Annotated in this window: 56 protein-coding genes and 1 pseudogene (2 of these 57 cut by a window edge); 33 read left to right on the top strand and 24 right to left on the bottom strand. The window is 70.5% G+C overall.

Translation table 11 applies throughout. The annotated features are described in order from the left end of the window. A protein-coding gene (locus tag ACIBF8_RS26220; protein ID WP_396786413.1) for a long-chain fatty acid--CoA ligase crosses the window boundary here: on the top strand, positions 1-299 show its end. 1,225 nt of this gene lie to the left of the window's left edge; 299 of the gene's 1,524 nt are visible here — the last part of the coding sequence; its start codon lies beyond the left edge, outside the window; it ends in the stop codon at positions 297-299. On the opposite strand, the gene ACIBF8_RS26215 is transcribed toward ACIBF8_RS26220, so the two are convergent. From ACIBF8_RS26215 to ACIBF8_RS26195, 5 genes are all read right to left on the bottom strand, one after another. Beyond that, complete coding sequence (locus ACIBF8_RS26215) at positions 277-1,119, bottom strand: PaaX family transcriptional regulator C-terminal domain-containing protein (RefSeq protein ID WP_396786412.1); 843 nt, start codon at positions 1,117-1,119, stop codon at positions 277-279. The two genes, ACIBF8_RS26220 and ACIBF8_RS26215, sit on opposite strands and share 23 nt — an antisense overlap. 39 nt (positions 1,120-1,158) lie before the next feature. Next, a complete protein-coding gene (locus ACIBF8_RS26210) occupies positions 1,159-1,884 on the bottom strand; it encodes an ABC transporter ATP-binding protein (RefSeq protein ID WP_396786475.1) in 726 nt (241 codons plus the stop codon). Positions 1,885-2,191: 307 nt separating this feature from the next. Then, complete coding sequence (locus ACIBF8_RS26205; protein WP_396786410.1) at positions 2,192-3,166, bottom strand: ABC transporter substrate-binding protein; 975 nt, start codon at positions 3,164-3,166, stop codon at positions 2,192-2,194. A gap of 207 nt (positions 3,167-3,373) precedes the next feature. Beyond that, positions 3,374-4,555 carry a 4-hydroxybenzoate 3-monooxygenase gene (locus ACIBF8_RS26200; protein ID WP_396786409.1) on the bottom strand — a complete coding sequence of 394 codons (1,182 nt, stop codon included), beginning with the start codon at positions 4,553-4,555 and terminating at the stop codon, positions 3,374-3,376. 18 nt (positions 4,556-4,573) lie between these two features. Beyond that, on the bottom strand, positions 4,574-6,034 hold the full coding sequence (locus ACIBF8_RS26195; protein ID WP_396786408.1) for a benzaldehyde dehydrogenase: 1,461 nt from the start codon (positions 6,032-6,034) through the stop codon (positions 4,574-4,576). A 288-nt stretch (positions 6,035-6,322) separates the two neighbouring features. Here ACIBF8_RS26195 and ACIBF8_RS26190 point away from each other — a divergent pair, with 288 nt between their 5' ends. Genes ACIBF8_RS26190 through ACIBF8_RS26155 form a run of 8 tightly spaced genes read left to right on the top strand, consistent with a single transcriptional unit; the run spans position 6,323 to position 12,569 of the window. Then, positions 6,323-7,141: a CoA transferase subunit A gene (locus ACIBF8_RS26190; protein WP_396786406.1), complete on the top strand. Its 819-nt coding sequence runs from the start codon at positions 6,323-6,325 to the stop codon at positions 7,139-7,141. Positions 7,142-7,168: 27 nt separating this feature from the next. Further along, a complete protein-coding gene (locus ACIBF8_RS26185) occupies positions 7,169-7,939 on the top strand; it encodes a CoA-transferase subunit beta (protein WP_396786404.1) in 771 nt (256 codons plus the stop codon). Beyond that, entirely contained in the window at positions 7,936-8,685 is a 750-nt protein-coding gene (gene pcaH, locus ACIBF8_RS26180) for a protocatechuate 3,4-dioxygenase subunit beta (protein ID WP_396786402.1), read from the top strand. The genes ACIBF8_RS26185 and pcaH overlap by 4 nt, the downstream gene beginning before the upstream one ends. Continuing rightward, positions 8,678-9,250 carry a protocatechuate 3,4-dioxygenase subunit alpha gene (gene pcaG, locus ACIBF8_RS26175; RefSeq protein WP_396786401.1) on the top strand — a complete coding sequence of 191 codons (573 nt, stop codon included), beginning with the start codon at positions 8,678-8,680 and terminating at the stop codon, positions 9,248-9,250. Before pcaH ends, pcaG begins: the two co-directional genes overlap by 8 nt. Beyond that, positions 9,225-10,565, top strand: coding sequence for a 3-carboxy-cis,cis-muconate cycloisomerase (gene pcaB, locus ACIBF8_RS26170; protein ID WP_396786400.1), 1,341 nt, complete (start codon positions 9,225-9,227; stop codon positions 10,563-10,565). The genes pcaG and pcaB overlap by 26 nt, the downstream gene beginning before the upstream one ends. Further along, the gene (gene pcaD, locus ACIBF8_RS26165; RefSeq protein ID WP_396786399.1) at positions 10,562-11,341 is read left to right on the top strand and encodes a 3-oxoadipate enol-lactonase; all 780 of its coding nucleotides are present in this window, start codon (positions 10,562-10,564) and stop codon (positions 11,339-11,341) included. The genes pcaB and pcaD overlap by 4 nt, the downstream gene beginning before the upstream one ends. Beyond that, positions 11,338-11,718, top strand: a complete 381-nt coding sequence (gene pcaC / locus ACIBF8_RS26160; protein ID WP_396786398.1) for a 4-carboxymuconolactone decarboxylase — start codon at positions 11,338-11,340, stop codon at positions 11,716-11,718. Before pcaD ends, pcaC begins: the two co-directional genes overlap by 4 nt. Then, positions 11,715-12,569 (top strand): IclR family transcriptional regulator, encoded by an 855-nt coding sequence (locus ACIBF8_RS26155; RefSeq protein WP_396786397.1) that lies wholly within the window; start codon positions 11,715-11,717, stop codon positions 12,567-12,569. Before pcaC ends, ACIBF8_RS26155 begins: the two co-directional genes overlap by 4 nt. On the opposite strand, the gene ACIBF8_RS26150 is transcribed toward ACIBF8_RS26155, so the two are convergent. The 4 genes from ACIBF8_RS26150 to ACIBF8_RS26135 all read right to left on the bottom strand — a co-directional run bounded on the left by ACIBF8_RS26150 (position 12,547) and on the right by ACIBF8_RS26135 (position 17,481). Further along, positions 12,547-13,185, bottom strand: a complete 639-nt coding sequence (locus ACIBF8_RS26150) for a DUF2306 domain-containing protein (RefSeq protein ID WP_396786396.1) — start codon at positions 13,183-13,185, stop codon at positions 12,547-12,549. The genes ACIBF8_RS26155 and ACIBF8_RS26150 overlap by 23 nt on opposite strands. 98 nt (positions 13,186-13,283) lie before the next feature. After that, positions 13,284-13,946, bottom strand: coding sequence for a response regulator (locus ACIBF8_RS26145; RefSeq protein ID WP_396786394.1), 663 nt, complete (start codon positions 13,944-13,946; stop codon positions 13,284-13,286). After that, positions 13,943-15,091 carry a sensor histidine kinase gene (locus ACIBF8_RS26140; RefSeq protein ID WP_396786393.1) on the bottom strand — a complete coding sequence of 383 codons (1,149 nt, stop codon included), beginning with the start codon at positions 15,089-15,091 and terminating at the stop codon, positions 13,943-13,945. Before ACIBF8_RS26140 ends, ACIBF8_RS26145 begins: the two co-directional genes overlap by 4 nt. 74 nt (positions 15,092-15,165) lie before the next feature. Beyond that, on the bottom strand, positions 15,166-17,481 hold the full coding sequence (locus tag ACIBF8_RS26135; RefSeq protein WP_396786392.1) for an ATP-binding protein: 2,316 nt from the start codon (positions 17,479-17,481) through the stop codon (positions 15,166-15,168). A 116-nt stretch (positions 17,482-17,597) separates the two neighbouring features. Here ACIBF8_RS26135 and ACIBF8_RS26130 point away from each other — a divergent pair, with 116 nt between their 5' ends. Together ACIBF8_RS26130 and ACIBF8_RS26125 are read left to right on the top strand one after the other, a co-directional pair. Further along, complete coding sequence (locus ACIBF8_RS26130) at positions 17,598-18,197, top strand: hypothetical protein (protein WP_396786391.1); 600 nt, start codon at positions 17,598-17,600, stop codon at positions 18,195-18,197. A gap of 389 nt (positions 18,198-18,586) precedes the next feature. Beyond that, positions 18,587-18,775 (top strand): hypothetical protein, encoded by a 189-nt coding sequence (locus ACIBF8_RS26125; protein WP_396786390.1) that lies wholly within the window; start codon positions 18,587-18,589, stop codon positions 18,773-18,775. Positions 18,776-18,829: 54 nt separating this feature from the next. Here ACIBF8_RS26125 and ACIBF8_RS26120 read toward each other — a convergent pair whose 3' ends face one another. From ACIBF8_RS26120 to ACIBF8_RS26110, 3 genes are all read right to left on the bottom strand, one after another. Next, complete coding sequence (locus ACIBF8_RS26120; RefSeq protein ID WP_396786389.1) at positions 18,830-19,354, bottom strand: hypothetical protein; 525 nt, start codon at positions 19,352-19,354, stop codon at positions 18,830-18,832. A gap of 121 nt (positions 19,355-19,475) precedes the next feature. Further along, a complete protein-coding gene (locus ACIBF8_RS26115) occupies positions 19,476-21,134 on the bottom strand; it encodes an RICIN domain-containing protein (protein WP_396786388.1) in 1,659 nt (552 codons plus the stop codon). Positions 21,135-21,205: 71 nt separating this feature from the next. Then, positions 21,206-22,717, bottom strand: coding sequence for a family 43 glycosylhydrolase (locus ACIBF8_RS26110; RefSeq protein WP_396786387.1), 1,512 nt, complete (start codon positions 22,715-22,717; stop codon positions 21,206-21,208). A gap of 167 nt (positions 22,718-22,884) precedes the next feature. On the opposite strand from ACIBF8_RS26110, the gene ACIBF8_RS26105 reads away from it, so the two are divergent. Next, the gene (locus ACIBF8_RS26105) at positions 22,885-23,385 is read left to right on the top strand and encodes a glutaredoxin domain-containing protein (protein ID WP_396786385.1); all 501 of its coding nucleotides are present in this window, start codon (positions 22,885-22,887) and stop codon (positions 23,383-23,385) included. 179 nt (positions 23,386-23,564) lie between these two features. Here the strand turns inward: ACIBF8_RS26105 and ACIBF8_RS26100 are convergent, their stop codons facing one another. Further along, on the bottom strand, positions 23,565-24,104 hold the full coding sequence (locus ACIBF8_RS26100) for a hypothetical protein (protein WP_396786384.1): 540 nt from the start codon (positions 24,102-24,104) through the stop codon (positions 23,565-23,567). 315 nt (positions 24,105-24,419) lie between these two features. Between ACIBF8_RS26100 and ACIBF8_RS26095 the strand changes: the two genes are divergently transcribed. Continuing rightward, positions 24,420-26,894 carry a M14 family metallopeptidase gene (locus ACIBF8_RS26095; protein ID WP_396786382.1) on the top strand — a complete coding sequence of 825 codons (2,475 nt, stop codon included), beginning with the start codon at positions 24,420-24,422 and terminating at the stop codon, positions 26,892-26,894. A 27-nt stretch (positions 26,895-26,921) separates the two neighbouring features. On the opposite strand, the gene ACIBF8_RS26090 is transcribed toward ACIBF8_RS26095, so the two are convergent. Further along, on the bottom strand, positions 26,922-27,071 hold the full coding sequence (locus ACIBF8_RS26090) for a hypothetical protein (RefSeq protein ID WP_396786381.1): 150 nt from the start codon (positions 27,069-27,071) through the stop codon (positions 26,922-26,924). A 52-nt stretch (positions 27,072-27,123) separates the two neighbouring features. After that, positions 27,124-27,300 (bottom strand): hypothetical protein, encoded by a 177-nt coding sequence (locus tag ACIBF8_RS26085; protein ID WP_396786379.1) that lies wholly within the window; start codon positions 27,298-27,300, stop codon positions 27,124-27,126. 77 nt (positions 27,301-27,377) lie between these two features. Here ACIBF8_RS26085 and ACIBF8_RS26080 point away from each other — a divergent pair, with 77 nt between their 5' ends. After that, positions 27,378-27,944, top strand: a complete 567-nt coding sequence (locus ACIBF8_RS26080) for a hypothetical protein (protein WP_396786378.1) — start codon at positions 27,378-27,380, stop codon at positions 27,942-27,944. 138 nt (positions 27,945-28,082) lie between these two features. Here ACIBF8_RS26080 and ACIBF8_RS26075 read toward each other — a convergent pair whose 3' ends face one another. Together ACIBF8_RS26075 and ACIBF8_RS26070 are read right to left on the bottom strand one after the other, a co-directional pair. Then, positions 28,083-29,072: a BtrH N-terminal domain-containing protein gene (locus tag ACIBF8_RS26075; protein ID WP_396786377.1), complete on the bottom strand. Its 990-nt coding sequence runs from the start codon at positions 29,070-29,072 to the stop codon at positions 28,083-28,085. Further along, positions 29,029-29,247: a hypothetical protein gene (locus tag ACIBF8_RS26070; protein WP_396786376.1), complete on the bottom strand. Its 219-nt coding sequence runs from the start codon at positions 29,245-29,247 to the stop codon at positions 29,029-29,031. Before ACIBF8_RS26070 ends, ACIBF8_RS26075 begins: the two co-directional genes overlap by 44 nt. Positions 29,248-29,868: 621 nt before the next feature. Between ACIBF8_RS26070 and ACIBF8_RS26065 the strand changes: the two genes are divergently transcribed. From ACIBF8_RS26065 to ACIBF8_RS26040, 6 genes and pseudogenes are all read left to right on the top strand, one after another. Continuing rightward, complete coding sequence (locus ACIBF8_RS26065; protein ID WP_396786375.1) at positions 29,869-30,873, top strand: ABC transporter substrate-binding protein; 1,005 nt, start codon at positions 29,869-29,871, stop codon at positions 30,871-30,873. Then, positions 30,870-31,658, top strand: a complete 789-nt coding sequence (locus ACIBF8_RS26060; protein ID WP_396786374.1) for a class I SAM-dependent methyltransferase — start codon at positions 30,870-30,872, stop codon at positions 31,656-31,658. Before ACIBF8_RS26065 ends, ACIBF8_RS26060 begins: the two co-directional genes overlap by 4 nt. Then, entirely contained in the window at positions 31,655-32,758 is a 1,104-nt protein-coding gene (locus ACIBF8_RS26055; protein WP_396786373.1) for a FecCD family ABC transporter permease, read from the top strand. The genes ACIBF8_RS26060 and ACIBF8_RS26055 overlap by 4 nt, the downstream gene beginning before the upstream one ends. Before the next feature lie 83 nt (positions 32,759-32,841). Further along, on the top strand, positions 32,842-33,609 hold the full coding sequence (locus ACIBF8_RS26050; RefSeq protein ID WP_396786371.1) for an ABC transporter ATP-binding protein: 768 nt from the start codon (positions 32,842-32,844) through the stop codon (positions 33,607-33,609). A gap of 99 nt (positions 33,610-33,708) precedes the next feature. Further along, positions 33,709-33,840, top strand: a pseudogene (locus ACIBF8_RS26045) (GNAT family N-acetyltransferase); the annotation flags it as partial. A 107-nt stretch (positions 33,841-33,947) separates the two neighbouring features. Beyond that, positions 33,948-34,094, top strand: a complete 147-nt coding sequence (locus ACIBF8_RS26040; RefSeq protein ID WP_167337290.1) for a hypothetical protein — start codon at positions 33,948-33,950, stop codon at positions 34,092-34,094. A 96-nt stretch (positions 34,095-34,190) separates the two neighbouring features. On the opposite strand, the gene ACIBF8_RS26035 is transcribed toward ACIBF8_RS26040, so the two are convergent. Genes ACIBF8_RS26035 through ACIBF8_RS26025 form a run of 3 tightly spaced genes read right to left on the bottom strand, consistent with a single transcriptional unit; the run spans position 34,191 to position 39,837 of the window. Next, a complete protein-coding gene (locus ACIBF8_RS26035; RefSeq protein WP_396786369.1) occupies positions 34,191-37,058 on the bottom strand; it encodes an FAD-binding and (Fe-S)-binding domain-containing protein in 2,868 nt (955 codons plus the stop codon). Positions 37,059-37,081: 23 nt separating this feature from the next. Continuing rightward, complete coding sequence (locus tag ACIBF8_RS26030; RefSeq protein ID WP_396786367.1) at positions 37,082-38,266, bottom strand: anhydro-N-acetylmuramic acid kinase; 1,185 nt, start codon at positions 38,264-38,266, stop codon at positions 37,082-37,084. 11 nt (positions 38,267-38,277) lie between these two features. After that, on the bottom strand, positions 38,278-39,837 hold the full coding sequence (locus tag ACIBF8_RS26025) for a sodium:solute symporter (RefSeq protein ID WP_396786366.1): 1,560 nt from the start codon (positions 39,835-39,837) through the stop codon (positions 38,278-38,280). Positions 39,838-40,071: 234 nt separating this feature from the next. Between ACIBF8_RS26025 and murQ the strand changes: the two genes are divergently transcribed. Then, on the top strand, positions 40,072-40,965 hold the full coding sequence (gene murQ / locus ACIBF8_RS26020) for an N-acetylmuramic acid 6-phosphate etherase (RefSeq protein ID WP_396786364.1): 894 nt from the start codon (positions 40,072-40,074) through the stop codon (positions 40,963-40,965). Positions 40,966-41,057: 92 nt separating this feature from the next. Here the strand turns inward: murQ and ACIBF8_RS26015 are convergent, their stop codons facing one another. Both ACIBF8_RS26015 and ACIBF8_RS26010 read right to left on the bottom strand, forming a co-directional pair. After that, entirely contained in the window at positions 41,058-41,234 is a 177-nt protein-coding gene (locus tag ACIBF8_RS26015) for a hypothetical protein (RefSeq protein ID WP_396786362.1), read from the bottom strand. 992 nt (positions 41,235-42,226) lie between these two features. Further along, positions 42,227-43,465 carry an MFS transporter gene (locus ACIBF8_RS26010; RefSeq protein WP_396786360.1) on the bottom strand — a complete coding sequence of 413 codons (1,239 nt, stop codon included), beginning with the start codon at positions 43,463-43,465 and terminating at the stop codon, positions 42,227-42,229. 274 nt (positions 43,466-43,739) lie between these two features. Here ACIBF8_RS26010 and ACIBF8_RS26005 point away from each other — a divergent pair, with 274 nt between their 5' ends. The 3 genes from ACIBF8_RS26005 to wrbA all read left to right on the top strand — a co-directional run bounded on the left by ACIBF8_RS26005 (position 43,740) and on the right by wrbA (position 46,190). Then, a complete protein-coding gene (locus ACIBF8_RS26005) occupies positions 43,740-44,453 on the top strand; it encodes an alpha/beta fold hydrolase (protein ID WP_396786358.1) in 714 nt (237 codons plus the stop codon). Between the two features lie 568 nt (positions 44,454-45,021). Next, on the top strand, positions 45,022-45,414 hold the full coding sequence (locus ACIBF8_RS26000) for a YybH family protein (RefSeq protein WP_396786357.1): 393 nt from the start codon (positions 45,022-45,024) through the stop codon (positions 45,412-45,414). 167 nt (positions 45,415-45,581) lie between these two features. Next, positions 45,582-46,190, top strand: a complete 609-nt coding sequence (wrbA, locus tag ACIBF8_RS25995; protein ID WP_396786356.1) for an NAD(P)H:quinone oxidoreductase — start codon at positions 45,582-45,584, stop codon at positions 46,188-46,190. A 92-nt stretch (positions 46,191-46,282) separates the two neighbouring features. Here the strand turns inward: wrbA and ACIBF8_RS25990 are convergent, their stop codons facing one another. Further along, on the bottom strand, positions 46,283-46,885 hold the full coding sequence (locus ACIBF8_RS25990) for a class I SAM-dependent methyltransferase (RefSeq protein WP_396786354.1): 603 nt from the start codon (positions 46,883-46,885) through the stop codon (positions 46,283-46,285). Between the two features lie 53 nt (positions 46,886-46,938). Here ACIBF8_RS25990 and ACIBF8_RS25985 point away from each other — a divergent pair, with 53 nt between their 5' ends. The 4 genes from ACIBF8_RS25985 to ACIBF8_RS25970 all read left to right on the top strand — a co-directional run bounded on the left by ACIBF8_RS25985 (position 46,939) and on the right by ACIBF8_RS25970 (position 49,737). Next, positions 46,939-47,712, top strand: a complete 774-nt coding sequence (locus ACIBF8_RS25985; RefSeq protein ID WP_396786351.1) for a hypothetical protein — start codon at positions 46,939-46,941, stop codon at positions 47,710-47,712. Between the two features lie 70 nt (positions 47,713-47,782). Beyond that, positions 47,783-48,619: an alpha/beta fold hydrolase gene (locus ACIBF8_RS25980; protein ID WP_396786350.1), complete on the top strand. Its 837-nt coding sequence runs from the start codon at positions 47,783-47,785 to the stop codon at positions 48,617-48,619. Next, positions 48,612-49,202, top strand: coding sequence for a TetR/AcrR family transcriptional regulator (locus ACIBF8_RS25975; RefSeq protein ID WP_396786348.1), 591 nt, complete (start codon positions 48,612-48,614; stop codon positions 49,200-49,202). The genes ACIBF8_RS25980 and ACIBF8_RS25975 overlap by 8 nt, the downstream gene beginning before the upstream one ends. Positions 49,203-49,422: 220 nt before the next feature. Continuing rightward, positions 49,423-49,737, top strand: a complete 315-nt coding sequence (locus ACIBF8_RS25970; RefSeq protein ID WP_396786347.1) for a chorismate mutase — start codon at positions 49,423-49,425, stop codon at positions 49,735-49,737. Positions 49,738-49,755: 18 nt separating this feature from the next. Here ACIBF8_RS25970 and ACIBF8_RS25965 read toward each other — a convergent pair whose 3' ends face one another. Next, positions 49,756-50,598, bottom strand: coding sequence for an IclR family transcriptional regulator (locus ACIBF8_RS25965; RefSeq protein ID WP_396786345.1), 843 nt, complete (start codon positions 50,596-50,598; stop codon positions 49,756-49,758). A 165-nt stretch (positions 50,599-50,763) separates the two neighbouring features. Here ACIBF8_RS25965 and ACIBF8_RS25960 point away from each other — a divergent pair, with 165 nt between their 5' ends. The 5 genes from ACIBF8_RS25960 to ACIBF8_RS25940 all read left to right on the top strand — a co-directional run. Continuing rightward, complete coding sequence (locus tag ACIBF8_RS25960; RefSeq protein WP_396786344.1) at positions 50,764-51,957, top strand: ABC transporter substrate-binding protein; 1,194 nt, start codon at positions 50,764-50,766, stop codon at positions 51,955-51,957. Positions 51,958-52,030: 73 nt separating this feature from the next. Further along, the gene (locus tag ACIBF8_RS25955; protein ID WP_396786343.1) at positions 52,031-52,984 is read left to right on the top strand and encodes a carbohydrate ABC transporter permease; all 954 of its coding nucleotides are present in this window, start codon (positions 52,031-52,033) and stop codon (positions 52,982-52,984) included. Next, positions 52,981-53,811, top strand: a complete 831-nt coding sequence (locus ACIBF8_RS25950) for a carbohydrate ABC transporter permease (protein WP_396786342.1) — start codon at positions 52,981-52,983, stop codon at positions 53,809-53,811. The genes ACIBF8_RS25955 and ACIBF8_RS25950 overlap by 4 nt, the downstream gene beginning before the upstream one ends. An 8-nt stretch (positions 53,812-53,819) precedes the next feature. Further along, the gene (locus tag ACIBF8_RS25945) at positions 53,820-55,001 is read left to right on the top strand and encodes a mandelate racemase/muconate lactonizing enzyme family protein (RefSeq protein ID WP_396786341.1); all 1,182 of its coding nucleotides are present in this window, start codon (positions 53,820-53,822) and stop codon (positions 54,999-55,001) included. Beyond that, positions 54,998-55,489 carry the 5' end (the start) of a fumarylacetoacetate hydrolase family protein gene (locus ACIBF8_RS25940; protein WP_396786339.1) on the top strand. It continues 717 nt past the right edge of the window, so only the first 492 of its 1,209 coding nucleotides appear in the window; it begins with the start codon at positions 54,998-55,000; the stop codon falls past the right edge of the window. Before ACIBF8_RS25945 ends, ACIBF8_RS25940 begins: the two co-directional genes overlap by 4 nt.

Raw genomic sequence — 55,489 nt, 5'->3', positions numbered from 1 at the left:
TCATTTCGGGGGGCGAGAACATCTACCCGCTCGAAGTCGAGCAGCTGCTTGTCGAGATCGACGGGGTGACCTCGGCGGTGGTCATCGGCGTACCGGACGAGCGCTGGGGGGAGGTGCCATGGGCGGTCGTGACCGTACGGGAGGGGACGTCGGTGGACACCGCCAGTGTCCGGGCGTTCCTCGACGGCAGGATCGCGCGCTACAAGCTGCCGAAGAACGTCGTCATCGTGGACGAACTGCCCCGGACCGCGTCGGGGAAGGTGCGCAAGGCCGACCTCAGGACCCGCTTCGGCGCCTAGCCGAAGTAGCCGAAGGCCGGGCCGCGACGAGTTCGGCGAACTCCGCAGCGGACGCCTCGGCCAGCTTGTCGTGCATCCGGCGGTAGGTCTCCGCCGATCTGGTGGCGGGCCACTGCGCGTCCATGAACTCGGCCGGCAGCCTCGGGTCGGCGCGCAGCAGCGCGAGCCAGTCGGCCACCAGCATCGTCCGTACGGTCAGCGCGCTCGGCGCCATCGCCAGCGCGGACGGGTCGCCCCACACCTCGATGAAGGCGAGGTGCGCGCGCCGGATCGCCTCGATGTCCCACGCCGCGCGCACGCTCTCGGCGATCGGGAAACCGGCGAGTTCGCGGGCGTGAAAGGCGATCACCGTGTTGGCCGCGAGGTCCTGCCGCAGCGGCTCCAACGACCCGGCGAGGTCGACCTCGCCGGGTGCGAGCCAGAGCCCGTCCCGCAGCGGCGCGAACCCCTCCCAGGTGAGGGTCGAGCGCAGTCGGTGCCGCAGCATCCGCTGACCCTCCGGGATCGAGAAGGTGACCAGGGTCCATCCGGTGCCCTGTGGGTCGAACGGCCGCGGCCCGCGAACGCGGTACGTTGCCTCGCGCAGCACCGCCACGCCGTGCTCGGTCAGCGAGAAGAGGGTTTCCCGACCACTCCTGCTGCGGGTCAGGATGCCGCTGTGCACGAGACGGTCGAGGGTCGCGCGGGTTGCCGGTGCGGCGACGTCCGCGCCCTCCAGCACGTTGATCAGGACACTCGCCCGGATCGGCCCGGTGGCGCCATCGACAACGTGCTCGCCGAAGAAGGCGAGCAACAGCTGCTTCGGCTGACGACTACCCACAGCCCTTCCCTTCGGCGAAATCGTTGGTCTGACCGCCGATCACGGTGCGGACCACGGGGCCACTGTCTGCCCGCGCTTGGCCCGCTGGATCTGGTCGTAGACGTGCGTCCGCAGTTGCGTGAAGCGGGGCAGGGCGCGGGTGGTGATTTGATCACGCGCCGGCGGCAGGTCGATCGCGAGGTCCTCCTGGACCCAGGTCGGCGAGGTGGACAATACTAAAACCCGCTGGCCCAGATACACCGACTCGTCGATGTCGTGGGTGACGAAGAGAACCGAGATGGTGCGGCTGGCGTGCAGCTCGCGGACCAGGTCCTCCAGGTCGGCCCGGGTCTGCGCGTCCACCGCGGCGAACGGTTCGTCCATGATCAAGACATCGGGCTGGTAGGCGATCGCCCGGGCGATCGCCACGCGCTGCTGCATTCCCCCGGAGAGCTGCCACGGGTGGCTGCGCGCGGCGTGCGCCAGGCCGACCACCTCGAGAGCGTCGACGACCAGCTTCTCCCGGGCCGCGCGGGGGAGCTTCTTGTGCCGCAGCGGAAGCTCGACGTTCGCGCGCACCGTCAGCCACGGGTAGAGGCTGCGACCGTACTCCTGGAACACGACGGCCATGGCGGGGCTGGGCCCGGTCACCGGTGAGCCGTCCATCTCGACCACGCCACTGGTGGGCCGCAGCAGGCCGGCGAGGCACTTCAGCAGGGTGGTCTTGCCGCACCCCGACGGCCCGACGATGCAGACGAGCTCGCCGGCATCCATCGTGAAGCTGATGTCCCGTCAGACCGGTCGCCCAGGACGTCAGGGTGCTGCCCAGCCGCCGCCAGAACGCGAGGTCGACGAGCTGCTCGAACAGCCGCGCCAGCACGTCCGTCACGTACGGCAGGTACTGCGGGTTGATCAGGCCCAACGTCGGGATCAGCTGCCAGACGACGAGGAACCCGGTCAGGCCGACGGCGCCCAGCATCGTCTTACGGAGGGAACGCAGGCGTCGGGGGGAAAGGACACGCATGTCACTCCCGTCGTCAGGCGGGTGGCGAGGCCCTCCCGGTCCGGGCCAGGGAGGGCGGGATCGCGCTGGCTACCGCTGCTGGATGAGACGGTCGAGGTTGGGCTGCTTGTCGAGCACCTTGTACTTCTGGGCGAGTTCGGCGAGCGTCTGCAGGCTCGACCGGTCGACCTCCCAACCGAAGGCCGGGAGCCGCACCGAATCGGCGACCGGCGGGGGCAGCTCCAGGTTGTCCTTGATGGCCTGCCGGAGAGCCGTCTCGTTGGCCGGGTCCTTGGCCCACTCCAGGGTCTTCTTCATCGCCGCCGAGAAGTCCTCGACCAGCTTGGCGTCCTTCTCCGTACGCTCCTTCGTGGCGATCGTGGTGAGGGTGGTCAGACCGGGCACCACCGCCTGGTAGGGCGCGACGATGAAGGTGTCGCCACGGGATTTCAGCTGCGTGACGAAGGGCTCCGGCACCCAGGCGGCGTCGATGTTGCCGGATTCGAGTTGGGCCGGCGCGTCCGGGAAGGCGACCTCGACGAACTTGATCGTGGACGGGTCACCGCCGTCCTTCTCGACCGCCGCCATGATCGTCACGTCGCCGGCGGCGCCCAGGCTGTTGACCGACACCCGTCTGCCGGCGAGGTCGGCCGGTCGCCTGATACCGGACTTCGCCGAGGCCACCACGGCGTTGATGTCGTCGCCGTCGGCGTACGAGGAGGCGTAGTTGCCGATGATGACGACGCCGAGATCCCGCAGGTCGGCGCGGAACGGGCCGAACGGCTGGCCGATCGCGAAGTCGATGTCACCGTTCATCAGCGCGGGAATGGCCTGCGCGCCGCCCTGGGCGGGCAGCACCTCGACCTGGAGCCCGCGTTCGGCGAAGATGCCCGCCTTGATGCCGCCCCACAGCGCGGCGGTCTCGGTGATGGGCAGCGCCGCAACCCGGACCTTGCGGAGATCGCCGGTGGTCTGTTCGGACGGGCTGGGCGCGTCGGAGTCGGTACATCCGGTGAGGGCGATCGCGGTAGCGGCGATCAGCCCGAGAGCCATGACCTTCTTCATGGACGAGGCCCTTCCTGGGCGGGGGTGGTGGGTGCGTCGGAAGTCGGCGGATGCCTCGGATCTGCAGGTGAACTACCGCTGCGTGGGGGCGCACGCCGCTGTGCTGGCCATGGTCAGTCACCCCGGCATCGAAAGTCAATAATTTCTGACGCCCGTCATGAATAAGTTGAACAACGCTCCCCGGTGGGGGCGACGCGCAGGCCCGCGTCAGACCTCGGGCAGGCCCACGTAGTTCTCGGACAGGCTCGTGGCGTAGGCGTTCGAGGTGGCGACGTACCTCAACGTGGCCGTTTGCAGCTTCGTCTCGTACGGGTCGTCGCGCTCCAGTCGGTGCAGCATGGAGGTCATCCACCAGGAGAAGTGCTGAGCCCGCCAGACCCGACGCAACGCGGTGGCCGAGTAGCTTTCCAGCAGGTCGCCGCGCCCCTCGTCGTACCACGCGGCGAAGGCGTCCCCGAGCAGCGCGACGTCGGCGAGGGCCAGGTTCATGCCCTTCGCGCCGGTGGGCGGAACGATGTGCACGGCGTCCCCGGCCAGAAACAACCGCTGCCACTGCATCGGCTCGACCACCAAGCTGCGCATCGGGGTGATGGACTTCTCCAGGATCGGTCCCTCGTTGAGCGACCATCCCGGCACCGTCTCCAACCGCGCCCGCAGCTCCGCCCAGATTCGCTCGTCCGGCCACGCGGCGAGGTCCTCGTCCGGCGCGACCTGTAGATACAACCGGGACAGCTCGGGGGAGCGCATGCTGTAGAGCGCGAAGCCCCGTTCGTGGTTGGCGTAGATGAGCTCCTCCACCGCCGGCGGTGCGGCGGCGAGGACACCCAACCAGGCAAAGGGGTACGTCCGTTCGTAGCTGGTGAGCACCCCCGCGGGCACCGTGCCGCGGCTCACCCCGTGGAACCCGTCACAGCCGGCCACGAAGTCGCAGTGCAGCTCTTCGTCGCGTCCCCCGCGTCGAAAGTGGATGGTCGGCGAGGCCGAGTCGAGACCGTCCAGGCGGACCGCGTCGGCCTCGAAGAGGATCGAGCCACCGGCCGCGAGCCGGGCGGCGATCAGGTCCTTGACCACTTCCTGCTGCCCGTAGACGGTGATCGCCCGCCCGGTCAGGTCTGTCATCGGCACCCGGTGCGACTCCCCGGCGAAGCGCAGCTCGATGCCCTCGTGCCGCAGCCCCTCCCGTTGCAGCCGTTCGCCCACGCCGCTGCGGCAGAGCAGGTCGACGGAGCCCTGTTCGAGGACCCCCGCCCGGAGCCGGTGCTCGACGTGGTCGCGGCTGCGGCTCTCCAGCACCACGGACTCGACTCCGCTCAGGTGCAGCAGGTGCGACAGCATGAGCCCCGCCGGCCCGGCCCCGACGATGCCGACCTGGGTACGCATTCCCGGCATGCTCCTCTCCTCCCGGCGTCAGAACGGGTACCGCGTGATGCTGCCCTGCACGGTGAGCCACTGGGTCTCGGTGAACGCCTCGACGTTCGCCGCGGGCCCGCCGAACCGGGAGCCGGTGCCGGACGCCCCGACCCCACCGAACGGTGCCACCGCCTCGTCGCTCACCGTCTGATCGTTGATGTGCACGATCCCGCTGGGGATCCGGTCGGCGAGGGCCATCGCCCGCATCACGTCGCGGCCCAGGATCCCCAGCGACAGGCCGTACTCGGTCTGCCGGGCCAGCTGCACGGCCTCGTCCTGGTCGGCGAAGGCGATCACCGGCGCGACCGGGCCGAAGACCTCCTGGGCGTACGCCGGGGTCGCGGGGGTGACGTCGGTGAGGACCGTCGGCCGATAGAACAGCCCGTCGTACGTGCCCCCGGCGGCCAGCCGGGCACCCGCGTCGACGCTCGCCGTGACCAGCGCATGGATCTTGTCGCGCTGGCGCTCGTCGATGATTGGCCCGAGCGCCACCTGCTCCTTCGCCGGGTCGCCGACCGGCAGGTGGTTCGCCTTCTCCGCCAGCCGTTCGACGTACCGCTCGGACAGGCTCTCGTGCACCAGGTGCCGGCCGGTGGTCATGCAGATCTGACCCTGGTGCAGGAACGACCCCCAGGCGCCGGCGGAGACCGCGAGGTCCAGATCGGCGTCGTCGAGCACGATCAGCGCCGAGTTGCCACCGAGTTCGAGGTGCGCACGTTTGAGGTGGCGTGCCGCCGCCTCGCCGACCATGCGGCCGGCAGCGGTCGACCCGGTGAAGCTGATCACCCGTACGTTCGGGTCTGCTACCAGCGCCTCGCCGACCTCGACCCCGCCGGGAAGGACGTGCAGCAGCCCGTCGGGTAGGCCGGCCTCCTCGAAGACCCGGGCGATCGAGACACCTCCGCAGACCGCCGTGCGCGGGTCGGGCTTGAGCACCACGGCGTTGCCCAGCGCCAGGGCCGGGGCGACGGAACGGGTGGCCAGGATGAGCGGGAAGTTGAACGGCGCGATGACCCCGACGACGCCGACGGGCAACCGGCGAGCCAGGCTGAGCCGCGGTTGTGCGCTCGGGATGATCTCGCCGAGCGGGTGCGAGGCCAGCGCCGCCGCCTCGTAGCATTCCTGCGCCGCGGTGTCCGTCTCGACGCCGGCCTTGGGTGGGACGGACCCGGCCTCCCGCACGATCCAGTCGCCGATCTCGGCGGCGTGCCGCTCGAACAGGTGCCCGGCCCGGCGCAGCACAGCGGCCCGCTCGGCGTACCCGGTGGCGGCCCAGTCGCGCTGCGCGGCGGCGGCACGGGCGCAGGCGCGCGTCACGTCCTCGGCGTTGGCCACGCCGACCTGGCCGATCTCCTCCCCGGTGGCGGGGGACCGCACGGGCGCCGTGCCGCCGGCCGGTTCCACCCAGCCGTCGCTGTGCAGGGTGCCCTGCCAGGTCGTGACGTCCAGCAGTGTCATGGCGGTCCTCCTCGGAGCGTGGGGGTGGTCGCAGGGTGACCGGGCCGATTTCCGCTCGCGAGCGGCCCGGGGGTGTTCGCTGACCGAACGGCCGTTCTCTCCATGAACGTTGGCACGCGGTCCGGCTCGCGTCAACGCATCGTCCAACGTGAGTGCCGAGCACTGTGGACGGCGGACCGGGCTGTCGTTGACGGATGTCGTTCCCCGTCGTACGTTCGAGATGAGTACGGCAGTCCGCATAGCGAACGGCGGGCGGCGGCACGGTTCGCGCAGGAGGCGGGGAGGCCCATGGCGAAGCTCGTCTCGCTGGCCGACGGTGTGGCAGGCCTGGTCCGCGACGGTGATGTGGTGGCCCTGGAAGGGTTCACCCACCTCATCCCGTTCGCCGCCGGTCACGAGATCATCCGGCAGGGACGGCAGGACCTGACCCTGGTGCGGATGACCCCCGACGTCATCTACGACCAGCTCATCGGCGCGGGGTGCGCCCGTCGCCTGGTCTTCTCCTGGGGCGGCAACCCGGGCGTGGGATCGCTGCACCGCTTCCGGGACGCCGTGCAGCACGCCTGGCCGCGTCCGCTGGAGCTGGAGGAGCACAGCCACGCCGGCATGGCGAACCGCTACGTCGCCGGGGCGTCCGGGCTGCCGTTCGCCGTCCTGCGCGGCTACACCGGCACCGACCTGCCGGGGCACACGGCGAACATTCAGCCCATCACCTGCCCCTTCACCGGTGAGACGCTCACCGCCGTCGCCGCCCTGCGGCCCGACGTGACAGTGGTGCACGCCCAACGCGCCGACCGCGACGGCAACGTGCAGATGTGGGGCATCACCGGAGTGCAGAAGGAGGCGGTGCTCGCCGCCCACCGGTCACTGGTCACCGTCGAGGAGATCGTGGACGAGTTGCAGCCGGTACCCGGGCAGGTCGTCCTGCCCGGCTGGGCGGTCACCGCGGTAGCCGAGGTGCCCGGCGGCGCGCATCCCTCCTATGCCCACGGCTACTCGGTCCGGGACAACGACTTCTACCGGGCCTGGGACGCCGTCAGCCGGCACCGTGACACCTTCCGCGGCTGGCTGGACGAGCACGTGCACAAGGCCGGTGCGGCGGCATGAGTCAGCACGGCGAGCGAGGGGAACGCGATGGCGGATTGGACCGCGGACGAGATGATGACCGTCGCCGCCGCGCGGCAACTGCGCGACGACACCGCCTGCTTCGTCGGGATCGGCCTGCCCAGCACGGCGGCGAACCTCGCCCGTGCCACCCACGCCCCGAACCTGGTGCTCATCTACGAGTCCGGGTGCCTCGGCGCCAAACCGGACCGGCTTCCGCTCTCCATCGGGGACGGCATCATCGCCGACACGGCTGACGCGGTCGTGTCGGTGCCCGAGGTGTTCAACTACTGGCTCCAACCCGGCCGGATCGACGTGGGCTTCCTCGGCGCCGCGCAACTCGACCGGTACGGCAACATCAACACCACGGTCGTCGGCGGCGACTACGACGCCCCGAAGGTCCGCCTGCCCGGCGCGGGTGGCGCCCCGGAGATCGCCGCCTCCTGCGGTGAGGTCGTGGTGATCGTCCGGCAGGACCTGCGGACGTTCACCGAACGGGTCGACTTCGTCACCTCGGTCGGGTACGGGGCGGGCCCGGGCGACCGGGAACGGCTCGGCCTACGGGGCGCAGGTCCCCGGGTGGTGATCACCGACCTCGGCGTCCTCGAACCCGACCCGGTCAACTGCGAACTCACGCTGACCCGCCTGCACCCCGGCGTGACCCGGGAGCAGGCGCGGGCGGCCACCGGCTGGGACCTCGCCGTCGCCGAGCGGTTGACCACGGGTGAGCCACCGACGCCGCACGAACTCGCGGTGCTGCGGGCGCTGGAAGCGACGAAGTCGGACGGGAGACGACCATGACCACTCAGGACACCCAGGTCAGCGGCGGTCTGGTGCTACCGCGGTACCGGCGCGACGACGTCGACGCCCACCCACCCCTGCTCAGTCCCGGCTACACGTCGACCGTGGTGCGGGCGCCGAGACACCCACTGACCTACCTGCCGCAGCGGCTGACCGAGGTCACCGGGCCGTTGCTGGGGGAGGGGCGGCTCGGCGCGCTCGACCACGACCTGACCCGCCAGCACGACGGTGAGCCGCAGGGACAGCGGATCATCGTGCACGGGCGGGTCCGCGACGGTGACGGCCGACCGGTACCCGGCACGCTGGTCGAGATCTGGCAGGCCAACGCCGCCGGCCGGTACCGCGACGCACGGGACACCTGGCCGGCGCCGCTCGACCCGAACTTCGAAGGGGTGGGGCGGACGCTCACCGACGATCAGGGGCGCTACCGGTTCATCACCGTGCAGCCCGGCGCCTACCCCTGGCGTAACCACGACAACGCCTGGCGGCCGGCGCACATCCACTTCTCCCTCTTCGGCCGCGCGTTCACCCAGCGGCTGGTGACGCAGATGTACTTCCCGGGCGACCCGCTGTTCTTCCAGGACCCGATCTTCAACTCGGTCCGTGATCCGAAGGCCCGGGAACGGATGATCGCCCGGTACGACCACGCCACCACGGCACCGGAGTGGGCGCTGGCGTACGAGTTCGACATCGTGCTGCGCGGCCGGGAGAGCACCCCCTTCGAGGACGAGGACGACGATGAGTGAGCTGTTGGGTGTCACGCCCGCGCAGACCGTCGGGCCGTACCTGCACATCGGCCTGCGCTGGCCCGACGGCCCGTTCGTCGTACCCGAGGGCACGCCGGGCGCGTTCTGGATCAGCGGCCGGGTCTTCGACGGCGCCGGGACGCCGGTGGTCGACGCGATGGTGGAGAGTTGGCAGGCCGACCCGGACGGCCGGTTCGACCATCCGGACGACCCGCGCGGAGCCCGGCCACCCGCGCTCGCCGGCTTCCGCGGATTCGGGCGGAGCGAGACCGACGGGCAGGGCTGGTACCGGCTGTTGACCGTCAAACCGGGTCCGCTGCCCGAGCCGGACGGCGGCACCGAAGCACCCCACCTGACCCTGTCGGTCTTCGGACGTGGGCTGCTGCACCGCCTCGTCACCCGGCTCTACTTCCCCGACGAGCCGGCGGCGAACGCCGCCGACCCCGTGCTGCGCAGCGTCGACGCCGACCGCCGGCGCACCCTGCTGGCGAGTCCCGCGGCCGACGGGTTCCGGTTCGACATCCACCTGCAGGGAGACCATGAGACCGTCTTCTTCGCCGTCTGACGGCCTGCTCGGCGGCCTCTCCGGCGCCCCGGACGTCGACGCGGAACTCACCGACCTGTCCCTGCTCCAGGCGATGCTCGACGTGCAGGCCGCGCTCGCCCGGGCCGCGACGGACGCCGGCATCATGCCCGCACCGGCAGCCGAGGCGATCGTCGAGCAGTGCCGCGTCGAGCGGTACGACCCGGCCGCGCTGGGCCGGGCCGCCGACGCCACCGGCAACCCGGTCGTCCCGCTGGTGCGTGAGCTGACCGCGGCCGTGCCGGAGCACGCCCGAGCCTGGGTGCACCTCGGAGCGACCAGTCAGGACGTCCTGGACACCGCGCTGGTCCTGCTGGCCACGCGGGCGCTCGGGCCGCTGGTGCGTCACCTCGACGCCGCGGTGGACGCCGCCGCCCAGCTGGCCGACGCCCACCGTGCGACCGTGATGGTCGCCCGAACGCTCGGCCAGCAGGCGGCACCCACCACGTTCGGGCTCAAGGCCGCGGGCTGGACGACCGGTCTGGTCGAGGCCCGGGACCGGCTGCGTCAGGCCCGCGCCGCGCAGCCAGCGCAGCTCGGTGGGGCGGTCGGCACCCTGGCCGCGTTCGGCCCGGCCGGTGTCGAGGTCGCCGAACGGTACGCGGCGCACCTGGGCCTTCCGTCCAGCCCGCTGCCCTGGCACACCCGTCGTCAGCCCTGGCTCGATCTGGCCGCCGCCCTCGGCGGGCTCCTCGTGGCCACCGGAAAGGTCGCGCTCGACGTGGGGCTGCTCGCCCAGAACGAGGTAGGCGAGGTCGCCGAGGGCGGCACCGGACGAGGCGGCTCGTCGGCGATGCCGCACAAGCGCAACCCGGTGGACTCGATCCTCGTCACCGCCGCGGCACGACGCGGTCCGGGTCTCGTCGCCACCCTGTTCGCCGCGGCGGTGCAGGAGCATGAGCGGGCCGCGGGTGCCTGGCACGCCGAGTGGGAGCCGCTGCTCGACCTGCTGCACCTGGCCGGTGGCGCGGCCGCCCGGTGCGCCCGGATGCTGGCCGGGCTGCAGGTCCGTCCGGAGCGGATGCGGGAGAACCTCGATGCGACCGGCGGACTTTTGCTCGCCGAGGCCGTCGCCGCGCGCTTGGCGCCCGCCGTCGGTCGCGGCGTCGCTCACGAACTGGTGACCCGCGCCGCCACCGCACCCTCGTTCCGCGCCGCGCTGCTCGCCGACCCGCAGATTCGCGCCCACCTGTCCGAGGTGGAGATAGTCGAGGCACTCGACCCGTACCGCTGGCTCGGCTCGGCCGGCCGGTTCGTCGACCACGCCCTCGCCGCCGTTCGGGGAGCGGGCGGATGACCTCCCGGTTGCATCTCACCGTCGACGGCCCGGCCGCCGCGCCGGTGCTGCTGCTCGGCAGCTCGCTCGGCACCGCCGCCGCGATGTGGCAACCCCAGGTCCCGGCGCTCGCCGATCGGTTCCGGGTCATCCGGTACGACCACCTGGGCCACGGTCGCTCGGCGGTGCCGCCCGGGCCGTACACGCTGGATCTGCTGGGCCGGGAGCTGCTGCGGACGCTGGACGAGCTCGACGTGCCGTGGGTCCACTACGCGGGGCTGTCCCTCGGCGGCATGGTGGGCATGTGGCTCGCCGCGCACGCACCCGAGCGGGTGCGACGGTTGGCGCTGCTCTGCACGTCGGCGGCGCTCGGCCCGCCCGCGCAGTGGCGGGAGCGAGCGGCGACGGTCCGGGCCGAGGGCCTGCCGGCGATCGCCGACGCGGTGGTGGCCCGGTGGTTCACCTCGGCCTTCGCCGTGGCGCGACCGGACGTGGTCGCCGCGCACCGGGCCATGCTGATCGCGACGCCCTCGGCCGGTTACGCCGCCTGCTGCGAGGCGATCGCCGCGATGGACCTCCGACCCGACCTCGGCCGGGTCGACGCGCCGACGTTGGTCATCGCCGGAGCGGATGACCCGGCGACCCCGGTGCCGCACGCCCACCGGATCGTCGAGCGCATCCCGGGGGCCCGGTTGGCCGTCGTCGACGCGGCGGCGCACCTGGCCAACGTCGAGCAACCCGAGCAGGTGGGTCGGCTCCTGCTGGAGCATTTCCGTGAGGGACGTGGGGACCGATGAACGACCGCGAGCGGCACGAGGCGGGCATGACGGTACGACGCGAGGTGCTGGGTGACGCGCACGTGGACCGCGCGGTGGCCGGCTCGGACGAGTTCACCGCCGACTTCCAGGACTTCATCACCCGATACGCCTGGGGGGAGGTGTGGAGCCGGCCGGGCCTCGATCGGCGTACCCGTAGCTGCGTCACCCTTGCCGTGCTCGCCACCCTGCACCACGACGAGGAGTTGGCGATGCATGTCCGAGCCGCGCTGCGCAACGGGCTCAGCCCGGCGGAGGTGGCGGAGGTTCTGCTCCAGGTCGGCGTCTACGCTGGTGTGCCGGCGGCGAACCGGGCGTTCAAGGTGGCCCGGGAGGCCCTGGGGCAGGAGGCCGGGTGAGGGTGCGCGAGGAGGCGGCGAGGTCGCCGGAGTTCGTTCAGTCGTTGGAGCGCGGGCTCGCGGTGATCCGGGCGTTCGACGGCGAACATCCGCAGCTCACGCTCAGTGAGGTGGCCAGGAGGACCGGGCTGACCCGGGCCGCGGCGCGCCGGTTCCTGCTCACCCTGGTCGAGCTGGGTTACGTGCACACCGACGGCCGGCTCTTCTCGCTGCGGGCGCGGATCCTCGAACTCGGCTACGCGTACCTGTCCAGCCTGAGCCTGCCCGAGGTCGCGCAGCGGCACATGGAGGCGCTGGTCGCGCAGGTGCACGAGTCCTGTTCGGTGTCGGTGCTCGACGGTGACGAGGTGGTCTACGTCGCCCGCGTGCCCACCAAGCGGATCATGACGGTGGGGATCAGCGTCGGCACCCGGTTCCCCGCGTACGCCACGTCCATGGGACGGGTGTTGCTCGCCGCGCAACCGGTGGACTGGTTGGACGACTACCTTGCCGCGGCGGAGCTTCGGCCGTTGACGCGGCGCACCGTCACCGACCCGGCCAAGCTGCGCACCGTCCTGACCAAGATCGCCGCCCAGGGGTACGCCATCGTGGATCAGGAATTGGAGGAGGGGCTGCGGTCGGTGGCCGCGCCGATCCACGGCGAGAACGGGTCGGTGATCGCGGCGGTGAACGTCTCCGCGCACGCCAGCCGGGGATCCTTCGAGATGATCCGTCGAGACCTGCTCCCACCGCTGCTGGCCGCCGCGAAGCGGATCGAGGAGGACATCCGGGCCGGCCTGAGCCGGACACCGGCGGCCGACGCCGACCCACCTCCCGCTCGGGCCCAGCTCAGCGCAGCGCCGCCACGCTGACAACCGGGGCTGGACGGCGCAGGTACCACTCGGCCACCGCGAGGTTGATCAACCAGCCGGCGACCACCAGCCCGGCCCGGACGTTCCCGTCGGGCTGTTCGCCGGTCGCGACGAAATACGGCGCGTGGGTGAACGCCTGGGTGCCGGCGCCGAGGCCGATGGCGTAGCCGCGCACCATCCACCTGCGGTGCCGGTCGATGTCCCGGCGGAGCACGGCGGCGAGACCGAGCAGGATCGAGCCGGCCATGGCCGAGCCGAAGACGAGCCGCATGACGGCGAGCACGTCGTTGTCATGGGCCGGCAGGTCGTACGCGAAGGCCATCCACAGGCCGGTGAACGCGACCGTCAGTCCGCAGGGGACGAGCACCCGGCCGGCACGGCGGTGCCAGCGGTGGCGGCGCAGACGGGGTACGAACTGGAACGCGCCGAGGATCGTGTACACCACCGCGCCCACGATGTGCAGCACCACCGGGAGCGGATCGGCGACGAAGCGTGCGTTCGCCGGGGTGACCTCCGGTCCGCTGCCCAACTCGGTGAGCCGCCCCGCCCCGGCGAGCATCGGTATCAGGCCCAGCAGGATCAACGCGGCCGGTAGCCGCCATTCGCGCATCGTCATGGTGTCGATGGTGGCCGTCGCACCCGCCCTCGCTCATCGGCACATGGGCCGCGATCGGGTTAGCCCATGGTCGCAGGCCGTCGTCGTACTTCCGCCGGTCACCAGTGCCTTCGGCGGCGGTTGGTCTCGTACGCCCACATCGCCACCTCGACCCGGTTACGTACCCCCAGCTTGGTCATGAGGCTGGTGACGTGCGACTTGACCGTGCTCAACGTGATGTAGAGCTCGTCGGCGATCTCCTGGTTGGTGCGTCCCCGCGCGACGGCGACCAGGACCTGTTCCTCCCGGTCGGTGAGCGCCTCGATGGGCTGCCTGCGCGGCGCGTCCGGATCCGCGTCGGCGAACGCCTTCAACAGCCGGGTGGTGACGCTCGGCGCGATCAGCGCGTCCCCGTTGGCGGCCGCGCGCACGGCCTGGCTGAGCAGGTCGGGACCGGCTTCCTTGAGCAGAAAGCCACGGGCGCCGGCCCGCAGCGCCGCGTACACGTACTCGTCGAGGTCGAAGGTGGTGATGACGACCACCGCGAGCGGGTCGGGGACCGTTGGCCCGGCGAGCGCCCGGGTGGCCTCGATGCCGTCCATGCCCGGCATCCGGATGTCGAACAGACACACGTCGGGGCGGAGCCGCCGGGCGAGTTCGACCGCCTGCCGGCCGTCGCCGGCCCCACCGACGACCTCGATGCCGGGCTGAGTGTTCAGGATGATGGTGAGCCCGGTGCGGACGATCTCCTGGTCGTCCGCCACGAGCACGCGGACCGTCACGCGCCGATCCCCACGCGCGGGAGCACGGCCGTCACGGTCCACCCACGGTCTGGATTGGGGCCGGCCTCGCAGCTGCCGCCGAGCAGATCGGCGCGCTCCATCATGCCCACCAGGCCGAAACGGGGCGAGCCGGTCGGTCGGGCGGTGCCGGCCTCGCCGTCGTCGCTGACCCGCAGTCGCACGGACGTGTCGTCGGCCGCGACGCTGACCTCGATGCGGGTGGCGTGGCGAGCGTGGCGACGGGCGTTGGTGACCGACTCCTGGGCCAGCCGGTAGAGCGCGGAGCCGACCGTGGGCGGAAGGTCGCCGAGGTCGCCGTGCAGATCGACGTCGACGGTCGGCCCGGTGCGGAACTGGCCGGCGAGCCGCTCTATGTCGGCGACCTGCGGGTTGGGCCCCAGGTCGGCGGGCTGGTCGCGGCGCAGGACGCGCACCATCGCGCGCATCTCGGCAAGCGCACGGGACGCCTCGGCCTCGATGGTGTGCAACGCCTCGACGGCGGCATCCGGCTGGCTGGCCGACGCGGCGATGCCGGCCTGGGCGCGGATCGCCATCGCCGACACGTGGTGGGCCACCGTGTCGTGCAGGTCACGGGCGAGCCGTTCGCGCTCCAACAGCTTCACCTGATCGAGCTCGCGCAGCCGGGCGGCGGCGCGGAAGCGGATCGCGGCGCCCAGCGTGGCGGCGGCGAACATCACCGCGAAGCCGGCAATCAACTCGCCACCGTCGATCGAGCCGACCGCACCGGCGGCGGTCACCTTGGCCACCACGAAGAACGAACCGAGCACGGCATCGCGGCCGGAGCCCCAGCGGAACAGCGCGTAGACCAGGAGGACCAGGAAGCTCGCCGTGAACAGCTGGCAGGGATCGCCGGGCAGCACGAACGGGGCGACGGTCGTGCCGCCGAACGCGATCACCACCATCGCCAGCGGCTTGGTCCGCCGCCAAAGGATCGTGGGCAGCAGCGCGAGCGCGACGACGACGCAGCCCACCCGCCACGGCAGATCGGGCCGGAAGATCCCCTCCAGCACGATCGCCGGTGCGAGGGCTGCGATCACCGCCCAGTCGCGCCACACCCGGGTCGGGGCGGGGGAGACACGCGGTTCGGCCAACACCGCGTGCAGGCGAGGGTGCATGGGACTCATCGTACGAACGGTGGTGCGACTTCAGATCGTCCCAAAGTACGACCGGGTGGCTTGATTGTTGGTCGACGGCCCGATTACGGAAGGTGAAGCTTGGCGCGGACGGCGGCGGCGTCCGGGTGCTTCAGGGCCGTGAAGATGTCCAGTGCCCGCTGCCAGTCGACCCGGGCGGAGGCGGGGTCGCCGAGCGCGTGGCGGGTGTCGCCGAGCCGGCTGAGGGTGTCCGCCTCACCCCAGCGGTCGCCGAGGTCGCGGGTCAGCTCAAGCGTGCGCTCGTAGCACTCCACGGCCCGGTCGTACTGGCCGAGGTGGTGGTGTGCGAAGCCGAGGCTGTCCCAGGTGGCGGCCTCGCCGGCGCGGTCGCCGAGCTGCTGGAGAAGGGTCAGCGCCTGCTCGCAGTACGCCAATGCCCGCAGGTGCTCGCCGAGTTGGGCATGGCACCAGCCGACCGCGTTGAGCGCGTCGGCCTCGGCCCTGCAATGACCGGCGGCCTGCGCCAGGATGAGGGTCCGTTTCGAGTGCTCCAGGGCCTTCGCCGGCTCACCCTGGCGGTCCCACAGCGCGGCGAGGTTCTGGTGCGTACGCGCCTCGCCTTCGGTGTCTCCACCGCGGACGTACAGGTCGAGGGCGCGTTCGAGGTGGCCTTGCGCGTCGGCGTACTGGCTGACCACCGTGTGCGCGCCGGCGAGGAAGCGGTGGGCGACCGCCTGCGCGACCGGGTCGCCGAGACGCTCGGCGGCGAGCAGGGCCGCCCGGCAGGTCTCGACGCGGTCGTGCCAGTGCCCCTGCCGGTCCAGGAACGTGTCGAGGGCCCGCCCCAGCCGCCACGCGTGTGCGTCGAAGCCCGCGTCGACGGCCCGCCGGAGGGCGGCGAGCAGGACCGGGTGCTCGGCGCTCAGCCAGGCCATCGCCTCCGCGTGGGTGGTCGGCCGCTCGGGCTGCACGCCGGCCGCGGGTGGGGTCATGAGGTGATCCACCGGGTCGCTGTGGGGGCGCAGCAGCTCGTCGGCGGCGTGGGTGGTGTGGGTGTAGTGGTCGAGCAGTCGGGTCGTGGCGGCCCCGCGATCCGGCTCGGGGTCGGTGTCGTCGCTGAGCTCGGCGGCGTATGCCCGCAACAGGTCGTGCGCGGTGAACCGGCCGGGGCGGTACTCGGTGAGCAGGTTCGCGCGGGTCAGCTCGGTCAGCAGTCGGCGGGTGGCAGCCGCCGGAAGACCGGCCAGGCTGGCCGCCGCGGGCACCGTGATGTCCGGGCCGGGGTGCAGGCCCAGCAGCCGGAACAGCCCGGCCGCCGGCGCGGTGAGCGCGGTGTACGACCAGGAGAACACCGCGCGCACCTCGCCGACCGCGTCACCCGCGTCCAGGACGCCGAACCGCCGACCGGCCGTCCCCAGCTCGGCGGCGAGGGTGGCCAGCGGGAAGCCGGACTGCTGGGCTCTGGCGGCGGCGATGCTCAAGGCCAGTGGTAGGCGGGCACACGCGGTGATGATGGCCTCGGCGGCCTCCGGCTCGGCGGCCACCCGCTCCACACCGAGCCGGTTGGTGAGCAGGTGACTGGCCGCGTCGCGGGTGAGCAGGCCGAGCGGGAGCGGGTGCGCGCTGTCGAGGCTGACCAGAGAGGTGAGCTGGTTGCGGCTCGTCACCAGGACCATGGTGGTGGGCGTGCCGGGCAGCAGCGGACGGACCTGTTCGGCGTCCCGGGCGTTGTCCAGCACGATGAGGATCCGCTTGCCGGCCAGCGCGCTGCGGTACAGGGCGGCCTGGGCGTCGAGGTCGGCGGGCACCCGGGCGGGCGGCACCCCGAGCGCGTCGAGAAAGCCGCGCAGTGCCGTGGCGGCGCTCAGTGCCTGCCCGCCCGGATCGAAGCCGCGCAGGTTCACGTAGAGCTGACCGTCGTCGAACCGGTCGGCGGTCCGGTGGGCCCAGTGCACGGCGAGAGCGGTCTTGCCCACCCCGGCGGTGCCCGAGATCGCGGCGACCACGACGGCGGTGGGCGCGGCGACGAGCTTGTCGAGACGGGCCAGCTCGTCGTCCCGGCCGGCGAGGCTGGCCACGTCGGCGGGCAATTGCCGGGGCAGCATCCGGTCCGGGGTGCGCGGCGCGCGGCGGCGGCTCTCCTCGATCCGGTCCCGAGCGGTGGCCAGCGCACCCTGCTCGACCGGCGTGGCACCGAGAAGTCGGGCCAGGACGTCCAGCCGGTCGGTGGGCGGCAGCGTCTTGCCGGTGAGGTATTCCGCGATCGCCGTGTGCGACCAACCGGTGCGGGCGGCCAGCTCCCGGTAGGTCAACTCACCGTCGCCCTGTTGGCGTGCGTGCCTGCGCCGCAACGCCCGCAACAGTCGAGCCAGGTCGGCGGACGTCTGCGCTCCGGCGGCATCCAGTGCCCTGCCCCCCACCGTCGACAATAGACGTCCGTCATTGTACGGCGGTGTACGGAATCCCGGCCAGAGGTCGGATCGGTCGGCGATCCTGCTCGGGTGCAGAGCGCACTGATCGAACCATTGGAGGTCATGTGTCCGTACATCTCAAGCCTCTGGTCCTGGCCCTGACCGTGCTCGCGGCGACGCTCACCGTCCCGGCGGCGGCCGCGTCGGCGGCGCCCGACGCGGCCATCTGTAAGACGAAGGCGGCCTGCGCCGACGGCGGCCTGCGCGCGACGTCGTCGGGCGGCTCGGCCCGCACCACCGGTGACATCACCACCAACGCGATCCCGGTGCCTCCGCCGGCCGGGTTCCCGCCAGGCACCCCCTGCTATCGCGAGGAGGTCTCCGAGGAGGTCTACGAGACCGCCACCTACACCACCATCTACGAGTTGTACTTCCAGGCGAGCGTCTGCCTGTTCTCCAACGAGATCGTGCTGTACGGCCTGGACACCTCCCTCTCCTTCCCCAACGACGTGCAGGACCCCCGACTGACCTCGATGCAGTTCGTCGTGCGGGACCGGATCGTCACCTACAGCCCGACCGAGAAGGACGGCTACTCCGAGCTGTGGGTGACCTTCTGCCCCGACCCGGCGCAGCCGAGCACCTGCCAGCGGTACCTGCACCGGCTGGGTCTCATCTTCAACCCCGCCTGGGTCTACCCGTTCTCGGTGTTCCAGCGGCTGAGCTGACGGTGCGCGTGGCGTCCCTCCTCCCGTGATTGATCAGGGTGCCTCTCGGGTCCTGCGGCCCGGGGTGCCCTGATCGCCGGGTGGCGCGCCGGTTGCCAGCCTGGACCGTACGGTGACTGCGGCCCGGCTCGACCGGCACGGCAAGATCGTGCTGGAGTTGGACCACGCCGAGGCTCGCCGCTCACCATCACGCGCTTCGTGCAGGGGCGGCTGTCGAACCCGGATGTCCCTTGAGATGACCACGACCTATCCGGAACTGTTCGCCGCATCGGTGCCGATCTGCGGCGTCGTCCAGCCGCTCGACGGGGTGGGCCCGCCGTTGATTACCGACGCGGAGCTGGCCAACATTCACACCGACCTGGCTGGTCACCTCGCGCGACGACGACACCGTGCCACCCGAGACCAACACGATCCACGCCCACGACCTCATCCCCGGATCGCTGATCAGCCTGTACGACCAGGTCGTCTGGAACGGCTACCGGTTCCCCGGCCACTGGTCGTGGATCTACGTGGCCCGCAACGACCCGAGCGTCCACGGCACCCACATCTGGCAGTGGATAGCCCGCCGCCGTCGGTGATCTGCCGCCCGAGTCATGCGAGCAGGTCGCGCCGATGGCATCGGCCGGCGAGGATCACTGCTTGCGGCGTAGCTCGCGGAACACGCCGTGCCGGCGCAGAGCCCACGCGAGACGCCGGACGCGCGGGTGCCACACGACCAGCACCGCCGCCCGCCGGATAAGGCCGAACCGGTTGTCGCTCATCTGGTTCTCGATCGCCTGCCAGATCAGCTCGCGCACCTTGGCGTTGGCCAGCACCGCACGCACCTCACGGCGCACCGCAGGATCCTCGGCCGCCGAGACGATGGCGGCAACCTGGCCCGGCCGGTCCGCGAGCGGCTCCACCGCCGCCGCGACGAGTGGCCCGCGTACCTCGTCCTGCTCCAGCAGCAGCAACACCGCTTCCCGAATCTCAACCGTGTCCAAGCCGGACCGGAGCAGGTCGAGCAGGCTGCGCTCCACCTCGTGGTCGTGATCCGGAACGGACAGCGTCGCCAGCAGCCCCGCGACCTCATCGAGATCGACGACCTGTCGCACCCCGGCGCGGAACTCCGGCAACTCCCACGCGACGTACAGAGCCTTGACGAGATTGCGATTCATGAGCCACCCGCTACCCGGTAGCGCCAGCCGGCGAAACCCGGCGCCCGGGTCACGGCCCCGACCCCGGTCGTGACCGAGGCACGAGCGGCCGCCCGAACCCGGGCGGCCGCTCGTCAGCGGATCAACACCACGTCAGCGTCGAGTTGATCCGGGTGACGTTGCTGATCGTGTTGTTCGCTCCACCGCAGGGGCTCTGGGTGATGTTGGTGCCGCTGACGGTGAGATTCTGGAACCGGATGCCGGAGGAGATCGGAAACTCGGTCCGCGCCGCGATCCGCACCTCGCCGCCGCCGGTGACCGTGCCGGACACCCCGGCGATGACGACGTTGTAGCAGTTCTCCACCAGGATCGAGTTGTTCCCCGTGTTCGAGATCGTGACCCGGTCGATGACCGCGCCGCCGGACTCGGACACGCAGAAGATCCCCCGGCCACCACCGGACGCGAGCACGGTGCCGACCCGGATGTTGGTCGGGTACGAGTTGCCCACCCGGCCGTTGCGGTTGGCCATCCGGAACGCCGCGTACCCGGTGCCGGTCCCGGCGCCCTGCGCGTCGACCGTGCCGACCGTGGCGTTGATCGTGTCGTTGAGCAGAAGGCCGGAGTCCCGGGTGTTCCGCGCCGTGACCGTGCCGATCGTCAGACCGTCCACGCCGTACGTCTCCACCCCGTGTGTGCCGGTCCCCGACACGTACACGTTGTCGATGCGGACGTTGCGCACCTTGACCGCTCGATCTCCACCGTGGTTGTCGATGCGTACGCCCAGGCCGGCGGAGAGCCGCATGTCGAGCTGCCCGAGGCTCAGGTTGTTCACGTTCCGCATGAAGATTCCGTACAGCGGCGAACCGGTCAGCGTGAGGTTCTGCACCTCGACGTCGGTGGTTCCCCGCGAGTACACCGGTGCCTGGTCGCCCGAGCCCGACCCGGTCACGTTGATCGTGCCGCACACGGCCAGGGTCGTGTACGACGGCAGCGACAACCGCGACCCCGCGCTCATCGAACCCGAGCCGCGCACCACCACCCGCTGCTTCGACGTCCGGCCCGCCGACAGCGAGTTGACCGCCGCCTGCATCGCCGCCAACATGTCCGAACCCGAGTACACCGTTGACGAGCCGTTACGGGCCGTCCAGGTGCTCCCGCTCAGTACGGCCTCGGCGTTGGTCGACCCGCTGCCGCAACCGGTGGTCGGTGGTGTGCTGCCGCCACCCACCGCGACCAGCTGCCACTGCTGGTTGGTGCCGTTGAGGTCGGCGTACTGACTGATCCGGCCGCCGTCGGCGGTGGACCGCTCCCAGACCTCGAGTGCCTTCGCGGAGTGGCGGTTGATCAGCCGGACGTGGCCGCCGTCGGAATCGAGAACCTGGAACTGCTGGTTGGTGCCGTTGAGGTCGGACCACTGGCGGAAGTCGGCGCCGTCGGCGGTGTTCCACTCCCACAGGTCGACGACCTTGCCGCTGTGTCGCGCCTTGAGCCGGTAGTAGCCGCCGCCGGAGGAGACGAACTGGAACTGTTGCCACGCGCCGTCATTGCGGGACCACTGCTGGATCACGGCACCGTCCGCCGTCGAGGTGTCCCGGACGTCGAGGACCTTGCCGCTGTTTCGGTTGACCAGGACGTAGTAGGCGTTGGTGTCGATGCTCGCGGCCGCTGCCGGCGGTGCGTCGACCAGAACCACAGCGGCCGCGCCGAGCAGTGTGGTGATGATGGCGAGTGCCAGGCCCCTACGCCGGTCGCGACGGAACGACCCGCCGCCGGACGGTCTTCTCGTGCTGGTGAAGGGCATCGATCCTCCTGGCTGGATGGGCTGCGGGCGAGCCTGGACGGGGGTCGGCGACCGCGGGCGCCTCTGGGCGGCTACTCCAGATGGAAGGTGGCCGAGCCGCGGTCGGCGGTCGAACCGACTGCCTCCACGAAGAGCAGTCCGTCGCGGTGGCGCACATGGCGGCCCGGGTAGTTCTGCGACTCCAGGGAGATCCCGGCACTGTCGGCCAGGCCGGATTGGCGACGGAAGCTCGCATCGCCACCGAAGAGGGCCGAGCCGTCGTTCTTCTCGACGTACAGGGCGAAGCCCCGGTGGCGCAGGTAGTACCCGGGGAAGTTGGTCGACTCCAGCGACACTGATCCACCGCCGGCGAGGCCGGTGACGATGCGGAACTGGGAGTCGGCCAGGTTGGTCACGTTCGGCTCGATCCGCGCCCGGTAATCGTAGTGCCGGATGTAGCTGCTGCTCCGATCATGTGACCGCAGCCGAACCGGGGTGGCACCGTCGGGCACCGGGATGCCGAAGTTCGGGGTGCCGTCGGCGTTCCAGTACACCTTCTGTAGCCGGGTGCGTCGGTTCGGATCGTTGAGCGGGTCGCCGCTGATGTCGCGGTAGTTGCGGTCGTGATAGACGAGGATGTCGCTCTGCCCGTCCTCGGAGACGGTGAACGAGTTGTGGCCCGGGCCGTACTGGCTGGTGGCCGCGTTGCTGACGAACACGGGGCTGGGACTCTTGCTCCAGGCGGCGGCGTCGAGCAGGTTCGCGCTGGCGGAGGCGCTCAGCATCCCGAGGCAGTAGTTGGCGTCCGTGGCGCTGGCCGAGTAGGTCAGGAAGATCCGGCCGTTGCGTTGCAGCACCGCCGGGCCCTCGGCAACCCGGTAACCCCGGGTCTCCCAGTCGTACGTCGGCACCACGAGCCGGGTCACGGTGCCGGTGATCTGCCAAGGGTTGGCACCCATCCGGGCGAGGTAGACGTTGGAGTTGGTGGAGATTCCTGGCTCCTGCTGTGCCCAGGTCAGATAGCGCACCCCGTTGGCGACGAACGTCGAGGCGTCCAGGCTGAAGGTGTCCCAGGGGGTGGTGATCCGGCCGCGTTCGGTCCACGGACCGGTAAGCGGATTCGCGCTGCTGCTCTCCAGCACGTACATCCGGATCCGCCACACGTCGTCGGTCCGGCCGGCGGCGAAGTAGACGTACCACCGGTTGTTGATGAAATGGATCTCGGGTGCCCAGATGTGGGCGCCCATCTCTCCGCTGGTGTGTCGGCTCCAGATCGTCGTCTCGGCCGCCGTCGCCAGCCCCTGGAGGGTGGTCGCCCGGCGCAGCACGATCCGGTCGTACTGCGGCACGGTGGCGGTCAGGTAGTAGTAGCCGTCGGTGTGCCGGAAGATGTGCGGGTCGGCCCGCTGGGTCACCAACGGGTTGGTGTAGTTGACCGCCGGTGCCGCGTGTGCCGGCCCGGCCGCCGGTAGGGCGGCGGACACGGCGAGCAGCACCAGCACCGCGGCCAACACCGACCGCACACGCCGAGGGCCACCTCGGCCGGCAGCCTTCCAGGGCACGGCTCGGGCGGTGACCGGGTGGCTTCGACGTGGCAGCGGCATCTGTCCTCCGCGAGATTGGGAACGGCCATTGACCAGCACCCGTAACACCGCCGCGACGCCGTAGTCGATCCGATTGACGGCGCTGAGTTGGGAATGTGTCGGTGGCGTTGCATCCAGGTGGCGGACTTATGTTGGCGTTAACATCGATACATGTCAAGGTGTGGTGGGTGGCCGCCCACCCGGCAGCATCGGTGGCGGCGGCCGTCCGCGTACCGGGAGGTAGTGTCCTCGGCGTGGTACGGCGGTGGATTCTGGCGATCCTGATGGCGGCGTGTGGCGTGCTCGTGGCGGTGGCCCAGCTGACGGCCGGTCTGCCCGCCGTCGGCGGCGTCGAGTTGGTGGTCTTCCTGGTGCTGGCGCTGCTGCTGTCGCCGTGGGCCTTTCCCCGCTCGGTGGGCGCTGCCGAAGCGCGACGGGCCAGCGCGGCGGACGGCCGGCCGATCGTGTACTGGCGTCCCGGCTGTCGCTACTGCCTTCAGCTCCGGTTTTCCCTTGGCCGGCTCGCCCGGCGGGCGCACTGGGTGGACATCTGGCAGGACCCCGCTGCTGCTGCCGCCGTCCGGGCGGTAGCCGACGGCAACGAGACCGTGCCCACCGTCGTGCTCGGCGATCAGGCTGTGGTGAACCCCGACCGAGCGTGGTTCCGCGAGCAGCTCCGCTCGCCCTGACCCGGCGACACCCTCATCTCACCGGGCTGCCGGCGCGGTAGACGGCGAGCAGCCGGCGCAGCGCCGTGCCGCCCGGATGTCCGCGTTCCCTGGCGACCACCGGTCATGGCCTGACCATCGCATCGCCACCGGGCTCAGGGCCTCCCTCGCCAGAGTGATATCGCTGCGGCAGCGGTCGGTCAGGCGAACGGGTGTGGGTCGAAGCTGATGCCACCCCGGTCGGCCATCCGGAGCACGCGGTTGCCGTAGCGCGGAGGTTTGCGCAGGTAGAGGGTGTAGGACGACGCCTGGAACCGGAGGTCCATGTCGCGCCCCTCCAGGTGCCACAGGGGATCCGACGAGCGCGCGGCGGCCCCCCGATGCAAGCCCTTCAGCTCCAGCGGCAGGCACACCGAGTGCAGATTGCCGACGATGCCCCAGACGCTGTCGAAGATCAGTGTCGCCGGCGCTACCCAGAATCGAACATCTCGCATGGGCCCCGAGTCGATCCGGCTGACGATGTAGTCGAGGTCGAAATGCAGTCGCAAGGCCGACGGCGCGGTGGGGTCGACGTCGTCCCACTCCTGGAACTCCTCCGGAGTCAGGCCCTCTGGTGGGCCCTCGTCGTCGGTGACGGCAAGTGCGTGAATTCGACAGTAGTCCCACGGTGTCTCCGCCAAATCCTGATCCGTCAGGGTGGCCCTCGGGAGACCGGATTCAGGGTGCACATCTGTCGTCATGAATCGATTATCGCCACGCACGCGTCCAGCGCTAGACGTCTTTCGGCCGGCGCTCGCCGGCCACCGTGGCGACCAGGACGGATCGGCCACGCCGGAGCAATCGAGCGCTGCCACGCATGGTCGGGCTCCCAAGGATGGTACGGGTTGGTTCGCTTGGACAGCCTTTGCCAAGTTGATCAACTCTGCGTGATCGGCGACGGTCGCCTCAAGGAATGCTCAAATTCGATCGACGTGGACCACTGGAGCCGCGAACGCACATACGCTCACCGAACCCGGTTCGCCGGCAATCACCCGTCGTCAGTAGAAGGAGGGGGAATGCGGCGTATCCAACGGCGCATCGCGCTTCTCGCGCTGCCCGCCCTGGTGGGTAGCATCCTCGTGACCACCGGACCCGCGGGCGCGGATCCCACCCGGCCGCCGGCCGCCGCCGGCCGATCCTCGGATGAGAACCCAGAGTCGGTACGCCTCATCCACTTCAGGATGACCGGCGCCGACATGCTGGACAAGGTGGCCGCCGCCGGCTTCGACCTCGAACACGGCCTCCGGCGCGTGCCGAACGGCATCGAAGGCGAGGCGGTGGTCACCGCCGAGCAGGTCGATGAACTTACGGCGATGGGCGTCGAGGTGCTCGGCGACGACGCGGGCTTCGCGTGGAGCGACAAGGCCGACGGCGGTATCGGCATCGCCGCCGCCCGGACGGTCCAGCCGGCGAACCACGAGGCGACGGTACGCGTCGTCCGCGCCGACTGGTTCACCACCAAGGGTCAGGGCTTCCTCTACGTGGAGGCGCGCACCACCGAGGGTCAGCAGGCGGACCCGATCGTCGGGATGGAGGTGGAGAACGACTCCGGCAAGGGCACGCCGTTCGGCTTCGCCCGGACGATGAGCCGGTTCGTCGACTCCGGGCAGTACATGTTCCACCGAAACCTGTTCAAGCTGGACGTACGCCCCAACAAGATCCAGGTGACCAGTTCCACCGGTGGTGTCACCACCGGTGTCGTCTCCAACTGGCTGGAGGACGCCCCGCCGCCGCTGACGGCGAACCCGTCCTACAAGTCGGACTTCGTGGACGGCTACCAGCACCCGCAGCAGCTCTACAGTCGTGCCAAGGAGATCGCCCGCCAGTACCCGGACATCGCCGAGATCATCTATCTGCCGAACCAGACGAACGGGTACCAGCGCAAGGCGCAGGCCCAGATCGGCGGCACCGGGCAGGCGGCGGTCGTGGTCAGCTCGGCCGCGTGGGGCCACGAGGGTGGCAACGACATCACGGTGGACTTCGTGGACCGGCCGGACCCGGGCCTCCCGCTGGCGGTGGAGGTCGTGGGCAAGGCGGTCCGCGTCCTGCTCGCCACGGACGCCTCCGGTGCCCCGGCGAGCACGGCCACCGAGGTGGCCGAGGCGCTGCGGACCCGATCTGCCGGGCTCATCGACCGAGCGCACCCCTACCGCACCAACGAGGGCACCGGGATCGTCGCGCCGACGGCCGGCCCGGTCGCGCTGACCGACTTCCTCGACCAGAAACGCGCCGGCGCGCCGGCGGGTGAGGTGCCGCGAGGCCCGGCCACGATTCCGGTCCTGCGGATCGGCAAGCACCGTGACGGCAAGAAGCCCGGTGTCCTGATCCAGGCGCAGGACCACGCCCGGGAGTGGGTGCCGGCGACGACGAGCCTGGAGTCCGCCGAACGTCTGGTGCACAACTACCGGTCCGATCGGGAGACGAAGAGGATCGTCGAGAACACCGACGTCTTCTTCATCCTGTCGAACAACCCGGACGGGGCGAACTACAGCTTCTACAACTTCGCCTCCCAGCGCCGGAACATGACCAACCACTGCCCGGACGCGAACGCCGACCCGGGTCGACGCAACTCCTGGGGCGTCGACCTGAACCGGAACTACCGGGTCGGGTCGGGGCACGACGGCTACGCGGGCGCGTCGACCAGCTGTGTCAGCGACACCTACCAAGGGCCGGAGGAGCTGTCCGAGCCCGAGGCGAAGAACATCATCTGGCTCGTCGAGAAGTACCAGAACATCAAGTTCATGATGTCGGTGCACTCCAACGGCGGCCAGCTCTTCTGGCAGCCCGGCGCCTACATCGCGGACGGCCGGATCACCACGCCGCGCCCGCCGCTGGGTGACGAGGCGTTCTACTGGCAGTCGGCCGCTCGGATCCTGTCGCAGGTCAAGGCGTACCGGGAGACCGTCGTCACGCCGGAGAACGTCGGCGGGTCGTCGGACGTCCTCTACTCTTCGGCGGGCAACGTGCGGGAGGACCTGTACCACACCTACGGGATCTACGCGTTCGGCTGGGAGGTCGGCGGCTCCGTCTACAACCCGGCCACCGGCGACTGGCAGGGCGGCTCGTTCCAACCGGAATGGGTGGGCAACCCCGACCTCGTCAGCGGCCACGCCGAGACGATGGAGTACGCCAACGGGATCATGGAGATGTTCCGGGTCGCGGCGGACTGGGGGAGGGACAACAAGAACCCCACGTCCCGGCTCAACCCCGGCGCGGGACGCTACCCAGGGCCCGTCGACGTGCGCTTCGAGACCAACGAGCCGGCCACCATCTACTATACGACGGACGGCAGCCGACCCACCCTCGAATCACCCCGCTACGCGGCGACCGAGTTCCGTGAGCCGGGGCAGGTGTTCCACGTGACCGAGACGACGACGTTCCGCTGGTTCTCGGTCGACAGCGCCGGCAACATCGAGAGGAACTACGACCCGACGAGGAACGACCGGCGCGACAACTACCGTACGGCGACGATCAGGATCGCCAAGAGGTAGCCCGCCCACCGGTGGGACGTTGCCCCGTCAGCGCGGCCCGCCCGCGCTGACGGGGCGACCGGCTCGGCTGCCGTGCACCTCCAGCTCCCAGAGCGAGTAGCCGTACGCGGGCAGGGCCCGCTGGGTACCGTGGACGCGCAGGTAGCGGCCGGTGGCCGAGATGGCGACGTCATCCACGCCGCCGTCGCCGGTCTGCGAGGGTCAATCCCTCGGGATCGTCAGGATCGCCTCAGGATCGGTGCGCGGAGACGAGCTGCACGGCCGCGTCGCCGTCGGGTGCGGTGTAGCGGGCCACCCAACCTAGGTTGAACGCCTCGGTGCTCAAACCGAGAAAGTCGGTGTAGAAGCCCTTGGCGGCGCTGATGTCCGCCACCGAAAGGTTGGGCAGAATGCGGATGACGCGCATGCGGACCTCCAGCTCGACGTGTGGAATTCCGTGATTATCCGCCTGACACAGCATTCGCCATGGTGGATCCTGGCGCGGTGACCGCCGATGACATGAGCGATGCCGAGAACTGGACCGGCGGGTTCTACGAGCTGATCCTGATCCTCGGGGCAGCCGATGATGCCCGACTCGACCGGGCTGTGGGTGCCTTGTGGAGGGCGGCTGACGTCCGTGCGTGCCGCGCCGGGGCCGACCTGGTCGAGGTGATCCCCGGCGCGGACGCCTTCACGGTGGACGGGCACCTGCGCGGGACGCTCACTGTGCCGACCGGTGGGCGGGTGGTGTGTGGCAGTTACACGACCAGGTACGAGGGCACCGACAGTCTGTCGCTCTACCTTCCGCTCGGTGCCCTCGGCCGGGTGGACGACAGGATCGGCGGTTACCCCTTCGACCAGCGCAGCGGCGTCGAGTCGCTGGTTTGGCGTGCCCCGCTCGACCGTTGGCTGGCCGACATCGCCGTCGCGGTGTACGACGACGTGCCGTTCCACCTCGCCCTCATCGGCTTCGAGGTCGACGATGAGGCTGACATCACCGCCGGCACGGCGTACGCCGCCCGCCTGATACCGGGGGCCGACGGCATGGTTTACCACGAGGCGACCAGCTGAGCTGTCGACGAGGGTGCGACTCGACCTATCGCGGACTCTCCTCTCCGGTGACCCGCACCGGTCTGTTCTCTGCGCTGACTGTCACGGCCGTACGACGCGACCGTCGGTCCCCGGGGTTGCACCGCCCGGTCGAGGTGGTCAGTCGGTACCGGTGCCGGAGAGGATCTGCATCGCGTGGCGTTCCCGGTCGGCGAGTTCGCTGAGGAGCGCCGAGGCGCGAATGAGTTGCTTCGGGTCGCCGGTCTCACCGGCGGCCGCGATGTGCTGGGAGACCTCGGTCCACAACGGCGCGATCTCGGCGTACATCTGGTGGCCGAGGCGGAGGTTGACGTCGTCGACGAACGTGGCGCTCTCGGCGAGGAAGTCGCGGTACATGGCGCGGAACAAGGCGCCGCCGGTCCCGCCGCGCTCCATCAGCGTCGCGGCCAGTGGGAGGTCCCGCGATGGGTCGGTGGAGCGGTCGAGCCATCGCGCCACCTGTCGAGCCGCCTTGCCGATGCCCCGGTGGCCGAGGTTGGCGATGGGCGGGTTGAGGAAGGCGTCCGCGTTGCCGCGGATGCTCGCCCGGATGGCGTCGCCCAGGTCGGGCCGGTCGCTCGGGCCGGCGACGGTGTACGCGAGGTTGCGCGCGGTCATCGGTCCGCGTTCGTTGCGGGCCCGTTCCAGGCTCGTCAGCGTGGTCGTCACGGCACCGCCCTGCTGTGCGGTGTCGATCAGGTAGGCGTGGGTGTCGTCGTAGCCGTACAGCGCGGCGAAGTGACCCCCGAAGTGGACCTTCGTGGTGAAGTAGTCCAGGTGGTAGGAGTCCAGTTGCAGGCCGACCGGGCGTCCGGTGGCGAGGGTGGCGACCACGTTCTGCCACGCCCTACGGGGTGAGGTGGTCTCCTGGATCCGCAGCGTCAGGCCCAGTCGGTCGGCTACGGTCCGGGTGATTGTGGCCGGCTTGGTGCGGCCGCCGAGGAACGGAAAGTCCATGTTCTTGGCATCCCAGTAGACGAAACCCAGACCTTCGCCGAGCCCGAACAGCATGGGTTCGGACAGGTCGAGGCCCTCGTGGCGCAGTAGGGCGCCGAGTGTGGTGGTCTCACAGTGCTGACCGGCGGGGTACGCCACGTTCTCGATGATCATCAAGCTTCCGGTTCTGGTGGTCGGGGCGGGTTGGCCGTGCCGAAGGAGTCAGCTCAGCGCGGCCGCCTTGCGGAGCAGGACCGAGCGCTCGCGGTGGTTGCCGCACAACCGTGTTGGCCATCATGGCCGCGTTCGTCTCGTCGATGCCCCGCATGATCAGCAGGTACTTCGACATCGCGTTCTCCTCGTCCGTGGGACCGCCTCCCGACCCCAACATCCCCAGGTCGAACGGGCAACCCGCGGATAGACACGGTCCCGAAACCTTTCCCTGCCCCGCGATCTTGCGCTTGCTGTCCCGACACAAGGGGCATCCCGCCCGTATCGACAACCGAAGCTGCAAGATCGGCGCGGCGGGGGCTGGGTTGAAGAAAGCGGTGGGTATCAATGGCTTGGGGGTGGGCGCTGCCGGGGTTCGGGTGGCCGGGTCGTCGGCGGCTGACGGGTCACACCCCGAGCCGGGCATTTGGTCGTACGCGCGACCGGTCGCGGTGGCGCACCGAGGGCGCGCCACCGCCTCACCTCCACCCAGCTCGATGGCAGAAGGACCTTTCATGACGATTTTCCGTGCCCGCCCCGCCCCGACCCTGGCGGTCGTGGACGGGGGCGGTCAGCGGCGCCCCGCCATGGTGATGAATGCAGTCGAGGGTGTGACCCGAAACCTGGGTCACACCCTCGACTGCGTCGGCGTCGGCCTGAGCGGGCGGTGGCCGGAGCGCAGGCCGACGTCCGCTGCGGGCGGGCGCACCGCACCCCCTGCCTGCCAGGCCGCGGCGGGGCTGCTGATATGTTCCCGACCATGAAAACCGTTTTCACTAAGGCGAGCCTGTGCCTGGTGCTCGCCGTCGCCGGCTGCTCCGACGGCGGAGCCGCCGCACCGTCCGCGCAGGGCCACCTGGCCACCCCGGTCCACCTGACCAACTGCGGACTGCCGGTCACCGTCACCGCGCCGCCCCAGCGAGCGATCGCACTGGAACAGAACGCCACCGAGATCATGCTCAGCCTCGGTCTCGCCGATCGGATGGCCGGTACCAGCTACCAGACCGACCCGGTGCTGCCCGACCTGCGCCCCGGGTACGAGACGGTGCCGGTCCTGGCCAAGCTCTACCCGTCACGAGAGGCGGTCCGGGCGGCGAACCCGGACTTCGTCTACTCGACCTACACCTCCGCGTACGCGCCGGACGCCGCGGGCTCGCGCGCCGACCTGGCCACGCTCGGCGTACCGGCGTACCTCTCCGAGTTCGCCTGCGAGAAGCCGACCGACGCCACCCAGACGGTCACCTTCGACGGGATCTTCGATGAGATCCGCGACATCGCCAGCGTCTTCGGCGTCCCGGAGCGGGCCGACAAGCTTATCCACGACCAGCAGAGTCGGTTGGACGCCGCCCGAGGTGCGGCGCCGACGGTCACGCCGAGCGCCGGCCCGTCACTCCTCTGGTACTACTCCGGAACGAGCACCCCGTACGTGGCCGGGCACGGCGGCGTTCCAGACGCGATCAGCTCGCTGCTGGGCGCCCGCAACACGTTCACCGATGCCGGCCAGAAGTGGCCCGCCGGCAACTGGGAGGAGATCGCCAAACGCAACCCGGAGGTGATCGTGTTGGCCGATCTGACCAGAGGCGGCGACGGCGACAGCGCCCAATCGAAGATCGACTTCTTGCGCCGTAACCCGGTGACGTCGAAGCTGGACGCGGTGGTCGCCGGACGGTTCGTCACCGTGCCCGGCTCGTCGATGGATCCGTCGATCCGCAGCGTCCAGGCGGCGGAACTGGTCGGCGCCAACCTGCACGGGACCACCCGATGACCCCGCCGGCCGGCAGCGAGGCCGCCGCGCTGGATCAGTCGGTCGCCCGGCGCCTGCTCGCACTCTGGAACCACCAGCAGTCCGCCTACGTGGCCCACCGCGACCTGCGGTTCGACGCGATGGCCGACGTGCTGCGGCTGCACTGCCCGGACGACCTCGCGATCCTCGATCTGGCTTGCGGCCCCGGTGCGATCAGCGACCGGGTACTGGCCCAGTTCCCGCGCGCCACCGCCGTCGCGGTCGACTACGACCCGATCCTGCTGGAGGTCGCGCGGCGTGCTTTGGACCGGTACACCGCACGGGTCGACGTCCACGACGTCGACTTGGTGGCCGACGGCTGGGAGGAGGCGCTGACCGGACGGCGGGTCGACGCCGTGCTCACCTCGACGGCCCTGCACTGGCTCGCGCCGGAGCAACTGCTGCGGGTCTACACCACAGTGGCGCGGCTGCTGCCCGCCGGTGGTGTGCTGCTCAACGCCGACCACCTCCGCTACGACGAATCGGCGCCCACCCTGCGCGACATCGCCAATCGGCACGACGCGCAGGTGCAGCAGGAGACATTCGCTGCCGGAGCGCTCACCTACTCCGCCTGGTACGCCGAGGCGGCCCGACACCCGCAACTGGCCGGGCTGGCTGCCCAGCGGGAACGGCGGTTCGCCGACCGGCCGCCGCAGGCCCCAGCCGCACTGGAATTTCACCTGGCTGCCCTTCGCGCGGCCGGGTTCGCCGAGGTCGGCACGGTCTGGCAGTACCTCGACGACTACGTGGTGTTCGCCCGCCGATGAACCCGCGAGTCGCCCGATCCCTCGCCTCGGCGAGCGGCCCGCACGCGTCGACGCGACGGGACTCGCCACCCCCCACCGGCATTTCGAGAGACGGCCGGTACGTCCTTCCGTTGGCCCTGCTCCTGCTCCTGGTCACCATCGCGGCGGCGGTAAGCGTTGGCTCGGCCGATCTGCCGGTCGACAGCGTTCTGCGCGCGGTGGCCAGTCATGTGGGCCTGCCGGTCCAGCCCCTACCGGCGTTGCCGGACAGCATCGTGTGGGATCTCCGGCTGCCCCGGGTGCTGTTGGCCGCGCTGGTCGGTGCCGGTCTGGCGGTGTGCGGAGCGGTGCTCCAGGCGCTCACGCGTAACCCGCTGGCCGACCCGTTCCTGCTCGGCGTCTCGTCCGGCGCCTCCACCGGAGCGGTGGCGGTGCTGGTACTCGGCATTCGGATCGGGGCCGGCCCGGTCGACCTGACCACCGGCGCGTTCGTCGGCAGCATGGCCGCGTTTGGTGCGGTGCTGTTGCTGGCCGGCCGGCGGGCCGGCGAGCCGACCCGGATCGTTCTCGCCGGGGTGGCCGTCTCGCAGCTCTTCAGCGCGGTGACCAGCTTGATCGTGATCTCCGACGCGCACACCCAGGACACCCGTAGTGTGACGTTCTGGCTGCTCGGTTCGCTGACGGCGGCCTCCTGGCCGGCGGTGACGCTGAGCGCCGTGGTTGTCGGCGTCGGCCTGCTGGTCTGCTGGGCCAGTGCGACGGCGCTGGACGCGTTCGCGTTCGGCACCGATACCGCCCGCTCACTCGGCTTCTCTCCCGGGCGCACCCGGCTGCTGCTGTTCACCGTCACCGCCCTGGTGGCAGCCGCGCTGGTCGCGGCGAGCGGGGCCATCGGTTTCGTCGGGTTGACCGTGCCACACGCCGTCCGGTTCCTGTTCGGCTCCCGGCATCGCACGTTGCTGCCCGCCTGCGCGGTGATCGGCGCGATCTTCCTGATCTGGGCGGACACCGTGGCGCGGACCGTCTTCTCGCCACAGGAGCTGCCGGTGGGCGTGCTCACCGCGCTGCTCGGGGTGCCGGTGTTCGCGCTGGTCATGCGACGCCGGACGGGTACGCCGTGATCGCGCCGGGTACCGCCGGCCGGGCAGTGGGCGGCAGTGGTCGGGCGACCGGCGGCGACCGGTTCCCGGCGGGAGCGTCACCGGTGCGGCTGCACGCGGACGGGATCGGGTGGGGCGTGGCCGGCGTACGGATCCTGGCCGGAGTGGCGCTCTCCGCCGAACCGGGCGCCACGGTCGGGCTGCTCGGGCCGAACGGCTCCGGCAAATCCAGCCTGCTGCGGCTACTGGCCAGGCTGGCGCGGCCGGAGTCCGGGCGGGTGCTGCTCGACGACGTCGCGGTGGACGCGATACCCCGGCGTGCGCTGGCTCGGCGGATCGCGGTGGTCACCCAACAGGTGGCCACCGACGTGGAGATGTCCGCACTGGAGGTGGTTCTGCTGGGCCGAACCCCGTACCGGCCACGTCTTGCCGGGGTCGGCGCCGCGGATCTGGACCTGGCGCGGCGCGCGCTCGCCGAGGCGGGCCTGGCCGGGTTCGAGCAGCGGCGCTGGTCCAGCCTCTCCGGTGGTGAGCGGCAGCGGGTGGACCTGGCCCGCGCTCTGGTGCAGGAACCGGATCTGCTGTTGCTCGACGAGCCGACCAACCATCTGGACATCCGGCATCAGCTGGAGTTGCTGCGGTTCCTCGCCGAGTCGGCCAGCACCGTCGTGGTGACCCTGCACGATCTCAATCTGGCCGCGCAGTACTGCGACCGGTTGGTGCTTCTGTACGGCGGGCGGGTGGTCGCGGCGGGTACGCCCGTCGAGGTTCTCACCACCGGCCGGATCGAGCAGGTCTACCAGGTGTGTGCGGACGTCGACGTCGCCGCTGACGGCCGGCCCCGGATCTGGTACCGCAGCCAGGCGAGGTAGGCGGACGAGGCGCGGCCCTGGACACCGGGGCACCCAGCTCCGCACCCCGCACGGGAGGATGTCTGGACACTGTCTGGTCTGCGCGGTGGTAGAGAGACGATGGACCGTACGTTGACCGGCATCCTGGACGCGGCTGCGAACGGGCTCTTTCCGCCACCGGACGGCGGGACCACAGTGGTACCACAGCCGAGCCACCGCGACGCCGGAGTCATCGCCTTCACCGGACACTCGGGCACTGTGGGCCAAACCGTGATCGACAGGAGGTTTCCGCGATCACGCCCGGGGGCATCCCGGCGGATGACGTCAGCCGCCCGCTACCCCTGATCGAGGAGAGCAACATGTCGGTCCAGGCATTTCTCTACGTTGTCGCCGTCATCCTGATCGTGCTCGCTGCTCTGCCGCTGCCCACGAGGGGTGTCTCGCTCGCGCTTCTGGGTGCCGCCTGTGCTCTGCTCGCCTACGCCTGGCCGGTGATCACCGACTGACCTTCCCGTGAGCCGCCGTCGGTGCGGCCGGCGGCCGGCAGCCAGAGCGCGATCGGGCTGCCGGCCGCCGGCTGTTTCCCCCTGACGGGGGTCTGGCTACGCCGGTGGCTCGACCGCCTCGACGAGCAGCTGGAGCACATGCCGGTACGGCTGGCCGGTCGCCCGGCTCATGCCCATCTCGCAGGTGCGGTTGCAGGAGGCGTACGCGTCGTAGTCGTGCTGATTGATCTCGGCCGCCTGCGTCCCGGTGGCGCCGGCCGTGACCTCGGGGTGCAGCAGCCCCCGGTCCCCGGCGAAGGCGCAGCACCCCCAGCTGTCCGGCACGGTGACGGTGTCGGCGACCGCCTGGGCCACCGTGCGCAGGTCGTCGATGCCGCCCAGGTGCACGGTGGAGCAGGTGGGGTGCAGGGCCAGTGAGCCCAGTCGCCGGGGCTGCGGCAGCGCCGGCAGGAGGTGCTCGGCGGTGAAGGTCACGCTGTCGACGAAGCGCAGCGCGCCGTACCGTGCCTGGTTCTCCGCGGCCAGCGCGGCGGTGAGCTGTGTCAGCCCGTGCGTGCAGGACGACGCGTCGCACACGATGGGCAGGCGGCCCTCGTCGCTGGCCGCCCAGAGCGCGGCGAGGGTCCGCTCGGCCATCTCGCGGTGGCCGGCGGGGTAGCCCTTGGACTGCCACGGCGTTCCGCAGCACAGGCCCGCCGCGCCGGCCGGTACGACGAGCGGCACCCCCGCCAGTTCGCAGAGGCGCAGGAAGGCCGCCGCTGAACCGCCGCGCGGGCCGTCCTCGGGTGCGAAGAGGCTGCCGACGCAGGCCGCGAAGAACACCGCCTGGGCGTCCGGCGCGCTGCGGGGGGTGGGCCGGGGAGCGCCGGCGCGTGGCATGTCGTCGCTCCACCGGGGCATGAGTTCGGTGCCGCCGAGCCCACGGATCACCCCGGTCGCGGCGCGCGTCAGCGGCGTCGGTACGGCGTGCGCGGCGGTCAGTCCCACCCGGACGCCCGCTACGGCGGCCTGCCAGTGCCGGGCGGCGGTGCGGGCGGTGCGCTGGGCGCGAGGGGAGTGTCGCTCGGCGCGCAGCCGCTTCATCGCCGCTCCGGTGTCGATGCCGACCGGGCAGGCGGTGACGCAGAGGCTGTCCGCGGCGCAGCTGTCCACCGCGGCGTACGCGTAGTCGGCGGTCAGCTCCCGGCGGCGCGCCTCGTCGCCGGCGGCGGTGGCGAGGGCGATCTGCCGTTGCAGGACGATGCGCTGCCGGGGGGTGGTGGTGACGTCGGCGGTGGGGCAGACCGGCTCGCAGTAGCCACACTCGACGCAGGCGTCCAGCTCGGGGTCGACCGTCGGCACGGCTTTGAGCTGCCGCAGGTGCACGGTCGGGTCGTCGTTGAGCAGCACGCCGGGGTTGAGCAGACCGCTCGGGTCGCACATCCGTTTCAGCTCGCGCATCACGTCGTACAGCTCGTCGCCGTACTGCCGGCGGACGAAGGGCGCCATGGCCCGGCCGGTGCCGTGCTCCGCCTTCAGGGTTCCCCCCTCGGCCAGCACGAGGTCGACCATGTCGTCGGTGAACCGGGCGTAGCGGTCGATCTCGGCCGGGGTGTCGAAGGACTGGGTCAGCATGAAGTGCAGGTTGCCGTCGCGGGCGTGTCCGAAGATCACCGCGTCCGGGTAGCCGTGCCGGTCGAACAGGCGGATCAGCCCGTCGCAGGTGCCGGTAAGCCGTGGCATCGGCACGGCGACGTCCTCCAGCAGGGCCGTGGTGCCGGGCGGGCGGGCCCCGGCGACGGCGGTGTAGAGGCCCTTGCGCAGATGCCAGAGCTTGGCCCGTTCGCGCGGGTCGCGGGTCAGCTCGGTGCCGGTGACCGCGGGCAGCCGGTCGAGCACTCCTCGGGCGTCGGCCAGCGTCGCGGCCAGCCGCTCCGCACTCTCCTCGGTGAACTCCACCAGCAGCGCGGCGTGGCCGGCGACCGTCAACCCGCGCAGGGCGGGGCTCGCACCCGGGTCACGCTGGCTGACTCGCAGCGCGGCAGCGTCGAGCAGTTCGGCGGTACGGGCGCCGGCGGCGAGCAGGGCGGGCAGCGCGTCGGTGGCGTCGGTGAGGCCGGGCAGGATCAGCAGGCCGGTGGCGGCGTGGTCGTGGATCTCGACGGTACGGAAGACGGCCTCGGCCACGAAACCGAGCGTGCCCTCGCTACCGATCATCAGGTGGGCGAGCATGTCGACCGGGCTGCTGTGGTCGAGCAGCGAGTTCAGCCCGTACCCCATGGTGTTCTTCATCGCGAACAGCCGCTCGATGGTGGCGCGCGACTGCGGTGCCGAGCGCACGCGGTCGCGCAGCCGCAGCAGCCCGGCGTGCAGCTCCGGTTCGTCGGCCCGCAGCCGGTCGTCGGCGTCGCGCGCACCGGAGTCGACGACCGTGCCGGACGGGAGGACGAAGCGCAGCGACTCCATGGTGCGGTACGCGTTGTCGGTGGTGCCGCAGGTCATCCCGCTGGAATTGTTGGCCACCATCCCGCCCACCGTGCAGGCGCTCTCGCTGGCCGGGTCCGGGCCGAGCCGGCGTCGGTAGCGGGCCAGCCGGGCGTTGGCCTGGCGGATCGTCAGGCCCGGCTGGAGCCGGATGCGGCGGCCGTCGTCGAGGACCTCGGCGTGCCGCCAGTCGGTGCGGACGTCGACCAGCACGCCCGCGCCGCCGGCCTGCCCGGCGAGGCTGGTGCCGCCACCACGCAGGGTCAGCGGCACGCCGGCCTCCCGGGCGCCGGCCATCAGCGCGCCCACCTCGGCCGCCGAGGCGGCGCGGACGACGGCCTGCGGCTCGAACAGGTACGGCGAGGCGTCGTGCGCGGCCGCCAGTCTCCGGGGCAGCTCGGCGCTGGCCCGGGTCGGGTCATCGAGGCGCGAGCGCAGCAGTTCGGCAACTTCGCGGGCGCGGACGTCGGCCGCGGTCGGCGCGGGTACGGCGGTGCTCATGGGCGATCCTCCCGGGAGGGTGGTCAGTCGGCCACCGGAGACGCGGCGATCAGCAGTCGGCGGGGAGCGTGATCGACCGGCGCGGGCAGCCGTAGCGGCTCGCGACCGGGGGTGATGCTGCCGAGCACGGAGGCGTGCCGCGCGCCGGTGCCCGATCGCAGGGTGCCCGGCAGCCCGTGCACGGTCAGGTAGCCCAGCAGTGCGAAGGCCAGCGCCTCCTTGGCGTCCGACGCGATGCCCAGGTCGTTGCTGGAGGACAGGTCGACATCCGGCAGCTCGTCGGCGAGCATGCGCATCAGCGTCGGGTTGTGCGCGCCGCCGCCGGAGACGACGAGCCGGGTGACGCCGTGGTCGCGGCAGGCGTCGGCCACCGTGACCGCGGTCAGCCGGGTGAGCGTGGCCAGCACGTCCCGCGGATCCGGCGTGGGCGCGTCGGCGAGCGCGGTGAACAGGTAGGGCCCGTGGAACAGCTCCTTCCCGGTGCTCTTCGGGCCGGGTAGCCGGTAGTACGGCTCGTCCAGCAGCCGTCGCAGCAGATCCGGGTTCACCTGCCCGGCAGCCGCCCCGCGCCCGTCCCGGTCGTACTCCTCGGTGCCCCTGCTGAAGTGGCGCACGGCGGCGTCGAGCAGCGCGTTGGCCGGCCCGGTGTCGAAGGCGAGCGGGTCGGCGTCGGGCGCGACGACGGTGATGTTGGCGATGCCACCCAGGTTCAGGGCGGCCGGGACACCGGGCAGGCCACCCAGCAGCAGCGCGTCGAAGAGGGCGACCAGGGGAGCGCCCTGGCCGCCGGCGGCGACGTCGCGGCTGCGCAGGTCGGACACGACCGGTAGTCCGGTGGCCTCCGCTATCCAGGCCGGCTGACCCAGCTGGAGGGTGCCCCGCACCACACCACCCTCGACCCAGTGGTGCATGGTCTGCCCGTGCGAGACGAGCAGGTCGGCGTGGCCGTCGCACAGCTCCGCGAGGGCCCGCACGCCGGCCTCGGCGAAGGCCTGGCCGATGCCGGTGTCCAGCACGCAGATCGCCTCGGTGGTGGTCGCCGCGGGCGGCAGCGCGGCGGCGATCCCGCCGCGCAACTGCTCCGGGTACGGGTGGCTGAGCCGGCCCAGCGGGCGCATCCGCAGGGTGTCGCCGCTCAGGTCGAACTCGGCGGCGGCGGCTTCGATGCCGTCGTAGGAGGTTCCGGACATCAGGCCGATCACTCGCATCACGTCCTCCTTCACACCCGGCCGACCGCCGCCGCCTCGTCGTCGACCTCGTCGGTGCGTCCATGGTCGTACGGCGTCTCCGGGGCCGGGTGGAACCGGCTGGACACCGCGCCGACGACCAGGGTGATCAGGACGCCGATCGGCACCAGCCACTGCGCGGCGATGGCGGTGGCGGTGGTGGTCCCGGCCGTCGTCACATCGATCTTGACGTAGCGGACGATGTAGGTCATCACGGCCACGGTGACCAGGAAGGCGATCACCGCGTCGACCTGGTTGGCCCGCTTGACCAGACGGCCGAGCAGGAAGGCCCCGAGCAGCGCCCCGTAGGTGTAGCCGGCGATGGTCAGACCGGTCAGGTAGACATTTCCGGTGCTGGAGCTGAACGCGCAGGCGAAGACCGCCATCAGCACCGCCCAGACCAGAGTCATCACCCGGGCGAGCCGGAGCATCACGTCGTCGGACGGCACCTTCCGGAAGAAGCTGTGGATGAAGTCGGCGACGGTGGAGTTCGACATCGAGTTCAGCGCCGACGACAGCGAACCCATCGCGGCGCCGAGGATGCCGGCCACCAGCAGACCCGAGATGCCCACCGGCAGGGCGTGCAGGATGAAGCTCGGGTAGAGGTTGTCGCTGCTGGCCAGGCCCAGCTCCTTGAAGGTCTGACCCTTGTTGTACGACCACAGCAGCGCGCCGACCAGAGAGAACGCGGCGAACTGGATCACCACGAAGATGCCCGAGGAGATCATCGCCTGCTGACCCTCGCGCAGTGTGCGGGTGGACAGGATGCGCTGGACGATCAGCTGGTCCGACCCGTGGCTGGCCATCGCGAAGATCGCACCACCGATGATCGCGGTCGGCAGGGCGAACGGGCTGGTGAGCACGTGCGCGAGCGTGAAGTTGGTGTCGAAGAGCTGGAACTTGCCGGCGTCCAGCGCCTGCGAGTAGCCGTCGAAGCCGACGGCGTGGCTGAGCACCGCGATGGCCAGGATCGCCCCACCGAGGTAGAGCCCCATCTGGATGGCATCGGTCCAGATGACCGCCTTGATGCCACCGAGGTAGGTGTAGATCACCGTGATCAGCGTGAGCACGATGATGATGGCCTGGTAGCCGACATTCAGCCCGAACTCGTCCAGGAGCAGCTTGATGGGGATGGCCGAGGCGAACAGCCGTACCCCCTCGGCGAGTAGGCGGGTGAAGACGAACGTCACCGACGCCAGACCCTGAAGTTTCAGGCCAAACCGTTCACCGAGGTACTGGTAGGCGCTGACGAAGCCACCCCGCTTGTAGAGCGGGATGAGCACCGCGGCCACGATGACCCGGCCGATGACGTAGCCCAGCGCCAGCTCGACGTTGCCGAAGCCCTGACCGCTGTAGGCGCCGCCGGGAACACTGATCACGGTCAGGACGCTGGTCTCGGTGGCGACCACGGAGAACGAGACGGTCCACCAGGGCAGCCGACCCTCGCCCACGAAGTAGTCCTTGGCGGACTTCTGTTTACCGGACAGGCGCAGTCCGACGATGGCGATCACCACGAGGTACAGCACGATCACGACGAGGTCGAGTTGACGCACGGCTCGCTCCCAACCAGCGGTTGTCAATAAGTGACGTTGGCCAAGGGTAACGCGAAACTTTTTGCCACCACCCGTCCGGGCTGGTTACGCTGTGGTTTCAGCCTGCTGATACGGGGATTGTTCGCAGCTGCGTCTCGGCCTGGCCGTCGCGAGGGCGCGCTCGACGTCGACCGCACCGGCGAGCGGCCGCCCCGCCGGCCGGCGACGAACACCAGCGAGAGGAACGAGCACCCCGTGAACCTCAGCACCCTCGGCACCGAGACCCGCAACGACAAGACCAGCGACCTCGACCGGATGTCTCCCACCGAGTTGCTTCTCGCGATGAACGACGAGGACCAGACCGTCGCCGAGGCCGTCCGCCGGGCCGTGCCCGACATCGCGGCCGCCGTCGACGTGATCGTGGCGTCGCTACGCCAGGGTGGACGGTTGATCTACCTCGGTGCCGGCACCAGCGGCCGGATCGGCATGCTCGACGCCGTCGAGATCCCACCAACCTTCGGCACCACACCCGACCGGGTGGTCGGCCTGCTCGCCGGCGGGGCGCGCGCCTTCGGCGTCGCCGTCGAGGGCGCGGAGGACGACCCGACCCGCGCCGTCGCCGACCTCGACGCGGTCGGCCTGACCGCCCGCGACACGGTGGTCGGGCTCGCCGCCAGCGGCCGTACCCCGTACGTGGTCGGCGGGTTGGATCACGCCCGGGCGAGCGGAGCGGCGACCGTCTCGGTGGCCTGCAACCAGGATGCGGTGATCAGCCGGCACGCCGACGTCGCCATCGAGGTGCCCACCGGCCCCGAGGTGCTCACCGGCTCCACCCGGCTCAAGGCCGGCACCGCCGAGAAACTGGTCTGTAACATGCTCTCCACCGCCACGATGGCCCGGCTCGGCAAGGTCTACGGCAACCTGATGGTGGACATGAACGCCACCAACGAGAAGCTGGTCGACCGGGCTCGGCGGATCGTCGCCGAGGCCGCCGACACCGATCTCGACACCGCCGCACGGGCGCTCGCGGCGGCGCACGGGCACGCCAAGACGGCCATCGTGCTGCTGCTGGCGAACTGCACCGCCGAGGAGGCCGCGGCCCGGCTGCGCGATGCCGACGACGACGTCCGGGCAGCCGTCGCGGCCTGACCCACCGGGGGCGGCGACGATCTGTCTGCGGCCCGGAATGGGCCAGGCACGACGAAGCGCCCCGTTCGTTGCGGACGGGGCGCTTCGTGGTGTCAGTCGAGCTGTGTGTCGGGAACCCCGTGGTCCCCGTCCGCGTCGACGCCGGTCGCGCTGGCCAGCTCGATCCGGGGGGATCGGTCCGGCGGGAGGTGGGCGAAGTCGGCGATGACCACGACGTCCACCTCCCCGTCGATCATCGTCTGCTCGACGGTCTCCCATGGTGCCCGCATGATTCCTGCGAATCGGTAGGAGTGTCGGCGAAGGTGCGTGAGACACCTCGCGACGGCGTGCTCCGACGGCTCGATGTGGGCGGGGATCCAGATGACGGCTATCTCCATGAACCTCTCCTGATCAACGTCGTGGACGCGGGTGAGTGATCAGGAGTTGTCGAGGAGGGGGAGGGCCCCGCTCCACCGGTCTGCTGGCAGCGCGCCGATCGACGACGGTGACGGTGAGGCCTGGGTGTAGCGGCGAGGTGGGCGGCTGAGCTTCAGCTGTCCAGGTTGGTGGATCGCCGCCGCTGGCGCCGACGCCGGTTGGTGCGGACGCGAGCGTCAGCACGAACGCCGGTGGCCCCGGCGCGGGACGGGCCGGCGGGCTGGGCCGCTCTCCGGTGCCGGCGGTCATCGCCGCCCGCACCTGATCCGGCAGCCGGCCAGCGGACGTGCCGTGGGCGCCGTCCCGGGACGGCGTCGCCGGCACGGACATCTCCGGTACCGGCGAGGGCCGCGAGGCGACGCGCGCGGATGCCGAGGTGGACGGTGCCGCTGTGGCCCGCGGCGGCCGGACCGGCCGGCTTGGTGCGCCGGTGTGGGGCTTGGCCGACGGCATCGGCACCGCAACGGCCGTCGGTAGGGGCCGTGGGTCCGTCGACGGCAGGGGCGGTGGATCCGTCGACGGCAGAGGCAGCGGGTCCGTGGACGGTAGGGGCAGCGGATCCGGTAGGGGCAGGGGAACGGCCCCGGTCGGCAGGGGCAGGGGGACGGTCAGCCGCGCCTCGACCACGTCGGCCGACGCCACCTCCACGACCTTCGGCGAGGTGGCGACCTCCACCAGTTGGAGACGCGACGGCGTGTCGGCGTGGGCGGGGCTGGCGCCAAGGAGCGCGCCGAGCGCCATCGCGCCGAGCGCCGTTCCCTCCATGCGCGGGTTCTTGCCCCGGGAAACCGGGAACTACACCTTCCATCGATATCGCGGCGTCCCGCCCGACCGTTGCGTGGCGTCACACCCGGGCTTCGGCGGGTGTCGGCGTGGCGTCGAGCGGCAGGTCGCGCAGCCCGCGGACCGGCGTCGACAGGTAGATGATTGGGGACAGCACGGTGAGCGCTCCGAAGAAGAACAGAGTGGTGCGGGCACCGAGCGGCCCGGCCAGGATGCCGGCGAGCAGGCCGCCGACCGGGATGGCACCCCAGGAGACGAACTTGACCGTGGCGATCACCCGGGACAAGAGTTCCGGCGGGCTGGCGAGCATCCGGTACGTGCGGGTGGTCACGCTGAGCACCACTGTGGAGCTGGCGAAGATGAGGTTCCCGACGGCGAACGCCAGGAATGCGGCGGTGCCGGTGCCCAGCGGGATGATGAGCGCGCCAGCCACACCGACGAAGGCCGCGATGATCAGGCCGCGGGCGGTGCCGAACCGGTCGGTGAAGCGGGTCGTCAGCGCGGCGCCGATGAGCGCGCCGAGGCCGTCGACGGCGATCAACAGCCCGACCATTACCGGCGATGCGTGCAGCTCGCGCATGAGGTAGAACGGGAAGAGGGCCAGCATCGCGCCGTTGACGAAGTTCGTCGCGGTGGCGTCCCACATGGCCGGTCCGATGATCGGGTGCCGGAGCACGAAGTGCCAGCCCTCACGGATCATCGTGACCATCGGTGGCCGATCCGCCGGTCGCTGCACCCGCCGGGCCGGCAGGGTGCGCAGCAATACGGCGGAGAGCAGGTAGCTGACGGCGTCCACGAACAGCGTCGGCACCGCACCCAGCAGCTGCACCGCGAAACCACCCAGGGACGGCCCGCCCAGCGCGGTGGCGGCGTGTGTGCCAGAGGTGAGGCTGTTGCGGGCCTGCAACTGGGCGGCCGGCACGATCTCCGGCAGGAAGGTCTGGTTCGCCACGTCGAACAGCACGTTGGCGAAGCTCACCACCAGGGCGACCGCGATCAGCTGGGCCACCGTCAGCAGGTCGAACCACCAGGCCAGGGGCACCGACGCGATGGCGAGGGCCCGGACCAGATCCAGGCCGACCTGCATGCCGCGCAGCGGCATCCGCTGCACGATGACCCCCGCCGGCAGGCTGATCAGGAGGTACGCCAGATAGCTCGCCGCCGTGATCAGACCCATCTCGAGGGCCGACGCGTGGAGGACGGTCAGTGCGGTCAGCGGTAGGGCCAGCGCGCCGACCGCCGAGCCGAGGTGGCTGGTCGTGCCGGCGACCCACCACCGCCAGAACGTAGTAAGTCCCATAATGGAACTCACTATAGGGTCGGGCGGAAGACGGCGTCGACCCCGCCGCCACGGGCTCGGCCGAGAAAGGTGGTGCCTAGCGCGCTCGGCGGACATCTCGCTGATCCAGCTCGGCGCGAACGGCGACGTGCAGCCGGGGGAGGTCGGGTAGTCCTTGCTCGATCACATCGCGGACGTGACTGCGGGAGGAGACGTTTCACCCTCGCCTGAGGGGTATCCAGGCGTACCAGTGCGACCGGCGGTGAACAGCTTCACGGAGTGAGGGAGCGCTATCATGCCTGATCCACAGCCCACCATCGTTCTCGTGCACGGCGCGTTCGCCGAGTCGGCGAGCTGGAACGGTGTGCTCGAGCGGCTGGGCGCCGCGTACGACTCGGTGGCCGTCGCGAACCCGCTGCGGAGCGTCGCAGGAGACGCCGCGTACGCGCGGGATGTCGTGCGGGGGATCGGCGGTCCGGTCGTCCTCGTCGGTCACTCCTACGGCGGCATGGTGATCACGCAGGCCGCCGCCGGTGACACCTCGGTACGGGCCCTCGTGTATGTCAACGCCTTCGCCCCGGACACCGGCGAGTCGGCGATGACGCTGTCCGCGAAGTTCCCCGGCAGCACCCTCGCCGACACGCTGGTGCAGTACCCGGTGTCGACCGGCGGGAACGAGGTGGCGATCGGGCAGGACCAGTACCACGCACAGTTTTGCGCGGACGCGTCGGACGACATGGCCGCGCTGATGGCGCGGACCCAGCGGCCGATCACCGAACAGGGCCTGGGCGACACGCTCACCGGCGATCCCGCGTGGCGATCGCTGCCCAGCTGGTTCGTGTTCGGCGACGCCGACAAGAACATTCCGGTCGCCGCGCACCGGTTCATGGCCGAGCGGGCCAACCCTCGGGGGCAGCGTGAGGTCGTCGGCGGTTCGCACGCGATGGCGGTGGCCCGGCCGGGCGAGGTTGCCGAGACGATCATCGAGGCGGTTCGGGCCGTGACCTGACGCTCCGGACGGACCGCTGACCGGGTTGGACCGGCGACGTGAGGTCGCCGGCCCAACCCGTCTGCCCAGCGGGACTAGGTCGGGTCGACCTCCGACCACAGGTGGTCGCGGGCGAAGATCGTGAACAGCTGGCCCGCCGTCATCCCGTCGTGCGCGCCGGGAACCTGGGTCTTCGCGGCGGCGTACCCCCGAGTTGCGGTCCGCCTTGACGGTCGCGCCTTGCTTGATCGCGGGCCGGCCGGCGGCGGCAGCGGGCGTGGGGACGACGGCCCCCGCACCGATTGTCATGAACGCGAGAATCGAGATGGCACGCCTGATCCGGCGTCTTCCGGTCGTTCCCCTCATGCGCGAAGACTCCTCTGTGGTCGCTCGTCGCGGTCTGGTCCGGACACTGGCAGTTGAGGGCTTCGATGTAGCTAAATCGAATTAGCATCCGGAAGTCTGGCGGCGTACACCTTTCGATGTCAAGGGTGCCCAGGGCCGAGGCTGGCGCGCGACTCGATGGTGCGCTGCCGGCAGCCTGCGGGTTTTCCCAGCTCGCCGCGGCACGGGTGGCAAGGTGATGTCCATGGACAGGAAGCACGTCGACGATTGGCTCGCCGCCTACGAGCGGCTCTGGCGGACGCCGGGCACGGACGGGCTGGTCACGATCTTCACCGAGGACGCGAGCTACCAGCAGGGGCCGTACTGGACGCCCGTGGTCGGCCTTCCGGCCATCGCCGGGATGTGGGAGAAGCAGCGTCGGGGTCCCGACGAGGTGTTCGAGATGACCACGGAGATCGTCGCGGTCGACGGCGACACCGCCGTGTCGCGCCAGGAGGTCCGCTACGGCGACCCGGTCGACCAGGAGTACCGCGACCTGTGGGTCATGCGGTTCGCCAGCGACGGACGGTGCCGGTCGTTCGAGGAGTGGCCGTTCTGGCCGGGACAGCAATCGGCCAACCCACCCGACGGCTCGTGACCTGACCGGCCTGCCAGCACGACCGCCGCATCGCTCCCGCGCCCGTCCCTGGTGTGCTCCGTCACGGAGCAGGGGATGGTCAGCAGTTGGGGCACCGCGAGGTGGCTGCTACAGTCGAGATTGTTGCGGCCGCAAATTTATCAGCGGCAACTACTTTCCTGGGAAGGATGCCTCCGATGACCAAGCTCTCCGTCATCTACTACTCGTCCACCGGCACCCTGCACGCCATGGCCAAGCGCCTCGCCGAGGCTGGCGAGAAGGCGGGCGCCGAGGTGCGGCTGCGGCAGGTTCCGGAGCTTGCCCCGGCGGAGGCCATCGCCTCCAACGCCGCCTGGAGCCAGCACTTCGACGCCACCAAGAACGAGCCGAAGGCGACCGCCGACGACATCGTCTGGGCGGACGCGGTGCTGTTCGGCACGCCCACCCGTTACGGCAACGTCGCCAGCCAGCTCAAGCAGTTCATCGACACGCTCGGCCCGCAGTGGGCGCAGGGGCTGCTCGCCGACAAGGTGTACGCCGGCTTCACCGCGTCGATGACCGCGCACGGCGGCCAGGAGTCGACCCTGCTCGCGCTCTACAACACCATCCACCACTTCGGCGGTCTGGTCGTCGCCCCGGGCTACACCGACCCGCTGAAGTTCGCCGACGGCAACCCGTACGGCGTCTCGCACGTCACCGGCGGAAGCAACGACGCCCCGCTGGGCGACGCTCAGTTCGCTGCCCTCGACCACATGGCCGAGCGGGTCGTCAAGATCGCTGGCAAGCTCAGCGCCTGAGCGGGCTGCCGCCGTATTGGATGTCCGCACTGACCCGGTGCGCGGCTGGCCAGGGGCCGGTCTCCCGCGAAGGGAGGCCGGCCCCTTGGCCCTCACACCACGATCGCGGCGATGGCGGCATGCGGCCGGTGTTGGTCGTCGCTCGGCCGTGGTAAGCGTTCGACCTCCTGGAAACCGGCGTGGGTGAGTCGCTCGGAGAACTCGTCGACCGGCCACCGGTAGGCGGTCACGACCTTGTGGTCGAAGGCGCCGACCTCGTCGGCGGAGAAGATGCCCAGGACCAAACGTCCGGCAGGGGCCAGCACCCGCCGGAACTCCTTGAGCACGCCGTCGAGCTCCTGTGGCGGCAGATGGATCAACGAGTACCAGGCCAGGATGCCGTCGATGGATTCGTCGGGGACGTCGAGGCGTTCCAATGACCCGAGCTGAAAGTCGACGTTCGGGTGGGCCGCCCGCGCATGCGCGAGGAAGTCGGGGACCAGGTCGATCCCCGTTGCGTCGACGCCCAGCGCCCGAAGGTGGCCGGTGATGTGGCCAGGTCCGCAGCCCAGATCGAGCACCGGTCCGGTTCGACCCGTCAGGTGTCGCTCGATGAAGGCGAGGTCGTCCGGGTGCACCTGTTGGCTGGTGCCGAACAGGCTGATGTACAGCTCCGCGACGGACGTGTAAGCCTGCCGCACCGTGTCCGTTTCCATCGCGGCAATATACGGGCCAGTGGAGCTTGTTGAGGCGGCCTACCGTGACGGTCATGACACGTCGAGCCACGCTGGCCGGCATTTCCGCGGGTCTGCTCCTGCTGGGTTGCTCGGTCGGCGCGCGGCCGGAGAGCGAACCCCGATCCGAACCCGAATCCACGGTGGCGGTCGCCAGCGCCGATGCCGCAGCGACCGGTCTGCTGCGGGCGGGCACGGCGTTCGTCAACCAGACGAGTTTTCGCAGCGACGCCGATCTCGCCAGTCAGATCACGTCGCTGTCGCACACCGACAACGTCAACAAGCGCTTGAACGCCACGGTTTCGATGCCGGGTGGGGTCCTCGAGATCCGGATGATCGACGACGACGTCTACATGAAGACCGGTGCGCTCCTGCGGGGCGTGGGCGACGGGTGGATGCTCCTCGACCCGACCCGGGTGCCGCCGAACTTCGCCCTGAGCTTCGCGCCGGGCAGGAACGACTCCGGCGGCTCGGGCCGCCTCATCGACGCGATCGTCGCCGCGCGAGTGGACGGCCCTCGGATCACCGGGACGATCGACGCGACCCGGGTCGTCCCCGGTAACGGGATCAGCTTCCGTCCCGGTCCCGGTGGTGTCTTCCCGGACAGTGCACGCCGCCACGCGTTCCGGGCGACGCTGGACGCCGAGGGCCGGCTGGTCAGCTTCCTGATGCCGGAGGCCAGCGGGTTGCCGAACGCCTCCCTGCGCTACAGCGACTTCGGCGCGACCGTCACCGTGGTTCGGCCGCCCGGAGCGGTCGCTGCGCCCGACGCCCGCTACCCCCAGCTCGGTCTGGGCGGAGGCGAGTAGCGTCATTTGCCACCCGTGGCTAATGTGGTTAGCCTAAAGCTAATCACACTAGCTAACCTTGGAGGGCGTCATGATCGAATACCTGGACCGTGCCGGGAATGGCCTCGCCTACGAGGTGACCGGGGAGGGCCCACTGGTCGTCCTGGCGCACGGCATGGGCGACAGCCGACACTCCTACCGATTCCTCGCCCCCGCCCTGGTCGACGCCGGCTACCGGGTCGCCAACGTCGATATCCGCGGCTGCGGCGACTCCAGCCTCGGCTGGGACGGCTACAGCCGTACCGACATCGCGGGTGACCTCGTCGCCGTCGTGCGCCACCTCGGCGGTCCGGCCGTGATCATCGGGCAGTCGATCAGCGGCGGCGCCGCGACCATCGCGGCCGCCACCGCGCCCGAGCTGATCGCCGGCGTCATCGAGCTGGCGCCGTTCACCCGGGCACAGTCCTTGGACCTTGGCGGGTTGGTGCGCGTGAAGCGCTTCCGGGCCGGCTACCTCCAACTGGCGCAGGTGCTCCTGCGGGGCAACGTGGCGAACTGGCGCAAGTACCTCGACGTGGCGTTCCCCGCCAAGCCCGCCGACTGGCACAGCGAGCTGGCGCGTATCGAGGCCAAGATGAGTGAGCCCGGCCGGATGAAGGTCCTCCAGGCGATGGCCAAGACCAGCCCCAGCGACGCCGGTAAGCAGCTGCCCAACGTCACCTGCCCGGTCCTGGTGATCCAGGGCAGTGCCGACCCCGACTGGGCCGACCCGCGGGCCGAGGGCGAGCGCATCATCGCCGACCTGCCGCGAGGGCTGGGCGAACTGGCCGTCATCGAGGGCGCGGGCCACTACCCGCACGTCCAGACGCCCGACGAGGTCCTCGCCCTGGCCCTGCCCTTCCTCGCCCGGACGCTGACCAATGCCTAAGGCCCGGCTCACCCCAGCGTCGATCACCGAAGCCGCTGCCGCGCTGGTCGATGAGGTCGGCTTCGACAACCTCAGCATGGGGTTGCTCGCCGAGCGCCTCGGGATCAAGACGCCCTCGCTCTACAAGCACGTCACCGGCCAGGCTGAGGTGGCGCACCGGATCGCCATCCTGGCCATGACGGAGGCCGGTGATGTCATCCGTGACGCCATTCAGGGCCGGTCCGGCAGCGATGCCCTCGCCGCGGGCGCCCAGGCGATGCGGACGTACGTGCGGGAACACCCCGGTCGATACGCGGCGGCCAATGCCGCCCGCCCGACCGGCCCCGACGACCCGTTCATCCCGGTCAGCGGGCGGGTGCTCGCCTCCTGGGCGGCCATGCTGAGCGGGTACGGGCTGGGCCCCGGCCAGGAGATCCACGCCATGCGGATGCTGCGCAGCGTCGTGCACGGGTTCGCCACCCTGGAAGTGGCCGGTGGGTTCCAGATCGACGCGGCCGTCGACGAGAGCTTCAACTGGATGGTCACCTTCATCGATCGTGGCCTTCGCGCCGGCGTCACCGATGGCACCGCCGTGGCCCGCTGACACCGGGTCGCGTCGACCCCACCTGGCGCTGGCAACCCTGCCGGGCCGCTGACGGTGCGGGTGGCCGCAACCCTCAGGCATTCCACCCATCGTCATCCTCCGTGGTTGCCGTTCCGAGGCGGACATGAACGTGTCGAGATCAGGATGAAAGGCGGCAATCGGCGTGTTGCCCGGCGATCGGGTCGCCTGATCGTGTCGCCACCGTGCGAGGATTTTCGGCGTGGCAGAGACCGCTTTGACGCTGATCGAGATCCGCGCGCGGATCGACGAGCTGGACGGTGAGCTGGTCGGGCTGCTCGCCCGGCGGGAGGCGCTGGTCCGGCAGGCGGCCCCGCTCAAGAGCGACGGCCAGGCGGTCCGTGCGCCGGACCGGGTGGCGCAGGTGGTGGCCCGGGTCCGCGCGTTGGCCAGCGAGGCCGGCGCCGATCCGGATCTGATCGAACGGATCTACCGGGGCATGATCCAGGCATTCATCGACATGGAGACCGACGAGCACTACCGGAGCACCGGCGGGTCGGCCCCGAGTAGGCGGTGATCGCCCGAACGTGCGCAGTCAGGTCGCGGAGCGGGCGTCGGCGTCCGGGCTCGCCGAGGGCGGCGGCGCGTAGCCAAGCTCGTAGGAGATCTTGTTGGCGGTCGCCAGGAGCAGCGGAAGGTTACCCTTCAGCTGGTCGAGGCTTGCGATGACCTCGATCGCCGTGATCGAGGCGGCGGCGATGACCTGCCCTCGCGAATCCCTGATCGGCGCGGCCACGCACATGACGTAGGCGTCGTGCTCCCCATTGTCGGCGGCCCAGCCACGTTCCTGGATGCGGGCCAGTTCCGCTTCGAGGGCGTCGTGGTCGGTGAAGGTGGTGTCGGTGAATCTCTCGAAGACGACGTGGGAGAGAAGGCGGTCGCGTTCCTCGCGGGGCAGGTAGGCCAGGATGGTCTTGCCCACCGCGCTCGCGTAGATCGAAACAGCTCGCCCCACCCGCGATGGCAGCTTGACGGAGTCGAACGCCGGGCTGTCCACCTTGTCGATATAGATGATCTCGTCGCCGGTCAGCTGTGCCAGGTGTACGGTGTGGCCGGTCTCGCGTTGCAGCGCACGAAGGTGTGCGGCGGCGGGCTGGCGGAGGTCCATCGAGCCGAGCGCGAGCTCGGACAACTCGATCAGGCCGCTGCCGAGCACGTAGGTGCCCGCGCCGGTCCGGCGGACGAAGCGCGCGGACTCCAGTGTCTGCAGGATGCGCAGGGCTGTGGACTTGTGGACGCCGAGCACGTCCGCAGCCTCGGTAAGGGACAGCGGGTGCTCCGCGGATCGACGGATGAGGTCGATCGCGCGGCGAATCGATTGCGCCAAGGCTGTGTCTCCCTTCGCGCGACGGGCAGCGCCGTCGCTGTCATTGCACATTATGCAATATAGATGACGCTATACGCAATTGCCACTTGACACCGTTGCACATGGCGCTACGATCGTTGCAATTTCATATGCTTGACGCCAACTCGTAACAGTGGAGTAACGATGGGTAATCAGCGCTCTCACTTCGGCATCGCCAGGGCGACATGTGCCCTCGGCTTGGTTGCCACTCTCTTGACCGGTTGCGGCTCGGACGGCGATTCCGGTGACGGCGTCACCAAACTGACCTTCGCCGCCTCGACCTTCGGCGACCCGGGCCGCGGGCCCCTGCTGACGAAGTGGCTCGATGAGTTCAATCAGAGCCAGACCAAGGTGCAGGTGTCTGCCGCAGCGGTGCCGTACCCGACCTTCGGCCAGACCGTGCTCACGCAGATGGGCAGCGGCAAGGGCCCCGACCTCGTCCGCTTCGACATGCCCGAGTTCGAGGCAGCCTCGGACGCCGGCCTCGTCGCGCCGCTGGACAAGATCATCGACGCCAGCAAGTACGACCTGCTCAAGCAGCCGGACCAGTTCATGGTCCACGACGGTGTCCGGCACGGCGTCATCTTCGAGGCGTCGAACTACGCGATGTTCTACAACGCTGACCTGATCCCGACGCCGCCCACCACCTACGAGCAGTTCACCTCCACCGCGAAGTCGCTGACCAAGGGCGACGTCTTCGGCCTGGCGTTCCGCCAGACGGAGGCCGAGGAGGCCGGTGTCTGGCAGGACATCTTCAACTACGTCTACGGCTTCGGCGGCGCGTGGTCCGACGGCAAGAACCTGACCATCAACTCGCCGGAGAACCTCAAGGGCCTGCAGGCGTACAAGGACCTGTACGACGCGAACGTGATCCCGCGCGGAGCGGACGCGGCGACGTTCCGGCGGATGTTCGCCGAGGGTAAGGTCGGGATGGAGCTCAACAACGGCGGCTACGTGACCGCCACGCGCGGCCAGAACGCGAAGCTGAACTTCAACGTCGCACCTATCCCGTTCCCGGTCCGCAAGCAGGGCGCGATCCTCGCACCCATCGTGATCAACGAGGCGAGCGAGGGCAAGGAGGAGGCCGGCACCTTCATCAAGTGGGCGCTGGAGCCGCAGAACCAGGTCAAGCTGCAGGAGATCCTCGGCGCGAGCAGCGTCGCCACCACCACGCAGCGCAGCGCGGAAGCGCTCAAGGCGACCCCGTTCCTCCCCGTCTTCGACGGACTCACCGAGACCAGCCTGCCGCAGATCGTGCTGGGGTTCGAGGCCAAGACGCCGGACATCCGCAAGGTGGTCGTGCAGAACGTGGTCGCGGCCCTGCAGGGCAAGGCCGACCTCAAGTCGGCGCTGGATCGTGCCCAGCAGCAGGCGACCGAACTGGTCCGCTGACCGCTCGACGGCGACGCTGCCGGCGCGACGACCCGTGCGCCGGCAGCGTCCTTCCCCCCGAAGGATCAACCCGATGACTGTGGTCGAGCAGACCGGAGCACCGAAGACAACACCCCCAGGCCAGCCCCGGCGTCGGCGCAGCCCGCTCGGTAGCAAGTGGACGCCGTACCTGTTCCTGGCACCCGCCGCCCTGTTCATCCTCGTCTTCCAGGCGGTACCCCTCGTTCAGGAGGTGTACCTCAGCTTCACCAGGACGAGGCTGCTCAACCCCACTCGCAGCGAATGGGTCGGGCTCGACAACTTCAACCGGATCTTCGGCGACCCCGAGTTCCACCGCACCCTGCTGATCACCTTCGTCTACGTGATCACCTGTGTCGTTGTCGCGATCGGAGCCGGGCTGGTCGTCGCGCTCCTGCTCAACAAGAAGTTTCGAGGCCGTGGCGTGGCACGGGCGCTGGTGACCGTTCCCTGGGCCGCTCCGGGTATCGCGGTCGCGCTCATCGCCACCTGGATGCTCAACGCGCAGTACGGCATCGTGAACCGCCTCCTCGACGCCGTGGGACTCGGTGTGCCCGGTGGTGCCATCCTGGACAGTCCGCGCTACGCGCTCCCGGCGGTGCTCGCCACGACCATCTGGCAGCTGTTCCCGTTCACCTCCGTGGTGCTGCTCTCCGCGCTGCAGTCCGTTCCGCAGGACCTCAACGAGGCCGCGACCGTGGACGGCGCCGGACGGTGGGCCACCTTCCGTGCCGTCACCTGGCAGGTCATCAAGCCGACCGTGGGTCTGCTGGCCCTGCTGATGACGATCTGGTCGCTGCGGCGCTTCGAGCTGATCTGGCTGATGACCAAGGGCGGGCCGGTCGGCGCGACCGAGACGCTCGTCATCGACCTCTACTCGCAGGCGTTCGACTCGAAGGAACTCGGATCGGCGGCGGCCATCGGAATGGTCGGCGTCGTCATCTCGCTCATCGTCATCATCGGCAGCCGCCTGGTCGCCCGTGCCGTGGAGAAGGGGGACGTCCGATGAGGCGCTTCCGTTTCGGTGTCACCGCACGGATCGTCGCCGTGCTCGTCGTGCTGGGCGTCGCGGTGTTTCCGCTGTACTGGATGTTCGTCACGGCGCTGTCCAGCAACAGCGACCTCTTCGCCGATCAGCCCCGGCTCACGCCGGACCTCGGCGAGTTCGGGGTCTTCGTCGACGCGCTGGCCGAGGGCAAGGCGGCCGGGTGGCTGCTCAACAGCCTGATCATCGCCGTGGGCACGATGGTCGTCTCCGTCGGCCTGGGCATCCCGCTCGGCTACGCGCTGTCCCGGTTCTCGTTCTGGGGCAAGGCCGTGCTGACCGTCGTGCTGCTGTTCACGCAGATGCTTCCCGAGGCGCTCATGGTGGTCCCGCTGTTCGCGCTGTTCCGCCGTTTCGAGCTGCTCGACTCGCTGACCGGCCTCGTCCTGGTGAACTCCGCCTTCGTCCTGCCGATCGTCGCGCTGATCCTCAAGGGCGCGATCGACGGCATCCCGAAGGAGCTGGAGGAAGCCGCGCGCGCCGACGGCGCCCGACCGTTCACCACCCTGACCCGCATCAACGTGCCGCTCATCGCGCCGTCGATCGCGGCCACCGCGGTCATCGCCTTCTTCCACGCCTGGAACGAGTACGTGTTCGCGGTGACGTTCATCTTCAACCCCGATCTGCAGCCCGCCTCCGTCGGCATCGCGAACTTCATCGGCGAACTGGGTACCCCGATCCAGACGGTGATGGCCGTCGCCTTCCTGTTCACACTGCCTGCCGTCGCCTTCTACCTGTTGGTCCAGAAGTACGTGGTCTCCGGCATGACCGCCGGTGCGGTGAAGGGTTGAGCCGAAAGATGAAGATCGTCTCTGTCGACACACTGGTCGTCGACTTCTACCGTACGAACCTCGTCATCGTGCGCGTCCACACCGACGAGGGGATCGTCGGGCTCGGTGAGGCCACCTTGGAGGGCAAGGAACGCGCCGTCCAGGGTGCCATCGCCGAGCTGGCCGAGGCGGTGGTGGGCCAGGATCCCACCAGCATCTCGAAGATCCTCTACGAGACCGCGCGGGACTGGTACTGGCGCGGAGGGCCGGTCATCATGACCGCCTTGAGTTCGCTGGAGATGGCCCTCTGGGACATCTCGGCGCGCGAGCTCGGCGTACCGGTCTCCCGGCTGCTCGGCGGTGCGACCCGGGACCGCGTCCGCGCGTACGCCAATGGTTGGTTCTCCGGGGCCGTCACGCCGGAGGACTACGCGACCGCCGCGCTCCGGACGGTGAAGTCCGGCTTCCGGGGCTTCAAGTGGGACCCGTTCGAGAACTACGACCTCACCATCACGACCACGCAGTTGGACCGGGTGCTCGCCCAGATCGACGCGGTCCGCGCAGCGGTGGGCCGCGAGGTCGAGTTGTTCGTCGAGGGGCATGGCCGCTTCGACGTCCGGCACGCCATCAAGGTCGCGAAGGAGATCGCCCAGTTCGATCCGGTGTGGTTCGAGGAGCCCTGCCCGCCGGACAATCTCGACGCGCTCGTCGACATCCGTCGCGCGTCGCCGGTGCCGATCGCGGCGGGGGAGCGGTGGTACGGCCGACAGGGCTTTGCGCCGGCGCTGGCCCGCCAGGCGGTCGACTTCGTCCAGCCCGACGTCACGCACGCCGGCGGCATCGCCGAGCTGGCCTTCATCTCGACGCTCGCCGCGACCAGCTACGTGGGCTTCGCGCCGCACAACCCGAGCGGTCCACTGAGCACGGCCGCGACGCTGCAACTCGGGGCGACGCTACCCAACTTCCGGTACCTGGAGATCATGGCGACGGACGTGCCCTGGCGGCCCGAGATCACCAACGAGCGGTTGGTGCTGACCGACGACGGCGACATCCTCATCCCGACCGGGGTCGGCCTGGGCATCGAGGTCGATCTCGCCGCGATCGAGCAGCATCCGTTCACACCGCACCCGCTGCGGATGTTCCAGGACGCCGTCTACGACATCCGTCCCCGCGACGAGCGGTCCTTCTTCAATCTGGAGAGCGACTCATGACGGTGCCACGGCCCCGAGCAGGGGCCGCGGGTGGGGACTGGGTCGGGACCGCCGCCGAGGCGTTGCCGGACGACGCCGACAGCGTCCTCATCGGCCGGATCTGGGATCCCTCCGGCGACGGCCCCTCGCCCGTGACCGTCCGCGGCGGTGAGGTCATCGACATCAGCCATCGCTTCCCGACCGTCCGGGACATCTGCGAGCTGCCCGATCCCGCCGCGACGGTGGCCGGGCTCGACGGGACGCCGGTGGGCGACTTCGGGGACATCCTGGCCAACACGGCAGCCGCGACCCGGGACCGTACCCGGCCCTGGTTGCTCGCTCCGGTCGACCTCCAGGCGCTCAAGGCCGCCGGCGTGACCTTCCCGATCTCGATGATCGAACGCGTGATCGAGGAACGGGCACGGGGAGACCTGGCGCTCGCGGCGGACATCCGGCACCGCATGCTCGCCGACGTCGGCGTCGACCTGCACAGCCTGGAAGCCGGCTCG

The organism is Micromonospora sp. NPDC050276, assembly GCF_044459545.1.
In the GTDB taxonomy this organism is placed as follows: domain Bacteria; phylum Actinomycetota; class Actinomycetes; order Mycobacteriales; family Micromonosporaceae; genus Micromonospora.
The sequence above is the reverse complement of the archived record's forward strand: the minus strand, read 5'-3'. Positions and strand labels throughout refer to the sequence as shown.

Coding starts and splice junctions, on each gene's coding strand:
- ACIBF8_RS25975 (WP_396786348.1), top strand. CDS start 48,612: ATGCCTAAGGCCCGGCTCACCCCAGCGTCGATCACCGAAGCCGCTGCC.
- ACIBF8_RS26110 (WP_396786387.1), bottom strand. CDS start 22,717: ATGCCGCTGCCACGTCGAAGCCACCCGGTCACCGCCCGAGCCGTGCCC.
- ACIBF8_RS25985 (WP_396786351.1), top strand. CDS start 46,939: ATGACACGTCGAGCCACGCTGGCCGGCATTTCCGCGGGTCTGCTCCTG.
- ACIBF8_RS26195 (WP_396786408.1), bottom strand. CDS start 6,034: ATGACACTGCTGGACGTCACGACCTGGCAGGGCACCCTGCACAGCGAC.
- wrbA (WP_396786356.1), top strand. CDS start 45,582: ATGCCTCCGATGACCAAGCTCTCCGTCATCTACTACTCGTCCACCGGC.
- ACIBF8_RS25955 (WP_396786343.1), top strand. CDS start 52,031: ATGACTGTGGTCGAGCAGACCGGAGCACCGAAGACAACACCCCCAGGC.
- ACIBF8_RS26140 (WP_396786393.1), bottom strand. CDS start 15,091: ATGAGTCCCATGCACCCTCGCCTGCACGCGGTGTTGGCCGAACCGCGT.
- ACIBF8_RS26200 (WP_396786409.1), bottom strand. CDS start 4,555: ATGCCGGGAATGCGTACCCAGGTCGGCATCGTCGGGGCCGGGCCGGCG.
- pcaD (WP_396786399.1), top strand. CDS start 10,562: ATGACCTCCCGGTTGCATCTCACCGTCGACGGCCCGGCCGCCGCGCCG.
- ACIBF8_RS26100 (WP_396786384.1), bottom strand. CDS start 24,104: ATGACGACAGATGTGCACCCTGAATCCGGTCTCCCGAGGGCCACCCTG.
- pcaG (WP_396786401.1), top strand. CDS start 8,678: ATGAGTGAGCTGTTGGGTGTCACGCCCGCGCAGACCGTCGGGCCGTAC.
- ACIBF8_RS26035 (WP_396786369.1), bottom strand. CDS start 37,058: ATGAGCACCGCCGTACCCGCGCCGACCGCGGCCGACGTCCGCGCCCGC.
- ACIBF8_RS26115 (WP_396786388.1), bottom strand. CDS start 21,134: ATGCCCTTCACCAGCACGAGAAGACCGTCCGGCGGCGGGTCGTTCCGT.
- ACIBF8_RS25965 (WP_396786345.1), bottom strand. CDS start 50,598: ATGTGCAATGACAGCGACGGCGCTGCCCGTCGCGCGAAGGGAGACACA.
- ACIBF8_RS26005 (WP_396786358.1), top strand. CDS start 43,740: ATGCCTGATCCACAGCCCACCATCGTTCTCGTGCACGGCGCGTTCGCC.
- ACIBF8_RS26055 (WP_396786373.1), top strand. CDS start 31,655: ATGAACCCGCGAGTCGCCCGATCCCTCGCCTCGGCGAGCGGCCCGCAC.
- ACIBF8_RS25945 (WP_396786341.1), top strand. CDS start 53,820: ATGAAGATCGTCTCTGTCGACACACTGGTCGTCGACTTCTACCGTACG.
- ACIBF8_RS26190 (WP_396786406.1), top strand. CDS start 6,323: ATGGCGAAGCTCGTCTCGCTGGCCGACGGTGTGGCAGGCCTGGTCCGC.
- ACIBF8_RS26030 (WP_396786367.1), bottom strand. CDS start 38,266: ATGCGAGTGATCGGCCTGATGTCCGGAACCTCCTACGACGGCATCGAA.
- ACIBF8_RS26150 (WP_396786396.1), bottom strand. CDS start 13,185: ATGACGATGCGCGAATGGCGGCTACCGGCCGCGTTGATCCTGCTGGGC.
- pcaB (WP_396786400.1), top strand. CDS start 9,225: ATGAGACCGTCTTCTTCGCCGTCTGACGGCCTGCTCGGCGGCCTCTCC.
- ACIBF8_RS26070 (WP_396786376.1), bottom strand. CDS start 29,247: ATGTCGAAGTACCTGCTGATCATGCGGGGCATCGACGAGACGAACGCG.
- ACIBF8_RS26075 (WP_396786377.1), bottom strand. CDS start 29,072: ATGATCATCGAGAACGTGGCGTACCCCGCCGGTCAGCACTGTGAGACC.
- ACIBF8_RS26015 (WP_396786362.1), bottom strand. CDS start 41,234: ATGCGGGCACCATGGGAGACCGTCGAGCAGACGATGATCGACGGGGAG.
- pcaC (WP_396786398.1), top strand. CDS start 11,338: ATGAACGACCGCGAGCGGCACGAGGCGGGCATGACGGTACGACGCGAG.
- ACIBF8_RS26010 (WP_396786360.1), bottom strand. CDS start 43,465: ATGGGACTTACTACGTTCTGGCGGTGGTGGGTCGCCGGCACGACCAGC.
- ACIBF8_RS26120 (WP_396786389.1), bottom strand. CDS start 19,354: ATGAATCGCAATCTCGTCAAGGCTCTGTACGTCGCGTGGGAGTTGCCG.
- ACIBF8_RS26040 (WP_167337290.1), top strand. CDS start 33,948: ATGTCGGTCCAGGCATTTCTCTACGTTGTCGCCGTCATCCTGATCGTG.
- ACIBF8_RS26185 (WP_396786404.1), top strand. CDS start 7,169: ATGGCGGATTGGACCGCGGACGAGATGATGACCGTCGCCGCCGCGCGG.
- ACIBF8_RS25990 (WP_396786354.1), bottom strand. CDS start 46,885: ATGGAAACGGACACGGTGCGGCAGGCTTACACGTCCGTCGCGGAGCTG.
- ACIBF8_RS26095 (WP_396786382.1), top strand. CDS start 24,420: ATGCGGCGTATCCAACGGCGCATCGCGCTTCTCGCGCTGCCCGCCCTG.
- ACIBF8_RS26000 (WP_396786357.1), top strand. CDS start 45,022: ATGGACAGGAAGCACGTCGACGATTGGCTCGCCGCCTACGAGCGGCTC.
- ACIBF8_RS25950 (WP_396786342.1), top strand. CDS start 52,981: ATGAGGCGCTTCCGTTTCGGTGTCACCGCACGGATCGTCGCCGTGCTC.
- pcaH (WP_396786402.1), top strand. CDS start 7,936: ATGACCACTCAGGACACCCAGGTCAGCGGCGGTCTGGTGCTACCGCGG.
- ACIBF8_RS26205 (WP_396786410.1), bottom strand. CDS start 3,166: ATGAAGAAGGTCATGGCTCTCGGGCTGATCGCCGCTACCGCGATCGCC.
- ACIBF8_RS26065 (WP_396786375.1), top strand. CDS start 29,869: ATGAAAACCGTTTTCACTAAGGCGAGCCTGTGCCTGGTGCTCGCCGTC.
- ACIBF8_RS25980 (WP_396786350.1), top strand. CDS start 47,783: ATGATCGAATACCTGGACCGTGCCGGGAATGGCCTCGCCTACGAGGTG.
- ACIBF8_RS26085 (WP_396786379.1), bottom strand. CDS start 27,300: ATGCGCGTCATCCGCATTCTGCCCAACCTTTCGGTGGCGGACATCAGC.
- ACIBF8_RS26060 (WP_396786374.1), top strand. CDS start 30,870: ATGACCCCGCCGGCCGGCAGCGAGGCCGCCGCGCTGGATCAGTCGGTC.